Below are 57,231 nucleotides of genomic sequence, written 5' to 3'. Positions count from 1 at the left end.
GGCATCGCCGCCATCCTCATCGAGCAATGTCTGCAGCGCATCGATCAGCGCCAATAGAAAGGCTTCCTGGACGGTATGCTCCGCATCGAGCGACACCCAGCAAAGGTTGACCCCGTCCTGCTTGAGCAATTCGTACCATTGGACGGCGAGCGAAGTCTTGCCGTAACCGGCGGGCGCAACAATCGTGGTTAGGCGTCGGAGCCCGACACGTCGGAGCTGCCGCAACAGATCGCTACGCTGGATGGTTTGCTGCCCGCTGGATGGGGGAGCAAATCGATTCTGTCCGCTCATGGGGTCGGATGATGATGGCTCGACAATCAGTTTGCAACCCGGGAGAAAACGTTTGCATGGCGGAAGATTCCGTATATTTGCGGCGTTGTAGCCTTGCGACGAACGTCTCGCTTTCCAAGCGCCTGCAGGGTCGGCACGCCGACGCGTCATGCTGCGCAACACAACCAAAACGATGGTTGCTCGGAAGAGTTCTATCCACAGTCTTTTCGAGCGTTTTCGCGGCGCATCTCCACCTGCCAACAGAGCCTGAAGCCAGTGATTTTCCAATCCCGAGACGCGTAAACGGTCCGTTAGGAATTTATTGACCATAATTGGAGGTATAACGATGCCGCACGCGCGGCGCCTCTGTTTCTGTGTCTTTTACCAAGGGCGAAAGTCGTATCCGTGCATCACGCGATCTTTTCCATCTCGGCGACCACCTTCGCCATGGCCTTCTCGTTTGTCGCTTGCAGAGTGGCATTGATCGCGGCGCTCTTGCTAGGCGCGCTCGCGGGATCGGCGGGGGCAGCGGAAGACCGGGCTCTGAAGCTGTTCTTTACACATACGGGCGAGCGAGCGACGATCGTTTTCAAACGCGGCGGCAGGTATGACCCGCGCGGCCTTGCACAAATCAACCGTTTTTTGCGCGACTGGCGAAAGAACGAGCCTACCAAAATCGATCCGGAACTGCTCGATCTCGTCTGGGAAGTTTATAGCCGCAGCGGCGCGCGAGAGCCGATCCATGTCGTCTCGGCCTATCGCTCTCCGTCGACAAATACCATGTTGCGCACCCGCTCGGCAAAATCCGGTGTCGCCAAACATAGCCAGCACACGCTTGGCAAGGCGATGGATTTCTATATTCCGGGCGTGAAGCTGGCGAGCCTGCGCGCAATCGCCATGCAGATGCAAATCGGCGGCGTCGGCTTCTATCCGAACTCTGGATCGCCCTTCGTCCATCTCGACGTCGGCAGAGTCCGCGCCTGGCCGCGAATGTCGCGCCAGGAACTGGCCCGGCTCTTCCCGAGCGGGCGAACTCTTCACATGCCGGCGGATGGCAGACCGTTGCCTGGATATGAAGTGGCAGTTGCCCAATCGAAGAAGCGCCCAGGCAAATTCGTATCAGTGGCGGACGACGAGGACGATGATGCCAAGCCGGCGGCCGTTGCGTCCGCGCCAGCCGTGGCTCCGGACACCAGCCTTTTGACCAGCATGCTGCCAACACCGCGCAGCCGCGCCGCAAACGGGCTCGAGCTGCAACTCGGCAAACGCGTTGCCGAAGAAAACAAGGCTCAACCATTCCCTGATCTGGCATCCTATGCCGTGCCGCTGCCGATATCGAAGCCGATCAGCATCTCCGTCATTCCCATGACGGCGCCTGAGAGACCTGCACCGCTGTTGCTTGCAAGCCTGGTGATCGGTCGAAACGACTTGGGCAAGTTGTTGGTGACGGATCATTCAAAGCGATCGACGGACGATGCTATCGCCAAACTGCAGCCGATGGCGGATCTTCCTGCATCTGCCGTGCAGGACGTGTCGGGCGGCGTCAGCGCCATGTCCACCGGCGATCTTGTCGCCTGGGCGCTTCAACCGGCAGGTCTGGCGATGGAAATGACCATGCCCGGTCTCGTGGATGCACCCATCCCGCTGCATCAGGATGCGGCCGATTTCGCTGGCAATGCTCCCGGCCTGGAGGACGATGATTTCGACGTCGAACGGTTCGGCTTCGAAGGCTGAATTGCGATTGCCCCGACCCGCCTGATCGGCAAATCGGGGCAAGACTTTCAATCGGCGACCTCAACGAGGATCTCGATCTCGACCGGCACGCCAAGCGGCAGGCTGGCCACTCCGAGAACGATCCGGCCCGACAGCATTTCGGCACCGAACACCTTGAGAAGAAGCTCCGACGCGCCGTCCGCAACCCTTGGATGGTCCCGGAAATTGTCCTCGGTCGCGATATAAATGCCGATCTTGGCAATGCTTGCCACTTTGTCGAGCGAGCCAAGCTGCTCCTTGATAGAAGCCAGCGCGCTCAATGCAGCAAGTTCGGCAGCCTTGTATCCGTCTTCGACAGACAGTTTATCGCCGACGCGTCCAAGATACTGCGGCTTGCGATCCACGACGGGAAGCATACCGCTCAGAAACAGCAACTTGCCGATCCTTACACCCTCGACATAAGCGCCAAACGGCGTCGGCGGAGGGGGTAGCTTGATGCCGAGATTCTCGAGCCGCTGTTCGGCGCCAGTGGCGCGCGCCTTTCCGCCGCTCACCATTTGCCCAGATGCGCGCCGCCGTCGACGTTCAGCACCTCCCCTGTGACACGCCGGGCCTCCGTCAGAAACAGCACCGCATCGGTAATTTCGCTCACGCTTGACACGCCGGGGATCGGCGAAAGCGTGTCGAGAAAATCACGCGGATTGTCCTTATGAAGTGGCGTGTCGACGACGCCGGGCGCTACGGTGTTCACGCGGATGCCCTGTTTCGCATACTCCAGCGCGATGTTCTTCGAAAGCGCCTCGATGCCGCCCTTGGTTGCCATTGCGACGGACGCGTTGATCCCGGCGATCGGATGATCAACCAGCGGCGTCGTGATGCTGACGATGCTGCCGCCGGTGTTCTGGATCAGCATCTGGCGAACGACCAGCTGTGTCAGGTGCAGGAAGCCTTCCAGATTGGTCGAAGCAAGCTGCCTGTAGTCATCGAAAGTATAGTCGATGAACGGCTTGGTGAAGAAAATGCCGGCGTTATTGACCAGAGCGTCGATCGTGCCGAACCGGCCGAGCGCCGTTTCGACGACACGCTTTGCCGTGGCCGGATCGGCAATGTCTCCATCGACGCGCGCCAGTCGGTCGGACGCCTTGATCTCGGCGGCTTGGCTAACCCGGCGAGATGTCGCAACGACGTTATAGCCGCGATCGAGGAAGGCATTCACAAGTCCTGCGCCGATGCCCTGCGATGCACCTGTGATGAGCACCGTCTTTGTTGTTTCCATGGTCATTCTCCTTTGCACGAAGCGACCTCACCGCCGCGCTGCAGCCCGACAAGCTGGCGTGATCGAGGGAGGATGAGGTGGTTTGCTTGCTCTCGTGAAAGGAATATGCCCATTTGGCCTTTAGGCGATTAGATGGAAATATCTGGAATCAATTTTCCATTCATGCAAAAATTAGGCATGACCGATTTGAACGATATCGCGATTTTCGTGAAGGTGGCGCAGTTCGAGAGCTTCAGCCGCGCCGCGCACGCTCTGGGCATGCCGGTCTCGACGGTCAGCCGCCGGGTCACGGCGCTTGAGGAGCAGCTCGGCGTCACGCTCCTGCAGCGCACCACCCGCAAATTAAGCCTGACCGCGCAGGGGCGCGCCTACTTCAATCAGTGCAGCGAACCGCTCAGCCAGCTCGATGATGCCGAGCGGGTCCTCGTCAATGCGCAACGAAAGCCTGAGGGCTTGCTGCGCATCACTGTTCCCGTGGTGCTCGGGCAGGAGCCGTTCTACGATTTCGTATCCGCGTTTCTGAAAAGCCATCCGCTCATAAAAATCGATCTGTTCATCACCAATGTATTTCTCGATCTCATTGCCGAGAATATCGATCTCGCCATCCGCTTCGGAGAGCTGCAGGATTCATCGATCATTGCTCAGCGGCTCGGCAAAAGCGTACGCTATGTCGTGGCAACGCCTTCCTATCTCGAGGGACGTCGTCCGCCCGCAAACCCCGAGGATCTGAGCGAACACGACTGCATCTTGCTCAACGGCCGCAACAACGAGGCCGAGTGGCATCTGGTCAATGGCCAGAAGTCGGCGAAAATCCAGGTTTCAGGACCGATCTCCAGTCGCGACTTCCAATCCGTCAGCGCCTTCACCTACAAGGGCCACGGCATCGGCTTTTTCCCGTCGAACTACTGCGACGATCAGATCGAGCGCGGCGAGCTTGTCCGCCTTCTGCCAGAATGGGCCTCGCCGGAGATTTTCGTGCATGCCGTCTACCAGACTCGACGCTTCGTTCCCCTTAAGCTCCAGCTTTTTCTCGATGCTCTGAAGGCTTGGAAATCTCCGCTCTGGATTCCGCTTCGATAGCTGAACCCGAGAATGGCTATCGTCTACAGCGCGCTGGGGGAGCCGTCGACATAATCAGGACGGCAAGATCTAGGCGCCGCAAATGGCATGCACGAGTAGGAGGAGAGAGACGAACACCATGATGGCCGCAACGAGATGCTGGAGGATCGGCCAGACACGCCGGCTTGTGACACGAACCGGGCGAGCTGCAAGTGAGGCGAGGTAAAGTACTGTATCCACGAAAGCTCCAGCCATCGCATCCGTCGCCGCCCAAACGCAAGCAACAGATTTCATGAAGGAAATGCGTTTGTTGTTTTTATATTATCTATAAAATTAGTGTACTAAAGGAACGATTTTCTGCTAACGACCGTGTTTCAAACAAATTGAACGTCGCAACCTCCGGCGAACACGGCATCATCATTGCCGAAACTTCCTGACCATAACCACTTTCAGAAATGGACATGAGCTATGACAAAGACGATCGACTTCTTTTTCGGTATCGGTTCACCCTGGGCTTTTATCGGCCTTGAGCCGTTCGGCACGCTGGCGACACGGTTTTCCGCTGAGATCCGACCGTTCATCATCCCTCTGGTCGCAGAAAATGGCGCCATCTCCTCAAAGAACAGACCGGAAGCACGCCGCACCTATTGGTACAAGGATCTGAAACGTTGGGCTGCAGTCCGTGGGAAAACATTGAACCTTGAAGACCGGGCCTCGCTTTCTGATCCGACGCCTGCTGCATTTCTCGTGCTTGCCGCGCAACTCGAGGGACACGACTGGTTTGCCCTGACAAAGGCATTGCAGGAAGCATTCTGGGTCGGCGCGGAGGATATCGGCAATGAAGCCGTGCGTGGGGAAATTGCCAACGCTGCCGGTTTCGACGGCAGAGCGCTGGAAGAAAGAGCCAGGCATCAGGATGTGAAGGACGTGTGGACCTCCAATTACACCATCGCCCAGACGGCGGGCGTCTTTGGCTTCCCGACCTTTCGTTACGAGGACGAGCTCTATTGGGGCCAAGATAGCCTGCCGTTTCTGGAGCGCCACCTCAGGGGCGAAAAGCTCGTCGCCTAAGGTCGATGCGCGATACGCTTTGCATTCCGGCGCGCCCTGAAAAGGGATATCCCATTGGTTCGTGCCGGAACCTCTCCAGGTGACGTGAACAAATTGCAGCGGCGTCCAAATAAATCGTTGTGTGATTTCCGTCGCCTGGGTTAGGTGAGGTATGCAAGCAGCCACACGCTCCTCTTGGAAAACGCTCCCCCTCCCAGCGCAACAAGATCGCATCGATCTTGCACTGCTGTATTCGGATGCCGACGGCGAGAGGATCAGGCTTGGGTACGTCCCGCAGGATATGGACGATAAATGGTTCATATTTTTTGAGAATGGTTGGCTCTATTTTCATCGTTCCTGGACAGGAGCCTGTATTTATGGCGTCCGTCTCGACGGTTCGCCCAATGGTATTCGAGTGACTGATGCGTGGGTCAGCGGGGATAGAGAGCAGTACCGATCTCTCGGCCATGAATACGATGCACGCCTGATCGAGCAACTTATTTCAGGCTTCCTGCTATCGTAAAGTCGACACGTTCTGCCAGCCTTGCACGACGGCCGTTGACACCGTTTCATCGTGTTCATTCAAGGCTGCCTTTTGGAGACGGGCTTGAGCGGGCGATCTCACTGAGACAGAATGGCGCGATCATTAACGGCATCCTTTGGCGGCTCCGGTGCGAGGCTCCGTGGCGCGACGTTCCGCCCAAGCATGGGAGTTGGAACATTATCTATCATCGGTTCCGGCGATGGAGCGAAGCCAAAGTCTGGGAGACCGTGGTGGTGACGCCGGCCGAAACCATGGCGGACAGCGGCCAATATAGCATCGACAGCACCACCGTTCGCGCCCATGTGTCGGCCGCGGAAAAGGGGGACTCATCGACGCGCTCTTGGCCGCTCGCGGGGCGGATTCACCAGTAAGCTTCACTGTCTGGCTGACGCCCTTGGACGACCCCGCGCCTTCCAACTGACTGTTTGTTGCCCAAGAGGAGGACTGCAAGGCCTATGAAAAGCTGATTGATCTGCCCGAGCGCGCACCGGTCGCGTTGCTTGCCGACAAGGGCCACAATGCAGATGCGGTCCGAGCCGACCTTGCCGACCGAAAGATCAAAGCTGTCATCCCGGGTCGATCAAATCGCCGCGTGAATATCAAGCATGATCGGGCTCTCTACAAGCAGCGCAACCGCATAGAGCACATGTTCGGCCATCTGAAAATCAACCGGGCCATCGCCACCCGCTACGACCAGCTGGCCAACAGCTTACTCGGCATGGTCCATCTTGCCACCGCCAGAAACTGGCTCAAATTTGTCCATGCCGCCTACGCTTCAGGCCGGGGCATAAAGCCCTGCCCCCTGTGCGGCCCGATCCAGTTCCTCGCGAAAATCCGGGTGCGCGAGCGCAATCAGGGCCCTCGCCCGCTCGGCCACCGATTTGCCCTTCAGATCCGTCCATCCATATTCGGTGACGACAAGATGCGTGTCGTTGCGGGAGGTCGTCACCGGTCCGGTCAGCACCGGAACGATGCGCGAAAGAGTGCCCTTTGCCGCGGTGGAATGACAGGCGATAATCGAGCGGCCGCCTCGCGAGGCGTAGGCACCGCGCACGAAATCAACCTGGCCACCGGATGCGCTGAACTGCCTGCCATTCATGAACTCGGAATTGCACGCCCCGTTCAGGTCGATCTGCAGCGTCGCGTTGACCGACACCACCCTGTCATTTCTGGAGATGGTGAAAGGGTTGTTTACATAGTCGACCGGATAGGCCTCCACCTCAGGATTGTCGTGCAGAAAATCGTAGAGCGACTGATCGCCCAGCGCGAAAGTGAAGATCGACCGCCCGACATGGGTCTGCTTGCGGCTATTGTCGACCACGCCTGCCTTGACGAGATTGGCAAGGCCTACCGTCATCATCTCCGTATGGATGCCAAGGTTGCGATGATGGGACAGTCCGGAGCATACTGCGTCGGGCAACGCGCCGATGCCCATCTGCAGGCAATTGCCATCTTCCACGAGGCCGGCGACGATCGCGCCGATGGCATCGTCCACCTCGTTGCGCGGCGCGGGCGGCAGGATCGGCAGGCCGACGTTGTTTTCAACGAGTGCCGTCACACTCGACACGGGGATCATGCAATCACCGCGCACGTAAGGCATATTGGCATTAACTTCCAGGATCAGCCGGATACCGGGTTTGCGCGACACTGTGAGCGCGTAATCGGTACTGGCACCGAGGCTGAAATTGCCGTCGGCGTCCATTGGCGAGACCGTCGCGATCAAAGTGTCGACACCCACATGCTCGACCAGTGCGCGCGAGACCTGACTGAAATGGCAAGGCACGATATCGACGGCGGGGAGTGCCTCGGCCAATCGTCTCTTGTCGAGCGCCCGCTCCACGCCACCATGAAAGAAGCTCATGGGGATGATCACGTCTCGCAGGTCGAAATCAAAAACGCTGGTGCCGGCCACACCCGTACAGAGCAGATAATGAAGCCGGACATTGCTGACTTCGGCCGCCCTTGCCCTTGCCGCAAACGCAGCGAGAATGGCGGGGGGCTGGCCGGCGGCCAGCGGCATTGCGACTTTGGCGCCCGAGGGGATCAGGGCGACGGCGTCCTGCGCGGATCGCAGTCGTTCGCGATACAACGTCTCATGGATGGTGCTCATTGGGACCTCCTCCCAATGCTATCTCAAAGCAAATCGGGATCGATTGCAATGGCCGCGTCATATCCAGTGATAGCTGTAGTCAAACAGCGACATGCTATGTGTCGCTCGCGAGAAGATCAGGATGCCGGAGACACGACATTTTGACTGCACGGCTGCGCTTTTTTCCGCCGCCTGCAACGCAAGGCTATGGGCTGCCAAATAGGCGCATCCTCACCCTATGCGGTTGATCTTGTTCGATGCCTTATATCGGCATCATCGCAGGCAGCACTTGCCGAAGCCGCTTTGTCGGAGCAGATTGCACCGATAACGGAGATAGACGCATGACACAGGACGATACTTCGGGCTCAAACGCGAGGGGTATCGCACCTCGTTGGACATCCAGCGCCAAGAGCGGCGTTGGCACCGCGCTCTCGCCGGCATGCCGCATATGGTTCACGCTGAGCCACGGTATTCTCAACGAAGTCTATTTCCCACGCGTCGATAGCGCCTGTACACGAGACATCGGCCTGATCGTAACCGGCCCGGACGGCTACTTTTCCGAGGAAAAGCGCGATACCGAAAGCGTTGTCACAACGATAGAGGATGGTGTTCCCGCCTACCGGCTCGTCAATACGGCACTCGACGGACGCTACCGCATCATCAAGCGCATCATCGTCGATCCCGTGCGCAACAGCCTGCTGCAGAAAATATCCTTCGAAGCCCTGCACGGATCCATTCATGACTATCGCCTTTATGTGCTGGCCGCGCCGCATCTGATCAATGCCGGCAGCGGTAACACCGGTTGGGTCGGCGATTACAAGGGCACCCCGATGCTGTTTGCAAGCGGGACGAACGGCGTTTCGTTGGCTCTTGCCGTGACCGGCGGTTGGAAGGCCGGCTCGGCCGGTTATGTCGGCATTTCCGACGGTTGGCGCCAACTGCAAAGTGGCGGTGAACTCGATCCGCGCATCGCTCACGCCACCGATGGCAATGTCGCGCTGACCGGCGAAATCGATCTTTCCTCCGGCAGCGATACGGTTCTGATCTCCCTTGGCTTCGGCAATCGCGCCGAGGAGGCGGGTTACAGTGCGCTCGCCAGCCTCCAAGCCGGCTATTCGGAAGCCGAACGCGCCTATGTTGCCGACTGGCGAAGATGGCAGAGCACCCTGCTGGCGCTCGACGAGCCCAGGGCGCCGCCTCCCGAACTCAACCGTTACCGCATATCCACGGCCGTTCTCGCAACGCACCGGCCACTATCTTTCGAAGGTCCCGCCGTCGCCTCGCTGTCCATTCCATGGGGATTTGCCAAGGGTGACGAAGATCTCGGCGGATATCATCTCGTATGGCCACGCGATCTTGTCGAGACGGCCGGCGGCTTCCTCGCAGCCGGCGCTCCGCAGGATGCGCTGCGCATCCTTGCCTATCTGCGCACGATCCAGGAAGCGGACGGGCATTGGCCGCAAAACGCATGGCTCGACGGTGAACCCTATTGGACAGGCATTCAGATGGATGAATGCGCCTTTCCGATCCTGCTGGCCGACGCACTGCGCCGAGAAGGCGCTCTCACCGGCGATGCCCTCCTCTCCTATGTGCCCATGGTGGAGCGCGCCGCGCGCTACGTCGTGATCAACGGTCCGGTCACAGGCGAAGACCGCTGGGAGGAAGATGGCGGCTTTTCTCCCTTTACGCTTGCCGTCGAGATCGCAGCCTTGCTCGCTGCCGCCGATATCCTCGAGATCGCCGGCCAAAATCACAACGCCGATTATCTGCGCCAGACGGCAGATGCCTGGAACGATCAGATCGAGCGCTGGACCTATGTTGCCGCTGACGCGGCCACCGCCGACCTCGGGGTCAAGGGCTATTACGTCCGTATCTCTCCGCCCGATATCGCCGACGGCGCCTCGCCCGCCGATGGGTTCGTGCCGATCAAGAACCGGCCTCCTGCGGAATCGATGATGCCGACGGCCCGCGTCGTCAGCCCGGATGCCTTGGCACTGGTTCGTTTCGGGCTGCGGGCTGCCGACGATCCCCGCATCGTCGACACGGTTCGCGTCATCGATGCGCAGCTCAAATGCGACCTGCCGCAAGGTCCACTTTGGTATCGCTATACGGGCGACGGTTATGGCGAGCACGCGGACGGCAGCGCATTCGATGGCACCGGTATCGGACGCCCCTGGCCGTTGCTTGCAGGCGAGCGCGCGCATTACGAGCTTGCGGCTGGACGGAAAAAGGAAGCGATCACTTTGCTCGACGCATTGGAACGATCGGCCGGCCCGGGCGGCCTGCTGCCAGAACAGGTTTGGGACAAACCCGACATGCCCGAACGAGGTCTTGTTTTCGGCGAACCCTCCGGCAGCGCCATGCCACTGGTCTGGGCTCATGCCGAGCATATCAAGCTGCTGCGTTCCCTAAGGGACAATGCCGTGTTCGACATGCCGCCACAGGGCGTCGAGCGCTATGTGAAAAACAAGATCACGGCCCCGTTCGCGCTCTGGCGTTTCAACAACAAAACAGCGCAGGTGCCCGTCGGCAAACGCCTTAGAATCGAAGTGATGGCGAAGGCGATCGTGCGATGGAGTGCTGATGGCTGGGAGAATGCAGCCGATACAGAGACACGTCGGAACGGATTCGATATCGATGTGGTCGAACTCCCGACGGAGCGCCTCCAAAAGGGAGCCGTCATCACCTTTACCTTCTACTGGTCGGACAACGACCGTTGGGAGGGCGTGGACTTCTCCGTCGTCGTTACGGATGGCGACGCATAACTCGACTGACAGAAAATGGACTTGAAAGGGAGCCCCACCTTGGCCACAAAACCCAAAACCCTCGACCAAACCAAGCTTGCCGTACCGAAGGATCTTGTCGTCATGGCGATCGATCTTGGTGGCTCGCATGTGAAGGCACGCCTGAGCTCGGGCAGCGAACGGCGAGCCGTCGTTTCCGGCCCCTCCATGTCGGCGAAGAAAATGGTCGAGGCCGTCAAGGAAATGACTGCGGACTGGCAATATGACGTCATCGGCATGGGATATCCCGGCCCGGTCAAGGACAATAAGCCGGCGATCGAGCCGCACAATCTCGGCCCGGGCTGGAAGGACTTCGATTTCTCGGCCGCCTTTGGAAAGCCCGTCAGGCTGGTCAACGATGCAGTCATGCAGGCCATCGGCGGCTATAAGGGCGGCAATATGCTCTTCATCGGGCTCGGCACCGGCCTGGGATCGGCAATGATCGTCCATAATGTCTGCCTGCCCATGGAACTGGCGCATCTCCCCTACAAGAAGAAGGAGACGTTTGAGGATTTCGTCGGCGAGCGCGGTCTGGAGAAACGCGGCAAGAAGAAATGGCGCAAGTCGGTCGAAGACGTGATCGGCAGATTGCAGGCAGCATTGCTGCCGCATGAAATCGTCATCGGCGGCGGCAATGTCGACAAGCTGGAGACGCTGCCCGAAGGGTGCCGCGCCGGCGACAACGAGAATGCTTTTCTCGGCGGCTTCCGCATCTGGAAGGATGAAAGCCTGCAGCTCTAAACGCGTTCCGGGATGCGGCTTATTCAACCGCACTCTCAACCACGTCGGCACCCGGCGCGCTCGAAGCTGGGTGCCGCACCCCGAAATGGGGCGCCGCTCATTCCAGAGACGAAAGATGCGCTGTTGCGCTCCGGCAACACAAATCAACAAAACATGATTTTTATTTTCAACTTTTAACCAAGTGAAATATAAGGCATTTTAAGTAAAAACAACGGCTTATCGCAATGTAGCGCGATATTGGCGCGGCTATCTGCGTCCTTCCATAGAATGAGTCCAATCTATTGCGATTGCAGAGGCCGATGGCGCTTTGTAATTGCAGATCAGCGGCACATGGAAAGTCCGCCGAAGCAGGTTGAGTTCGCGATGACGAGTTGGGGCAGCAAGATCGGGTGGCTTTTCGCCGAACATCATCGCCGTTTGGAAGCCCTGGTCCGCAAAAGCGTCCGCAATCAGGAAACAGCAGCCGATATCGTGCAGGATGTCTTCGTCAGGGCTCTTGCGGCCGGCCCAAGAGCCACTGCTGAGGACGATCGCAATGTGCTTTACGCCTCGGCACGCAATGCCGCGATCGAACATCATCGGCGAGAGAACAGAAGAGCCGAGTTGATTTCTTCCGTGCTGCCGGAACAGATGCCTGTGTCCACGCCTTCAGCGGAGGCGGGCCTGGAGGCACGCGAGGCGCTCTCCGCGCTTGATGAAGCGCTCGGCGCACTCTCGCCGCGCTGCCGCGATATCTTCCTGATGCGCCGCGTCGATGGGCTTTCGAACAAGGAAATCGCGCGTCTTCAGGGCATTTCCGTCAACAGCGTCGAAAAGCACATTGCAAGAGCGCTGCGTCACTGCCAGGCAAGCCTAGCCAGCCATATTCGCGACGAGAACTGAAATCCTGTCCTCATGAGACACGGCATTTCGTGCGTCACCCGTTCTCCACTATAGAGATGGCGCGCGCGTTTCGGCGTGCTATGGCTTCGCGTGATACGAGGAGAGATGACGAGCGACGAACCGACGGAAGAGCAGCGCGACCAGGCGGCTCTATGGCTGGCAAAGCGGACGGGCGGTTCCTTTGGAGCCAACGATGCCCGCAAGCTCGACGACTGGCTGAATGCCGATCGCCGTCACCGGCGAGCGTTCGATGAACTGCGCGTACTTTATGCGCAGCTGGAACAGCCCGCCCGGCGTATCGCCGCAAGGACCTCGTTTCGCCGGAAGCTCGCTTTGCGTCTGCGACCACGGTTAAGCTGGCTTGTTCCACCGACTGCCGCGCTCGCCGTCATCTTGTCGGTCTGTTGGTTTAATCCGTCCCTGGTCGAAAACTGGGAGGCGGATATCGTTACGCATCAGGAGCTGATCTCCGATGTTGTCCTGCCGGACGGTTCGATCGCGCGCCTTGGAGCCGATACCGCCATCGGGCTCGACTTTGACAACGGTATGCGCCGCGTTCGTCTGCTGCGGGGAGAGGCCTATTTCGAAGTGCGCCATGGTCTTCCCGGGACATTTACCGTCGTTGCCAAGGGCGACGAGGTCCGCGATATCGGCACCAAATTCAATGTCGATATCGGCGAGCTTGAAACGGACGTGGTCGTTTCGGAAGGCGCGGTCGCCGTTATCGGCAGCAACGACACGGAACCCGTCATCCTGCGGGAAGGCAATCAGACGACGCTCGCCGGCGGCCGTGTCGGCAAGGTCGCCCCGACCGATACGAGCCTTGCCCTGTCATGGATGAGCGGGCGGCTCGTCGTTGAAGGAGCACGGGTTGCCGATGTCGTGCACGCCCTGGAGCGGCACTCTCCTCGGCCGATCATGGTTCGCGGACGGCTGGCCAGTCGTCTGATATCCGGCACTTTCCCGCTGACCGACGTCAATGCCTCGCTTGAAACCATTGCCGCGGCGGTAAACGGCACAGTGGCACGCGTACCGCCTTTGATGACCATTCTTTACTGAGAAAAGAAAAATGACCACGGCGTCATTTTTCTTGCACGACCCGACACGGCAGATGCTTCGCCACCCGTTTTACCCTTCAGAGGCCGATGAATGGCCGCGTTGGTAAGGGTAGATCAAGGAGCAGGCGAATGGTTGGGCGCGCAGTCGGGGGCAGAACACGCAATTTCAGCAGGCTGATGGCAACAACGGCGCTGCTGATTGCCGGCACGATACCGGTTGCAGCTCAGCAGGATGCGAAGGCGACGAGAGCCGCCGTTTCGGCATCGGCCTATCAATTCAACATTCCGGCAAAGCCGTTGGCCGCTGCCATCGCCGACGTCGGCGCCGTCAGCGGCTGGCGCATCGCCTACGGCTTCACACTGCCGGCAGGCAGCAAGTCCGCATCCTTGAAAGGCACGATGTCTGCGCCCGAGGCGATCGGCCGGTTGCTGGCGGGCACTGGCATCAGCTACCGCGTCTCCGGCAACCAGTCCATCGTTCTCACCGATCCCAAGCAGCCGATTGCAGCTGCGGGCGCCGATGGCGCGACCGCGCTCGCGCCCATCGTGGTGCAGGGCGCGTCGAATGGCGCGACGACCGAAGGCAGCGGTTCCTATCGCGCCGAATCCGTGACGATCGCCGGCAAGATGCCGGTTCCGATCCGCGAGATCCCGAATTCCGTTTCCGTGATCACCCGCCAGCGGATCGCCGATCAGAACCTCAATAGCGTCGAGGATACGCTGCGGCAGACGACCGGCGTGACGGCGACGCCCTACGGCGACGGCACATCCTATTTCAATGCGCGCGGCTATGCGCTCGATGCACAATATGATGGTATGCCGGTGCCCGGCGGCGTCCAGTACCTGACGCAATTCGACATGTCGATCTATGACCGTGTCGAGATCCTCCGTGGTCCCGCCGGACTGCTGCAGGGATCGGGAAGCCCGGCCGGTGCGGCAAATTTCATACGCCGCATGCCGCTCGATCATTTTGCCATCTCCACCGACACGCAAATCGGCTCCTGGAACTTCAAGCGGCAGACGGTCGATGTGACCGGCCCCTTCAACAGCGATGGCAGCGCCCGCGGCCGATTGATCGTGACGGGTCAGGATCGCGACTTCTTCTATGACGACGCCGGTGAATGGCACGGTACGGCCTATGGCGCACTGCAGTTCGACCTCGACGACAAGACGACCCTCAGTCTATCGGGTGCTTATCAAAAGCAACGTTTTTCGCCGTTCGATTATGGCCAGTCACGGTATGCCGACGGCTCATACCTCAACAGCCCGCGATCGGCATTCTTCGGTGCCGACTGGAGTTATAACGACTTCCAGACAAGCGAACTCTACGCGAACCTGAAGCATGAGTTCGACGGTGACTGGGTATCGAATACGACGGTCATGTACCGCGATATGCAGAATGACAGCAAATATGCCTACATGTTCGGCGGTGTCGACACGGCGACCAACCAGGCACAGTACGCGATCCAGGGCGGCCCCCTTCACAATCAATGGTTTGGTTTCGACACCAATCTTTCCGGGTCGTTCGATTTTCTCGGCCGCGAGAGCCAGTTGCTCGTCGGCGCAAACTACTCCTACCGCACGTCGCGCTCGGAGAGCGGCTATGTCGGTGCCGGGCTGTTTGACATCTATTCCGCACCGTCGACCATCCCTGAAGTCGACGTTCCCTATAATTTTGGCCAGCAGTCCAGGACCAACGAGACCGGAATTTATGGTCAAACGCGGTTGAAGCTGCTTGACCCGCTGACCCTCGTTCTCGGTGGCCGCCTGAGCTTCTACGGCAACGAGCACCGGTCGATCGTGCCGACCGAAGGCGATTGGACATCCGATCCCAGCGTCAACAACAAGTTCACGCCTTACGTCGGCATCGTCTATGATCTGAACGACACCTATTCGATCTACGGCAGCTACGCCGATATCTTCCAGCCGCAGGCTCAAACGACATTTACCGGTGCCGGCTTGCAGCCGCGCGTTGGCGAGCAGTACGAAGTCGGCCTCAAGGGCGTCTTTCTTGACGGCGGCCTGACGGCGACTGTCGCAGCCTTCAACATCAACGACAACCACCGCGCCGTTGCCGATCCCTCGAACCCGCTCTATTCCATCGCTGCTGGCAAGGCGCGCAGCCGCGGTATCGAGGCCGAAGTCACCGGCGAGGTCTTCACCGGGCTCGACCTGACTGCGGGCTATACCTACCTGCAGACGAAGTATCTTTCCGATCCGGACTATCAGGGACTGACTGTCGACCCGGAAGAGCCGAAGCATACCTTCAAGCTGTGGAGCAAATATACGTTCCAGGATGACAGCCCGCTCAAGGGCGTCAGCCTGGGTGCCGGCATGCGCGCCTACAGCAGCACGGATCGCGGCGCGGGCACCGGCATCGATATCGGACATCAAGGCGGCTACGCGGTGTTCGACGCTCAGGTGGGTTACAAGATCAACGACCATGCCGACGTCAATCTGACGGTCAAGAACCTGTTCGATCGCACCTATTTCGACCGCATTCCGACCCGGTATTTCGGCATCTATGGCGAACCGCGCAGCTTCATGGTCAGCCTGAAGACCCATTGGTAAGCTGATGCGGACGGCTTGCGATGCGCCTCGTTCAAGCATCACCCGGCGACGCCTGATGGCGCTGCTGGGTGGCGGGCTCATCGCGAGTGGATTCGCCGGCAAAGCTGACGCCCAGATCCAGTCGTCGAAGCCGCGAATCATCGTTCTCGACTGGGCGTTGGCGGCAACGACGCTGGCATTGGGGGCCAACGTCGTCGGCGTTCCCGCCATCGACTATTATCGCCAATCCGTCATCGAGCCGCCAATGCCGGACGAGGTCACCGATGTTGGCCTGCTCTTCACGCCGAACTTCGAGCTGCTGGATCAGCTTGCGCCGGATCTCATCATCATTCCACCGTCGTTGCGCATCGGCGAGCCGTTCCTGAAGCGCATTGCGCCGACGCTGATTGTCGATCTGTCCCATAATGGTGATGCCACCATCTCCTCCGCGATAAGCGGAAGCGAGACGCTGGCGAAGGCGCTCGATGCGCAAGCGGAGTGGCTTGCCCTGCGATCTCGCATGGAACAGCAGCTGCAGGACGCCACCGCGCAACTATCATCATGGCACGGCCGGCCGCTCTGGATCACGACGTCAGCGGACGACAGACATCTTACGGCGTTCGGACCGGGAAGCCTCTTTGCCGATATTCTGACGAGGCTCGGACTGAGCAACGCTCAAAAAGATGGCGGGTTCTGGAGGGGCCAGGCAACGGTCGGCCTCGATCGCATTGCCAGCGTTCCCGAAGCCGGCCTTGTTCTGATTGCGGCCGACGGCAGCAATTCTGTTTCGATGCCGTCCATGGACGGCGTCTTCTGGCAGGCGCTTCCGGCAGTTCGTGACAACAGGCTTTTCCAGCTGCCACCCGTCATGGACAATGGAGGCGTCGCCGCGATCATCCGTTTTGCAAGGCTGCTTGCCGTGAATTTAAGTGGTAAAGGCGCATGACATGACGGCTAGAGCTCATCCGTTCGGACTGTTCATCACAGGCCTGCTGCTCGCAATTTTCTCCCTCGGTCTTAGTCTTTATGGCGCATCCCAAACGCTTGATCCGAGGTTCTGGCTGCAAGCGATCACTGCGCCCGACCTTCATTCCATTGCGCAATTGACGCTGCATTACAGCACCTTGCCGCGCATCGTAACCGCCATTCTTGTCGGCGCCGGGCTCGCACTGGCTGGCGTGCTGATGCAGCTGACCCTGCGCAATCCTGCGGCCGAACCGGCAACGCTCGGGGTATCCTCCGGCGCCTTTCTTGCCATGAGCGCGGCATCGCTATGGGCACCTTCTCTCGTGCATTCCAGCCGAACGTCGGTAGCGCTCGCGGGTGCGATCGCAGCCAGCCTTTTGGTATTCGGGCTCGCCTGGCGCAGCCGTTTTGCGGCACAGGTCCTGCTCCTCGCCGGTCTCATGACCAGCCTTTATGCGGGAAGCATCAATACCCTGCTGATCATGCTTCATGGCGGCTTGATCAAACTCTTCATCTGGGGCAGCGGCTCTCTTGCGACCCAGGACTGGAGCACGGTTCTCTATCTGATGCCGCGGCTGATCCCCGCTTGCCTGGCAAGCCTGTTGCTGGTTCGACCGATCGCCGTGCTGACCGTATCCGATGAAGCCGCCGCCAGCCTCGGCGCATCGCCGACCATGATCCGGCTGGCCGGGCTTTCACTTGCCGTATGGATTGCCTCCGTCTGTGTGGCCGGCGTCGGGGTCATCGGCTTCGTCGGACTTGCCGCGCCGGAGATCGTGCGCCGCTGCGGCTATCGTAGGGTGCATGAGCAACTCCTCGCAGCTCCGGTCTTCGGCGCGCTTCTGTTATGGGCGACGGATCAGCTCTTTCAGCTGCTGCCGACCGCTTCGGAAATCCCGGCAGGTGCCGCCACGGCATTCCTGGGGGCACCGCTGCTTTTATGGCTGATCAACCGACGCAAGGAGATTAGACCGATCCTTGCAACAGAGATCGCAGCCGCATCCCGTCCTCTACGCCGGCAGGGCCCGATGCTGGCCCTTGTCCTTCTGGCGGGCCTGATTGCAGCCGGCCTCTCCCTGCTGATTGGCCGTGGATTGCATGGATGGATCTTCACCGGCCTTTCTTCGCCGGAGGCAACATTCTTCTGGCGCGGACCTCGCATGCTCGCGGCGGCAGCGGCAGCGGCACTCATTTCGATAAGCGGCTGTATTGTCCAGCGGCTGACGTCCAATCCTCTCGCCAGCCCCGAACTTCTCGGAATAAGCTCGGGAGCGGCGTGCGGCGTCGTTGTCGCTCTTTTCGTTCCGGGTGTCGGCCCGGCCATGTCCATCGCGTTCAGCATGGCAGGCGCCGGCACCGTGCTTTCGTTGCTGTTGCTGTTCGGACATCGCAAGGCTTTTGCGCCACATGATCTTTTCATGTTCGGCATCGCGCTCACCACCTGCTTCAGCGCGGTTGTTTCCGTTCTGCTGGCGAGCGGAAATCCGCGCATGTTCGATCTGTTGCGCTGGCTAAACGGATCGACCTTCCTTGCAAGACCGGGTGACGCCTTTATCCTTGCGGCATCTGCCATTCTCGCGCTTGCCGTATTGCCGCTGTTTTCGCGTTGGCTGGCGGTATTGCCGCTGGGATCGACGACGCAGACGGCACTTGGCGTGCCGATTTCACTGAGCAGAGGCCTGCTGCTTGGTTTTGCCTGCATGCTTGTGGGGCTATCGGTTCTGATGATCGGACCGCTCAGCTTCGTCGGTCTGATGGCGCCGCACATGGCGAGGATGGCGGGCTTTCGGCGTCCACTGATGGAGGTGTCGGCCGCAACGGCCATCGGCGCCACGTTGATGATCTTCGCCGACTGGCTGGGCCGAATTCTGCTGTTTCCCAATCAGCTCCCGGCGGGATTGATCGCCACGCTCATCGCGGCACCCTACCTTTTCCTGCTGATGTCCAGACGTCCCTGAAGGCACGCCACGAGTTTTATTTCGTGGCCGGGCGTTTCGGCTTCTTGTCCGTGGTCAACACGCTTTCCGCCATGCGCAGCAGGCCCTTCAGTTCCGGCTCGCGCACCAGGGTAGCCGCCTCGTTCGGCGAAAACCATTGCAGCCGGCGCTGACCGCGTTCGGGAAATTCCGCGCTTAATCCACCAACCTCGAGAAGATGAACCTGCACAACGGACGGCACCGTGTCGCCGGTATCGAGAGACTTCAGGTAGGTATAGTAGCCGAAACTTTTCTTCCGGACCTTACCTTTGACCCCAGCCTCCTCCCAGGCTTCGCGCTCTGCGACCTGATGGGGCAGTTTCTTGTCCATCGGCCATCCCTTCGGAATGACCCAGCGGCCGCTCTCGCGCGACGTGATCAACAGGATCTCGATCTCCTTGGCGCCTGGCCGCCAACGATAGCAGATCGCGGCATATTGCTCGATTGCCTGACCGTTGAAGAGTTTGTCCGCCTCGCCGGCCAGATGTCTGAGATACGTCTTCTTGCTCATCGGCCATCACGATCGCATGCAGAAATTCGCGCCGAGATCGCCATCCATCCCCACATGGGTCGAGCCCCTGCAGAGACGTCGTGATCCGCCAAGGCAATCCATTCCGATATTGTCGCCATCGCGGTTCTCCTTATGCCCGTCCTTGAGCGCGCGCGCTCAAGGAGTATATGACGATCACCTAACTTTCATTAGCCGACTATGTTTCATCCGCTTCAAGTCTTTTGCAAGGCGTATTGTCATAAAACTGTCATAAACTCCAATTTATTGTTTTATAACAGTATGATAATAAAGACATATGAATTGTCGCAAAGGCACGGTGGCTAGCCTCCACGAACAGAATCACGCCACACAAGTTCAGCCTTCAGCGTCAGGGACCGCCCTTCTGCAGCGTCGCTTTGCGAGAGCCAGATAACGGCTTCGCGGGCGATTTCCACAACCGGCTGGGTGAAGGTTGTCAGCCGATAAGAGAACCAGGACGCCTGCTCGATATCGTCGAAACCGACGACGCAAAGCTGCTGCGGAATCAACAGCGAAAACTGATGCCGCGCTGCATCCATCAGGCCACACGCGATCAGATCCGTCGCACAGAATATCGCATCGGGCCGCTCCCTCTTCGTCAACAAGCGTTGCGCGAGTATGAGGCCGGCCTCGTAGCCGGTCGAACCGTATCGCTCGACCACGACATCAAGCCCATAGTCTCTCGCGGCGGCGATAAACCCTTCTTCCCGCGCCATCAGGCTCGGTGTTCCCGCCTGCGAATTGGCGAAGGCGAGCCTGGTGCAGCCCGCGCGGACAAAGGCGGTGACCACACGCGCCGCCGACGCGCGATCATCGACGTTGATATGAAGAGGTCCCGATTGGTCCTCGTCTCGATTGATCAGAACGAGCCGCTGCCCATTTCGCAAACAAAGCTGCGTGATCGATTTGTCCGGCAGCCCCGACAGGATCACCGATGCGTCGGCGCGATAACGCATCGCCTGTTCAAGGGCACTGTTGACGCTACCATCGGAGCGATCCGTGTTGATCAGCATCGCGACCTTGCCGGCCAGTTGCAGCTGCACCGTCAATTCGCGCAGCAAGGTCGAGCGGTAGGGTGTCGCCACGCCGGAGACGATCAGGCACACGATGCCGCTCTCGTTGCGCATGAGTCCACGCGCCAGATGATTGACTTGATATCCCAGCTCTTCCGCAGCTTGCAGAACCTTTTGCCGCGTCGCCTCGGACACACTGGCACCGGGCGTAAAAGCCCGTGAAACGGCCGAGCGCGAAACACCTGCCCGCCGCGCTACTTCTTCTGCGCTGACAAAATCTCGTTGCGACACCGTCGCCTCTCTTGATCGCATCAAAGGACATCATAATTTGCAAACGTGTGCAACGCCGCCTTTATGATGATTTTGTGAAACTTTAATGACGCCAAGACGTATGGCCGTGTCTAGGGAGCGTAACTGCTGCACGGCTTTGCAGGATAGATCGGGTTCAATATCCGCAGGATGCGAGCCATCGTAACCAATGGCTCGCAGGAATAGCTGCTCTTAAAGTCAGGCCGGGTGCTGTTGGACGCTGAGGCCGCCGTCGACTGTCAGGCAGGTTGCGTTCATGAAAGGGCATTCGTCCGAGATCATGAACACCGCCGCCATGGCAATCTCTTCCGGCGAGGCTATTCGCCCGCCGGGATGCAGCTTCATCGTCTCCGCCTTTGCCGCATCCGGATCGGGAAAACTGTTCCAGTAGTCGATGACCTTCTGCGTCGCCACATAGCCGGGCGCAAGCGCATTCACCCGCACGTTTCTCGCGGCATATTCGAGCCCCAGAGATTTCGTCATGCCCAGCAACGCGTGCTTGGCGAGCGGGTAGGGAAACGTATGCGGAATGATGGTAAAGGCATGGGTCGACGCGATATTGAGAATGACGCCGCCGGTCCCATCGATCATGCCGGGCAAAACGGCCTTGCAGCAGTTCCAAGCGCCCTTCAGATTGATGTCGAAGCAACGGTTCCATTCTTCGTCGCTCGTCTCGAGCGGCTCGGAAAAGACATTCACACCGGCATTGTTGACGAGCGCATTGATCGGCCCGATCTCGTCTGCCGCCCTCGCGACGGCCGATGCAATCACCTTGGCATCAGTGATATCAGCGGCGAGGTAGCCAATCTTGCCGCCCGCCTGCTTCAAGGCCTCGGCCTGCTCTGCAAGCAGGCCATGATCCCTGTCGATCAGGAACAGCGATGCACCTTCGCGCAGAAAAGCCTTGGCGATCGCAAGGCCAATCCCCTGAGCCGCTCCGGTCACGAATATGTTTTTACCGACCAGTCGTCCCGACATGTCCGCTCTCCCTACCACTCTGCGACGCTGCCGTCCTCGTGACGCCAGACAGGATTGCGCCAGCGATGGCCTTCCTTGGCGCGTTCGATGACATAGGCCTCGTCGACCTCGATGCCGAGGCCCGGTCCCTGAGGAATGCTGACGAAGCCGTCGGCATACTGGAACACCTCCTTGTTGGAGATGTAGTCGAGGATGTCGTTGCCCTTGTTGTAGTGGATGCCGAGGCTCTGCTCCTGGATGAAGGCATTGTAGCTGACGGCATCGACCTGCAGGCAGGCGGCAAGCGCGATCGGGCCGAGCGGGCAATGCGGCGCAAGCGCCACGTCATAGGCCTCGGCCATGGCAGCGATCTTGCGGCACTCGGTAATGCCGCCGGCGTGGCTGAGATCTGGCTGCAGAATGTCGACATAGCCGTCCGACAGCACCGACTTGAAGTCCCAGCGCGAATAGAGGCGCTCACCCAAGGCGATCGGCGTCGAGCAATGATTGGCGATTTCCTTCAAGGCTTCGCGGTTTTCCGACAGCACCGGCTCCTCGATGAACAGCAGCTTGTAGGGTTCCAGCTCCTTGGCCAGCACCTTGGCCATCGGCCGGTGGACGCGACCATGGAAATCGACGCCGATGCCGACATAAGGGCCGATCGCCTCACGGATGGTGGCGATGGTTTCAACCGCCTTTTCCACCTTGTCGTAGGTGTCGACGATCTGCATCTCCTCGCAACCGTTGAGCTTGATCGCCTTGAAGCCGCGGGCAACGACGTCCTTGGCGTTGTTGGCGACGTCGGAGGGGCGGTCGCCACCGATCCAGGAATAGACCTTGATCCTGTCGCGCACCTGACCGCCGAGCAGCGAGTGGATCGGTTGGCCGAGTGCCTTGCCCTTGATATCCCAGAGCGCCTGGTCGATGCCGGCGAGCGCCGACATGTGCACGGCGCCGCCGCGATAGAAGCCGGCGCGGTACATGACGTTCCAGTGATCCTCGATCAGGAAGGGATCCTTGCCGATCAGATAGTCTTCCAGTTCGTGCACGGCTGCCTGCACCGTCAGGGCACGCCCTTCGACCACCGGCTCGCCCCAGCCGACGACGCCTTCATCCGTCTCGATCTTCAGGAACAGCCAGCGCGGGGGAACGATATAGGTCGTCAGCTTGGTGATTTTCATGGCAGAGTTCCGATTAGCTGAGAATGAGATTGGCAGCCTTGCTGGCTGCGGCGAGAACAGCGGCATTGGTATTGCCGCTGACGATAGTGGGCATTAGCGATGCGTCAACGACGCGCAAACCACGCGTGCCGCGGACTTTAAGGACCGGGTCGAGAACAGCGTCGGGATCGCTGTCGTGTCCCATCTTGCAGGTGCCGACCGGGTGATATCCAGTCTTCACCGTGCGCCGGCAATGGGCCGCGATGGCTTCGTCGCTGGTGACGTCGGCGCCTGGGAAAATCTCCTTATCGACCAGCTCGCGCATCGGGGACGCCGCAAGCACCGTACGGGCGTAGCGAAAGCCGGACATGGTCAGGCTCAGATCGTCGGGATGACCAAAAATCTGCGTATCGACGACGGCGTTCTCGAATGGATCGGCGGATGCCAGCGTTACGGAACCGCGCGCCTTCGGGCGCAGCAGCAGCGAGTTGATGGTGACGCCGTCACCCGGCTCCGTCCCCATGACGTCGCGGTCCAGATAAACGGTCGGAACACAGAACATCTGGATCGTCGGTTCGTCATTATTGCCGGCGGGATCCAGGAAGGCGCAGGTCTCGACACCCGTCGTCGAAACCGGTCCGGACTTGAACAGCAGATATTGCAGGCCGGCCTTGATCATCGGCCAGCCACGGTCCTGTCCGTAATAGCCGAAAGATCCCTTGGTGGTCGCAACGACCGGGCATTCGTAATGATCCTGGAGGTTCTTGCCAACGCCCGGGAGCGCCACCTTGGTCTTGATGCCATAGCGGCCAAGCTCGTCCTCAGGGCCGATGCCGGACAACATGAGCAGCTTCGGCGTCTGGTATGCGCCCGCCGCCATGATGACCTCCATACCGGCGGCGGCCGATTTCCGGCTGCCGTTCTGGACGTAATCGACCCCCGTGATCCGGTCGCCATCCATCTTGAGCGCCGTCACGGTTGCCTCTGTCTCGATCGTCAACAACGGATTGCCCATAACGGGTCGCAAGAACGCATCGACGGCACTGCAACGGCGATGCGTCACCCAATCGATCGTATGCTGCATGAAGCCGACGCCGAACTGACGGGCGCCGTTGAAATCGGGATTATAGGGAATTCCCATAGTCTGCAGAGTCTTCACATAAGCGCGCGTCATCGCGCTCGTATGGCCGAGATGCGAAATCTTCAGTGGCCCGCCGACACCATGGAATTCACCGCCAAGATGATCGTTGTCTTCCTGGGCCTTAAAGTAAGGAAGCATGTCGGCATAGGACCAGGCCCCGTCATTGCTTGCGCCAGGCGGTGTGATCGCTGCATTCCACCTGTCGTAATCGGCCGCCTGCCCGCGCATGTAGACCATCGCATTGACGGTGCTGCCGCCGCCAAGAACCTTGCCCTGCGGCACGATCGGGCCGCGCCCGTCGAGCTGCGGCTGCGGCTTCGTCTGGTACATGGCAAGGTAGGTATCCTTGGCCAGGAATTTCATGTAGCCGGCTGGAAAATGCATGATGGGATTGGCTTTCGCCGGCCCGCGCTCCAAAAGGAGAACGCGTGCCTTCCCCTTACCGACGAGTTCGGCAGCAACGACACAGGCAGAACTGCCGCCGCCGACGATGATATAATCGAACTGACTTCTGTCAGACATGTCATGCTCCGAAGCCCGCAAGGCGGGATTGATAAATTAGACGGCGTTTTCCGCGAGCTTTTCCGGGTGAAGGCGGATGGCGCCCGTCAATGCCGCACCGGGTTCAAGCACGGTCAGGTCGCCAAGTCCGGGCAGATTGTGCCCATTTGCCAGATGCGACATCGGCTCAAAGCAGAAATAATCGCGCTTGAATGCGGGATCGAATGTCGTGTCGGATACGAAGACGAAAGCGTGTCTGAACAGCGGATCGGCGGTCAACCGCAATTGCGTGCGCCTCTCCGGCCAAGAGACCAACGCCTCTCCCGACCAGCCTTCGAAGCCATTGTTCACCCAGCGCTTCGGCAGGGGTGCCGGTGACGAAAAATCGAGATCTTGCGGGATGGCGGTCGCCTCCCCGGGGAGCCAGCCTTCAACTTCGGTCCAGAACTTTCGAGCTGGTGCAGTGAGCGTCGTTTCAGGCGTCAGGGGAAAGTAAGGGTGCCAGCCCAGGCCGAACGGCAGGGCGGCACTTCCCTTGTTTTCGACGGTCAGCCGCATCTCCAGCCCCGTCTCCGAAAGGGTGAAGACTTGCGTCGCATCGTAGCTGTAGGGCGTACCGCTGCCGCGATGGGAAAAAGCGAGCTGGAGAATATTCTCGCTTTTCGAGGTCACCGACCACGGGGATTGCCATCCCTCACCATGCAGATAATGCCGGTCCCAATCCGTGTTCGGCTCGAAGACATAATCCTTGCCGCCGAAGGAGAAGCGATTGCCGCTGACGCGATTGCCGAACGGGACGAGCGGATAGCAACCGGAGGCGAGCGCGTCGGACTGATCCGAGGGTGCTTCGCGCAGGAGCGGAATACGACCGCTTTCCCCATCCTGCCAGAAGCCAAGAACGATCCCGCCATTCGTCGAGACGCGAAGGGAAAGCGCTCCGGCCTTGATATCGGCGATTGTCATCTCTCAACCCTTGTTTCGCGAGGCGCTGCGCTTGATCGCCTGGATATTGGCGAGAACCGCGACGACGATGATAAGGCCGCGCACGACCTGCTGGAAGAACGGATTGATCCCGAGCAGCACCAGACCATTGCCGATCAACGTAATTACGAGAACGCCCAGCAGCGTCCCGAGCATGGAGCCTCGACCGCCCGATAGTGACGTGCCGCCGACGACCACGGCCGCGATCACATCGAACTCCAGACCCGTTGCCGCCGTCGCATTGCCCGAACCGAGGCGCGAGACCAAAAGAATGCCCGAGATCGCCGCCATCGCGCCTGCAATGGCGAAGAGCGCAACGCGAATGCGGGAAACGCTGATCCCACTCAAAAATGCCGCGTGGGCATTTCCACCGATTGCAAAGACCGAACGCCCGAAGGCGGTTTTGCGGCTGATGAAGGCAAAAAGTGCAAACAGCACCAGCATGATGATCGCCGCTGGCGGAATGCCGAAGACCGAGCGATCAAGCGCGTCGACCATGTCGTTGCGGCCGATCGAGACCGGCAGTGCATCGGTCACGAACAGTGCCGTGCCGCGCAGCGCGCTCCAAAGACCGAGCGTGCCGACGAAGGACGGCACGTCGAAATAGGCTCTGAGAATGCCGGCGATCGAGCCGAGCGCCGCGCCGAAGACGATCGACAGCGCAAAGGCAAGCGGCGTCGGCACATGCCATTGCAAAAGATAGGCCAGGATCACCGAGATGAACGCGACCATCGGCCCGACGCTGACATCGATCTCTCCGGCGATGATGATCAACGTAGCAGCCCAAGCGGCGATGCCGATCGTCGCGGCGTCGCGCAGGATGTTGATCTGGTTGTTGAACGACAGAAAGCCGTTCGCCGTCGATGTAAAGACGACGTAGAGAACGATAATGGCGATGAACAGGCTAAGCTCGTTCATGTGCTGGGAGAAGCTGAAGCCGCTCTTGTTCGCCTTGGTGGGCGGCGCGGATTTTGCCGTCTGATCGAGTGACATGAGAGACCTCCGTCAATGTCCGGTGATGCAGGCGGCCATGACGGCGTCCTGATCGATATTCGGAAAGGTGAACTCCTCCTGCAGCGAACCGTCTCTCAGAACGAGGACACGGTCGCAGACGAGAGGCAGTTCTTCTATTTCGCTGGATACAAAAATGATGCTGCAGCCGGCGGCCGCGAGTTCGCGGATGATCGCATAGATCTGCGCCTTGGCTTCGACGTCGACGCCGCGTGTCGGCTCGTCAAGCAGCAAGACCCGGCTGCCGGCATGCACCCAGCGGCCAATGACGACCTTTTGCTGATTGCCGCCGGAGAGCGTGCCGATCGGCGTGTCGGTTCTCGCCGTCTTCACGTGCAGTCGATCGATCACGCGGCGCGTCGCTTCCGCCATGAGGCGGCTCGAGAGAATACCGCCGCGACTGACTGTCGAGAAGTTCGTCGCCAGCGTATTCTCGTCAACGCCAAGAAGCGGCACGATACCTTCTTCCTTGCGGCTTTCGGGCGTATAGCCGAACCCACGCGCCACCATCTGCTTGTAGCGCGGCGTCTTAACCTCAATGCCGTCCACCAGGATCCGCCCTTGATCGAAGGAGCGCACGCCCATGATCGCCTGCAGCAACTCCGTGCGACCTGACCCAAGAAGGCCGGCAATCCCGAGCACTTCGCCTTGCCTGAGCGTGAAGGAAACGGAGGAAAGTTTCGGTGCCAAGCTGAGGTCGCGCACGTCCAAAACGGCCTTCTGACGGTTGTTCGTCGTGAGCGCGGCGGCTTGCGAGGCCTCGGAGCCAAGCATCAGCCTCACAATCTCGCGCGTCTCCGCTCCCTTGACGTCAACCGTATCGATGATGCGGCCATCGCGCATGACGGTTGCCGAATGGGCGATTTGCCGGATTTCATTCATGCGATGGCTGACATAGATCACCGCAATGCCCTCAGACGCGATGCGCGTGACCGCGCTCATCACTTTTTCGGCTTCGGCCGCGGCAAGCGAACTTGTCGGCTCATCAAGAATGACGAGCTTCGGCTTGCCGACCAGGACGCGGGCGATTTCCAGAAGCTGCCTTTCGGCGGGGCTGAGACCTGCGACCAGCCGGTTTGGCGGCAGATCAAGACCAAGGCGGCCCATCGCCTCGGCGGCCTCGGCTTCCATTTCCTGATATTGAATGACGCCACCCTTGCGCGGCCAGCGGCCGAGAAACAGGTTCTCTGCGAGCGACATGCCGGGAACCAGGCTCAATTCCTGATAGACGACCCTTACGCCTCTTTCGAACGCTTCCTGCGCGCGACTGGAGCCGGCATGTGCCAAAGGGGCGCCATCAATGGTGACCGTGCCACTATCGGGAATCTCAGCTCCGGTCAGCATGCGAATGAGCGTCGATTTCCCGGCGCCGTTCTTGCCAAGCAGGGCCCTGACTTCACCAGCGGCCACTTCGAATGTCGCGTTGTCGAGAGCGAGAACGCCGGGATAGCGCCTTGTCGCCCCCTTGACCGACGCGATGATGCGCTGGCTCCCGACCGCGTTGGAAGGGTTTGCAGAAATCATCAAATTCTCCAACACAAAGGAAGATGCCGCCAGACTGATCCAGCGGCAACCTTGTTACGCTAGAAACCGAGAGCGGGAGGTGCTCACGGAATGCCGTCGGCATGTGCCTTGAGCCAGGCCTTACCGTCCTCGGAAGACTTGTAGAGGTCGATATCGTAGGCAACCTTGATGTCAGCCGGTGCCTTGCCATCGATGGCCTTGACTGCCTGAGCCAAAGCAAGCTTGCCAAGGCCCTGACCGGAAATATCGACCACAGCCTTGATGACGGTAAAATCTGCCAGTTCCTGAGCGATTTCGGTCGTCATGTCACCGCCGAAAACAACGGTCTTCCCGGTGCGCCCCTGGCTTTTGACGGCACGTGCAGCGCCGAGTGTCGCGCCACCGGCTTCGCCGAAGAATGCGTCGATATCCGGATTTGCCGAAAGCATGGTGCTTGCAACCGAAACTGCCTTGTCGAGAATGGCGCCTTCCTGGTTCGCAACGATCTGCGCGCCAGGCACCTTCTTCTTCAGCGCATCCTCAAAGCCTTTGCGACGCGTGACGCAGACTTCGACGAATTCGCAATTGAGGACAGCAATCTTCGGTGCATCCTTCTTTTCGGCCAGGAAATAATCGCCTGCGGCATCGCCAAGCTTGTGGCCGAAATCATAAGGGTCACCCACGGCATAAGCCGTGACGTAGTCCTTCATGTCCTGATCGTTCAGGCAGGTGTTATAGCAAACGACCGGAATGCCGGCATCATGCGCACGTCGAATGGCACGATAGGAGCCATCGGCCGAAACCGGCGAAACGATGATCGCCTGCACGCCCGCCGAAATCAACGAATCGATGAAGGACGATTCCTTGCTGACATCGCCCTGCGCATTCGTTTCGATGACATCGAGCTTGCGGCCGGCATCCGCCGCACCTGTCTGAATGCCCTTTCGAACGCCGGCGTAAAAGCCCTGCGCATCCATATAAATCGCACCGACTTTCAGATCCTTGGTCTGTGCGAAAGCGGGAACGGCGCTGGATGCAGCAACAACTGCAAGCGCCACAGCCGCGGCGCGCGTGACGAAACTCATCATTTCCTCCCAATAAACATGGTCACCAAACACGGGCGAGAGACGCGTCCCGCCCCTCCTCGAATGGGGCGCACCATATTACTCATCATACAAATGTCAACTTAAATATGATTTATTTTAAGATCAAACACTGCGGAACGCGTAAACCACGCTAAGTTGCATCGTGTTCAGCATAGATTCTGCAAAATAAATCATATTTAAATAAGAAAAATCTGGCGCTTGACTAGTTTTGCATGTGGCGGAATTTTGTCGCGGATGAATGGAGAGGCAAGAGTGACATTCGCGAAGATGGAACGGCAGCTGACGGAAGACGGGGAGCCGATCGCGGCCCATGGCAAGCGCACCGTGCGCGAGACCCTTCTGCGTCACCTTGTGGAAAAGATCGTATCCGGCGAAATCGCCGAAGGCTCGACGTTGCCCAACGAAGCCGAATTGACCGAGCGTTTCGGCGTCAGCCGCACCAGCTTGCGCGAGGCGATGCAATATCTCTCGGCGCTTGGCCTGGTACGCTCCCGCACGCGAGCCGGCACGACGGTCCTCCCTCGGGAGAACTGGAACTATCTCGACCCGCTGGTGCTTGACGCCATGTTATCGACGGGCGCCGACAAGACTTTCTACACCTCGCTGATCGATGCGCGCCAGCTGCTCGAACCGGCTGCGGCCGCCCATGCGGCAGCCAACGCCAGCGCGCGGCAGCTCGCTCAGATATCCAAGGCCTACGAGGAAATGGTCGAGGCAAACTCGCGCGACAACGAGGCATGGAGCCGCGCCGACCTCGATTTTCACACCGCGATTATCGATGCCAGCGGCAACTGGGTCTATCGCCAATTTGGCAGTGCGATCCGTGCTGCCCTGCTGGCAAGCTTTCGACTGACGAACCGCGCAAGCCAGTCTCACGAACAGGCCCTCCTCAAGCATTATGAGGTGCTTGAAGCAATCAGGATGCGCCGGCCCGAAGCGGCCCGCTACGCGATGGAGCAGTTGATCGGCGTTGCCCGCAGCGAAATTACCGATGCCTTGCGCAAGGCGCGGATCGATCAGTCATCCAACACCGAGTAGCGGCATGCCCTAATACGTGCTCGGACATGTTTCCAGATGCATTCCGCGTTGTACGGAACCCATGAACCGCTCTAGGCCTTGATTTTGAGATGGTCCGTCGGCAATGCCGTCGTGTATTTGATCTGGCTCAGGGCGAAACTGGAACGGATGTTCGCGACACCTGGAATGCGCGTGAGAAAATCGACAACGAGCGCCTGGAATTTCATCAGGTCTTCGACCACGACCCTCAGCATGTAATCCGCTTCCCCCGTCATCAGGTAGCATTCGACGATTTCAGGCTTGGTCTTGATCGCAGCATTGAAAACGTCGAGTGATTCACGATCCTGCTGCTTCAGTGACACCTGCACGAAAACGTTGACGGCCAACCCTAGTGATTGCGCATCGACCAATGCCACCGATCCCTTGATGACACCGCTTTCCTTCAGATCGTTGACCCGCCGCCAGCAGGGCGAAGCCGACAGACCTGTCGCTTCGGCCAGATCGGAAATGCTCATTTCGGCATTCTGCTGCAAAAGATCGAGGATTCGGATGGTGGCGGCATCCAGGGAAGGCTTTGAAGTAGGCATGATTAACCGATGAACTGAAATTTTTCGAAAGGAAATTTCGCATTTCAAAGGAAATCCGTCAACTGAGACCAGTTTGACCTTGGAAACGGGTGTAGCTTTTCGACCAAAGGTCGGGCATTGGGAGAGACACGACGATGATTGAACAGTCCTTGACGCCGGAAACGCTGGCATGCCTGAAGGACCTTGAGCGGCAAGCCTTATGGCATGCATGCTGGATGATCCACAACGCCAACCACCTGCGCGAGAAAGGCGAGGTGAAAGTCGGCGGCCACCAGGCATCGTCCGCATCGCTCGTTTCGATCATGACGGCGCTCTATTTTCACGTCTTGCGCCCGGAAGATCGTGTTGCAGTCAAGCCGCATGCCTCCCCCGTCTTCCACGGCATCCAATATCTGATGGGCAACCAGACGCGAGAGAAGCTGAAGAATTTTCGAGGCTTCGGTGGCGCGCAATCCTATCCGAGCCGCACCAAGGATATCGACGATGTCGACTTCTCCACAGGCTCCGTCGGACTTGGTGTCGCAATAACGGCCTTTGCATCGCTCGTGCAGGATTACGTTGCCGCCAAACAGTGGTCGAAGGCGCGTCCGACAGGCAGAATGATTGCGCTGGTCGGCGATGCCGAACTGGACGAAGGCAATGTCTACGAATGCCTGCAGGAAGGCTGGAAACACGACCTGCGAAACACCTGGTGGGTAATCGACTACAATCGCCAAAGCCTTGACGGCGTCGTGCGCGAGGGGTTGTGGCAACGTATCGAAGGCATCTTCACCGCCTTTGGTTGGGATGTGAAGGTTCTGAAGTATGGTGCCTTGCAGCAGGCCGCCTTCAAGGAGCCGGGCGGCGAAGCGCTACGTGGCTGGATCGACCGTTGTCCGAACCAGCTCTATTCGGCCCTTACCTTCCAGGGGGGAGCCGCCTGGCGCAAACGGCTGACGGACGAAATCGGCGGGCAAGCAGGTGTTGCGGGGCTTCTTTCGGCCCGCAGCGACGACCAACTTTCCGATCTCATGAACAATCTCGGCGGCCATTGCATTGAAACGCTGGTCCGCACGTTCGAAAGCGTCGACCATGACAGGCCGACAGTCTTCCTCGCCTATACCATCAAGGGTTGGGGTACACCGCTTGCCGGCCACAAGGACAATCATGCAGGCCTGATGACCAAGGCGCAGATGGAAGCATTCCAGACCCGCATCGGCGTGAAGTCAGGCCAGGAATGGGAGGAGTTCGGCGCAATCCCGTCGCCTGAGCCTATCCGTCGTTTTCTGAAGACGGTCCCTTTCTTTGCCAAAGGCAAACGACGCTTCAACGCCCCCGCATTGCCGGCTTCCGGACCGGTCTTTCTCGACGATCGTGAACTGTCGACCCAAGCCGGCTTCGGCAAAATCCTCGACGCTCTCGCGCAACGCGACGACGCCCTTTCAGCCCGCATAGTGACCATGGCGCCTGATGTCACCGTGTCGACCAATCTCGGTCCATGGGTCAATCGTCGCGGTCTCTTCGCGCGCGGCCAGCTTGCCGACACCTTCCGTGACGAGCGGGTCCCCTCGGCACAGAAATGGGAATTCGGACCGGGCGGCCAGCATATCGAACTCGGTATTGCCGAAATGAACCTCTTTCTTCTGCTCGGCGCCGCCGGCCTTTCCCATTCGCTGTTCGGCGAGCGGCTGCTACCGATCGGGACTGTCTATGATCCCTTCGTCGCGCGGGGCCTCGATGCACTCAACTATGCCTGTTATCAGGATGCGCGGTTCATGATCGTCGGCACACCCTCGGGCGTCACGCTGGCGCCGGAAGGCGGCGCACATCAGTCGATCGGATCGCAGCTTATCGGCATGAGCCAGGACGGTTTGGCAAGCTTTGAGCCGGCCTTCCTCGACGAATTGTCCGTCATCATGAATTGGGCCTTCGACTATATGCAGCGCGATGGCGATGCAACGCATGACCCGCGTACCTGGCTGCGCGACGAGACGGGCGGCTCGGTCTATCTGCGCTTGACGACCAGACCGCTGGAACAGATCGCGAAGCGCCGCGAAGACGCCATCTTCCGGCAAGGTGTGATCGACGGCGCCTACTGGCTGCGCAAGCCTTCCGCCCGCACCCGTATCGTGCTTGCCTATCAGGGCTGCGTCGCCCCGGAAGTCCTGATGGCAGCCGGCCGGATGGCCGAGGCGCAGGGCGATGTCGCGGTGCTTGCCGTCACCTCGGCCGATCGTCTGAATGCCGGCTGGACGGCAGCGCAACGCGCTCGCAGACATGGCCATGTGGATGCCTTCGCTCATGTCGAAACACTGCTCGCAGACGCCTCGCGCACGGCCAGCCTGATCACCGTCACCGATGGTCATCCAGCGACACTCGGCTGGCTTGGCTCTGTCCATGGGCACAGAACAGTGTCCCTCGGTGTCGAGCATTTCGGCCAGACCGGCACGATCGCCGATCTCTACGCGCATTTCGGCATCGATACCCATGCCATCATGGAGGCGGCCGAATCCCTGATACGCGCCGATGCCGCTCCGCGGGCCGGCGCGGCTTGATCTGGACGCAAAAGGACACCAAGCACTATGCGAGATTTTTGAGGTAGAGCGAAAGCAGCTGGGTCTGTGAGGAAATGCCAAGCTTGCGATAGACGTTTCGGCGATGGACCTTGACGGTCCCCGTCGAGATATTCAGCTTCAGCCCGATCGATTCCGACGAGTGTCCCTGGAGAACGAGTTCGACGATCGCGGTTTCTCGGCTTGTCAGGTTGAGATCTCGCCAGACTGCGTCGGCGGGGGGAATAGGTTCGTGTTGACCCGGCTTGCGGCGGCTCTTGCCGCCGGCGACCAATTGCGCATCGAACCGTGAGGCAAGACCGGACCAATAGTGCCTCACCATGCTTGCCACCAGCGGCTCGACCTTCTTCAGCGTCGCAAACTCCGCCGGCGGGAAAACACCGGTCGTTTCGCGCCGCATCAGCGACAGGACGATGGTGACGTCATCGTCGACATTGACGAAGAAGCCGATTTCCTCGGCCAGTCCGGTTTGCACATAATAGGTGCGGTAATACTCGCTGGAAAAGAAGCGATCCGGCGCTAACTCCCGCATCTTGAGCACGCCTTGGCGGCGTTCCCGCGCTGTGTGATAGAACGGATCCAGCAGATAGGGTCCGGCCTGATAGAGCGTGACGAAGACGACATGCTCTTCGCGATCGAAGGTGCTGTAGAGGTCAATCGGGCGCTCTTTGCCACGATAGGCGAAAACGACGACATAGTCGAACCGCACCAACGCCGCCATCATCTGGCGGAAGGTCTCTCCGAATTCGGAATCGGCCATTGCCGATCGACCGATGGTCGCATTGAAGGCCGAAAAAAGTCCTTCAAGGTCGGTGCTCATGTGACGGGTCCCCTCTGCCGTCCTGCGCCAACAAGCGCAGCCCCGGTATATACCTTCCACGAAGTCTTTTGCGCCGAAATACCTCTTTCGGGGTATATACCTCGCGGGAAGCCCAGGCTTACTCTTTCCTTAACGACGGTGGCAATAAGGCAGATCAAAGACTGCCGACCAACCGCAGGGAACAGACGTGGCATCCGCTTCAACGAACGATATCGAATTCCGTTCGGTCACGAAAAACTATGGCGCCGTGACCGCCGTAACGGACATCAATCTCAATGTACCCAAGGGCGCGTTCCTCGCGCTTCTGGGGCCTTCCGGCTGTGGCAAGACGACATGCCTGCGCATGATCGGCGGCTTCGAGCAACCGAGCGAAGGCACCGTGCTGATCGACGGGCGCGAGATGAACGGCGTTCCGGCCTACCGGCGTCCTGTGAACATGGTGTTCCAGCACTATGCCCTGTTTCCGCATTTCAACGTCGCGCAGAACGTCGCCTACGGGCTGAAGCAGATGCGTCCGAAGGTCGGTGCTGCCGAGATCGACAGACGCGTCGCAGAAGCACTCGAGATGGTTCGCCTCGGCGGTTTCGCCAAGCGGCGCATCCATGAAATGTCCGGCGGCCAACAGCAGCGCGTGGCGCTGGCGCGCGCCATCGTCAACCGTCCTTCCGTGCTCCTTCTCGACGAGCCGCTGGCCGCCCTCGACAAGAAGCTGCGTTCGGCCATGCAAATCGAGCTTCAGACGCTGCAGCGCGAACTCGGCATCACCTTCGTTCTCGTCACCCACGACCAGGAAGAGGCTTTGTCGATGGCGGATGTCGTCTGCGTAATGAGCGCCGGCCGCATCCGGCAGCTTGGTACGCCTCAGGAGGTCTACGACCGTCCCGCCGATCTCTTCGTCGCCGATTTCGTCGGAAAGACGAACCGCATAGAAGCGACGATGGAAGCCGATGGAGAGACGCTTCGCCTGGCGGACGGCTCGGCCCTTTCGGCCGGCAAGCAGCTGGCACCGGGCGCGGCGATCGCCGCACTCCGCCCGGAGGCAATCCATCTCAGCCGCGGTGCGACTGCATCGGGCATGTCCTTCAAGGGCACGGTGACACATCGCATCTTCCTGGGTTCATCGGCCGAATATGCGGTCACCGTCCCCGGGCTTGGCGATTTCCTGATCACCTCGGATCGTCGCAGCATGGACGAAAGCGACCTCGTGGGTCCAGGCGAAGAGGTCTTCCTCGGCTTCGACCCCAAAGCCTTACATGTCTTTCCAGCATCGAATGCATAAGCCAAAACAAGGGAACAGCATCATGAGCAAGGATTATAAGGACAATCTCCCCATTTCCGCCGAAGGTTTCATGGATGAATTCATGCGCCTGAAGCGCGGATCGATCAGCCGTCGTCACTTTCTGAACATCACAGGCCTCGGTCTTGCGGCGGCGGTTCTGTCGCGCGTTCCGGGCGCGCTGTCGACTCCGGCCTATGCCGCGGGCGAACTCGGCACGCAGATGTCGATCGCCACCTGGCCGAACTATCACGACCCCGCAACCTTCGAGAACTTCAAGGCAGCTACCGGTGTCGCCGTCGAGGTCAACGTCTTTGGCTCCAACGAAGAAATGCTGGCCAAGCTGCAGGCGGGTGCCTCGGGCTGGTCGTTGTTCGTGCCGACCAACTACACAATTTCGACCTATCACAAACTCGGCCTCATCGAAGAGCTCGATCTTTCCAAGGTGCCGAACTTCAGCCAGGCAACGGAAAGCCCGCGCTTCACCAAGGAAGGTCAGCTCGAAGGCAAGACCTACGCGGTGCCGAAGAACTGGGGCACGACGGGCTTCTCGGTCAACACCAAGAAGATCAAGACCAAGCTTGCAAGCTGGAAGGATTTCTTCGAGGTCGCGCAGACGGAGGCCGACGGCCGCGCCATGGTGCACGACTACCAGCTGACGACCATCGGCAGCGCCCTGGTTTCCCTTGGCTACGATTTCAATTCGATCAAGCAGGACGAGCTTGCCAAGGCCGAGGAACTGCTGATCAAGGTCAAGCCGCATCTCTTCGCCATCAATTCCGACTACCAGCCATCGATGCGCTCGACCGACGCGTGGCTGACCATGTGCTGGACCAATGACGGCGCTCAGCTCAATCGCGACATGCCCGAGCTTGCCTATGTGCTCGGCAAGGATGGCGGCGAAATCTGGACCGATTATTATGCAATCCCGAAGGATGCGCCGAACAAGGCTGCCGGTTACGCCCTTCTCAACTATCTGATGGATCCGAAGAACGCGGTGAAGGAGCACATTGCCAATGGTGCGCCGACCACCGACAGCCGCGTCATCGAGCTCCTGCCGAAAGAGATCACGTCGAACAAGATCGTCTATCCGGATGAGGCAGCGCTGACGCCGCTCGAATTTGGCGCGGCAGTCACCCTCACCGATCCGAGCCGCGCCGAATTGATGGCGCGCTTCAAATCGGCCTGATCGCTTTCTTCGGCCCGATCCCTTCCACCATGACGGCGGCAAGGGGTCGGCCTCCTCCAAGCACCGGCGGACAAAGAACCTCTCGATGCCCCTTACCCCTGCGACCAAACGGCGCCTCGTTACCGCTGCCCTTGTCGGCCCGGCCAGTATCTGGCTGTTCGTCTTCCTGGTGCTGCCCTTCATCGCCATCATCATCTTCGCCTTTGGCGAGCGTGCGCCTGAGGGCGGCTATCAGGCAGCTTTTACCTTTGCGCAATTCGCCAATCTTGGCTCGCGGTCGGCCGCTTTCATCAATACGTTGATCCTTGCGCCGATCGGAGCCGCCGCTTGCCTCCTCGTCGCCTATCCGGTCGCCTACTACCTAGCCGTCAAGGCCAGCCCTCAGCGCCGTCTACTGCTCGTTTCGCTTGTTGTCGTACCGTTCTGGACCAGCTTGCTCGTGCGCACATATGCCTGGATGTATCTCCTCGGCGCGCGCGGCATCCCGCATCTGCTCGAATATGTCGGCATCGAGAACGTCAGGCTGATCAATACACCCGGTGCCGTGCTGCTTGGCATCGTCTATGGCTATCTGCCGCTGATGATTATGCCGATCTACGTCAGTCTCGAAAAGCTCGATCGGCGATTGCTCGAGGCATCTGCTGACCTGGGTGCCAAGCCGATTTCAACCTTCTTCGGCATCACGCTGCCACTCTCCCTGCCCGGCGTCATGACCGGCGTTGCCCTGGTAACGATCCTCTTGCTCGGCGAATATCTGATCCCGCAGCTGCTTGGCGGCGGCAAGGTGTTCTTCATCGGCAATGCCCTTGTCGACCTCTTCCTGCAATCGCGCAACTGGCCGTTCGGATCAGCGATCGCCGTAACGCTCGTTGCCGTTGTCGTCATCGTGCTGCTGGTTGCCATGCGCATCGCATGGCGCGTTGCTGGCACCCGCCAGGTGGATCTCGTCTGATGCGCGCGCTCGTTACTTTCGTCTATCTGTTTCTCTATACGCCGATTGCGCTCGTTGTCCTGTTCTCGTTCAATGCTGGTCGTAATGCCAGCGAGTTCACCGGCTTTTCGACGCAGTGGTATGGACGGGCGCTGTCCAACACCTTTCTGATGGAAGCCCTGCAGAACAGCCTCATCATCGCCTTCACCAGTGCCGCACTCGCTGCAATCTTCGGCACCATGGCCGCAATCGGTTTGGAGCGGCTCGGCACTCGCACCCGTGCCGTTTTCGATGGGCTCTTTGCTGCGGCGATCGTCGTGCCAGGTGTCGTTATCGGCATTGCGACGCTGGTGGCACTGGTCGAGGTTTTCGGCATCATCAACCCGCTGATCGCAGCCGTCTGGCCCGGCGATCAGCCGCCTAAATTCGCACTTGGCTATGGCTCGATCATCGCTGCGCATGGCCTGTTCACCATGGCCTTGGTGACGATGATCGTCAAAGCACGTATTGCGAGCCTCGGCCGCGATATCGTCGAGGCATCGAGCGATCTTTACGCGACGCCATTGACCACGTTTCGGCAGATCGTGCTGCCGCAGATCATGCCGTCGATCCTTGCCGGCTTCCTGCTCGCCTTCGCCTTCTCCTTCGACGATTTCATCATCGCCTTCTTCGTCGCGGGATCGAACACGACGCTGCCGATCTATGTTTTCGCTTCGATCCGCCGTGGTGTCACCCCGGAGATCAACGCGATCGCGACGATGGTGCTGATTGCATCGCTCTTCCTCATCCTCATCGCGCGTTTCCTGATGCGCGAAAAGACAACGACAAACTGACCAGGGAAAACACATGATACTCAAGGATCGGGTCGCAATCGTCACGGGAGCCGGCTCCGGCATCGGCCGCGCCGGCGCGCTGATCATGGCGCGGGAAGGCGCGCATGTGATTGTCGCCGACATCGATTTGGCAAATGCCGAGGAGACCGTCCGCCAGATCGCGACTGCCGGCGGCAACGGCGAAGCCCTCGCCGTCGATGTGACAGATGACAAAGCCCTGGAAGCGGGCATGACAGCCATTGCATTGCGCCACGGCCGCATTGATATCCTGCACAATCATGCAGGCTCGCAGGTGGCAGGCAATTTGGAAGACGTCGCAATCGCGGGCTTCGATACGTCCTGGAGCCTCAATGTGCGTGCGCATTTCATGGCTTCGCGCTTCGTCATGCCGATCATGAAAAAGGCCGGCAAGGGGGTCATCCTCAATACCTCGTCGTCATCGGGCGTGCTCTATGATCGCGAGATGATCGCCTATACCACTTCCAAGCATGCGGTCATCGCGATGACCAAGCAGATGGCGGGGGACTATGCCCGCTTCGGCATCCGCGTCAACGCGCTCTGCCCCGGTTGGGTCGACACGCCCTTCAACGCGCCGTTCATCTCACAGATGGGAGGGCGCAGTGCCATCGAAGGCTATATTGCCGAAAAGGTGCCACTCGGACGATGGGCCGACGTTTCGGAGATTGCCGAACCGATCCTCTTCCTCGTTTCGGATCGTTCGTCCTACATGACGGGACAGATCCTCGTTGTCGATGGCGGCGAAACGGTCGTTTAGGTCTACGGGCGTGGATGGGTCGGTGCAGCAGTCAATGCACCGTTATTCCTGCGTCAGCCAGCTCGGCAGTCTCACGGCCAGATGCCCGGCGACAGCCGCATCGACACAATCGGCGAGGCTGCCGAAACGCACGGCGCGACCGCTAAGACCCGGTCCATAGTGTGCATATTTGCCCGAGTTGGTCATCACCGCACGCGTCCCCGGTGGAAAGACCGGTTCAGAAATGGAGCACCAGCAGAGGTCGGGTAAAACCTGTACGCCGCTCCCTCTGAGCCGCGTCAGCGTGCCGTCAGCCTCGGCGGCCGCGATGACATCGCGCCCCGCCGTGACGATAACATTAACGTCAGGCAGACGGTGCCGGCCGGAAAAAGCATCTGCAAGTGCGCGACACTCGGCGAGCGAAGCGTGTGGGCTGCCAATAGCGACGAGCTGGATCGCTTCCGGGCCTTCGTTGAGCATCCTCCAGCCGACTGCCATGTCGGCAAGCGTGATGGGCAGGCGATCCGCATCGGGATCCAGGGCACCGGCAGCCTCCGGCGTGACACCTTCGATGTGCAGCATGGGAGCAGCAGACGTCGTGCCGAAGGCGGCGCAGAGCGCCTTCAAGTCGTCCCGAGACGGATTGCCGGCCGCAAGACCGCGGAGCAACGGGATCCGATCCGGCGAGGCCTTGCCGGCGAGATAACCGATTAGCGGCCAGAAGGCATCTTCAGGCCGTGCGGGGAGCTCGATATCGAGAATGCGGGTCGCCTTGCGGTTTTCATCCAGGTAAACGCCGGACAACGGCGCACGGCCCGTCAGCGCGATGCAGAGGTCGAGGAAATCCGGGTGCTTGGCCGTCCTTGCGCCGAGAACACTGTTGGCGAAAATGACCGCATTGGACTCTGCCCAGCCGACGGCCTCGCCCGGGCCTGGCGCACTATCGAGAAGGTAAGGTGAGCAGGTAAAGGTCGGACGACAGCCCATGCGCACATAGGCATCAGCCAGCCGCGCAGCCGGGTTGCCGAAGCTTTCGGGTACACCCTGCGACCTCCAATTGGCGCGGTCAACGGAAATGGCGTTCATGGTGGTCGGTATTCGTACACGTCCGCCGAGGTCGGCCATTTTTTCAGCGAAGGTGAGATTCGCCGGACTTGCATAAATACAGCCGTCGATATGGCCCTGCGTTACGTCAACAAAAGAGCCTGCGCCCTGTTGTGCGGCCATGGCGGTTAATATGCGCATGGCCTGGGCAACCGCGACACCTTCATCGCCATCAAGCATGGACCGATCACGTATTGTGAGGCTGAGTTCAGACGTCGCAGGTGGCTGAAGAAGAATGCTCTCGCCGTCCGCCACGATGGCAGCGGCTTCCACCCTGATGGAGCGCGCCTGAGACAAGCGGGCGAAGACATCCGGGCGAAGCCGCACGACCGGCAATTGCCGCCCGAACATTTCAGCGGCGACAAGAGCACCGAGGGTCAAAACGTCTTCGGCCTCGCAAAAGAGCAAGGCCGTCGGTGCGCGTCCGGTGAGCGCGAGATCGAGCAGCACGCCAGAGCCGCTGCAGGATCCGCGGCTCGACGGCATCATCAGGATTGCGCCGGTGAGGCATTCGCCGTGCAAAGGATGGTGGATATCCATGACTTTGCCCGTCGCAGGATCGACCCCGCCCCAGAAGCTCAGGGCCTCCTGCGTGGCGACGACATGCCCCTCCGCGGTCCCGCCCATGATGCTGCGGGCCAATGCCATTGCGTTCATCTCGCTATAATCCATCGATGGAGCCCGATCGCTGATGCGCAAGCGGCGGCATGGAGACACCCCTTCCTGTCAGAAACGCTGTGGGGAAAAAGGCGTGAGATCGATTGCCGGCATCCGTTGGGTTAGAAGATCGGCGATCAAACGCGCGGTGCCCGCTGATTGGGTCAAGCCAAGGTGGCCATGGCCGAAGGCATAGATGACGTCGGCCGTCGCCCGGGCACGACCTATGGCAGGGAGACTGTCGGGCAGCGACGGGCGGAACCCCATCCATTGCACGCCACGTTCCGGTTTGAGACCCGGCAGGAAGCTGCGGGCCTTTTGCAGCATGGCTTCGGAGCGCCGGAAATTCGGCGGCAAGGCCAAACCGCCCAGCTCGACCGCACCACCAACGCGAATGCCGGTCGAAAGTTTGCTGACGACGAAGCCATGTCCTCCGAAGGTTATCTGCGTACGCAGGTCGAAAGCATCGGATGGAAGCGTCGTGTTGTAGCCGCGTTCGGTCTCCAGCGGGATATGGTCCCCGAGCGTTTTGGCGAGCCGATGCGAGAAAGCACCGGCGGCCAGAACGACCTTGCCGGCCCGACGCAACTTTCCATCGGCCGCAAGCACCTCGACACCAGCAGGGATCGCGCGAAGTGCTGAAATCTCTGCCCGCTCGATCACACCGCCACGGCTGCTAAAGTGCTCGGCGAGCGCCAGCGTATAGAGTTTGGGATCGGCAATCGAATACCAACCGGGGGTGAAGGTGCCGAGTATGAAACGTGACGCAAGCCCCGGCTGGATCGCCACCATCTCTCCCGCTTTCAGATGCTGGAATTCAATGCCGTGATTGCGGCGAGCCTCCCAGCCGGGCAGAGAAGCCTGGAATTCCGCCTCGCTTTCATAGACCTGGAGATTGCCTTCCTTGCGCAGCATCGGGAGCGTGTCGGTCGCAACCAGGAAGGGCTCCAGTTCCGCCTTTGAAAGATCCATCAGGCTTGTCTGCGCCGCGGTCGAGTGGGCAACGCGCGAGGGCTGGCAGGCGCGCCAGAACCGGAACATCCAGGGCGCAATCTGCAGCGCATAGGCAGGCGGTATCGACAGCGGACCCAGGGGATCCAGAAGCCATTTCGGCGCCTTCTTCAAAATGCCGGGGGACGCCAGCGGCAGGATATCCGTAAAGGCGAAAGCGCCGGCGTTCCCAGCCGAAGCGCCGGCCGCCGGTCCCTCCCGATCAACGACCACAACCACCAGACCGCGAGATTGAGCTGCAATCGCGGCAGAAAGGCCGATGACGCCGGCCCCAATGACAATGACGTCCGGCTTCACCATGAACACACACCCGCTATAGACTTGAGCCTATCCGAAGATTGCATCCCGCTGCCCGCCGCCATCATGGCGCAACGGCGATAGATCCTGCATACCAATCGGTCTCGCGTCAGGGCCGCTTCACGCATGCGGATCATGGGTATGGTCTCCTCTTCGATATGGGATACCGCGCGGATAGAGCGCTGATAAACAACATACCTTCAGGCGGCATGGCAAGCGCTCCTGGCGGCACTGTCGCGCGTCGAATGTCCTGACATCTCGGCATTGGCGGAGAGAAATTCCATGGCATTCCCTCTGAGGAATCGGCAGGCGCCACAACAGTTGCAGCCCCTATGTCGATTTTTTGTATTTTTTTTGTATTTATATTTTTCAAGACTATGATGCAAGCGAACATAAAAATGGGAGAACGAAATTGACCGATACCGTCACCCTGAAACCGGATGCATTGCATAGCCGTGTCGTGGCAATCCTGACAAAGGCCGGTTTCCACGCCGCACAAGCGGCCGCGATCGCCCGGGTGATCGTCGCCGGCGAACGCGATGCCTGCAAATCGCACGGCATTTATCGCATCGAGGGCGTGTTGCGTACGGTCAAGGCCGGCAAGGTCCGGCCGGATGTCGTGCCCAAACTGGCGCAGAGCGAGGCGTCGGCAATCGTCAAGGTCGATGCCAAGGGCGGCTTTTCCAACGCTGCCTTCGAGCTCGGCGTTCCCGTTCTTGCCGAGCGCGCGCGCCACTTCGGTATTGCCGCACTTGCCATCAACGACTGCACGCATTTCGCAGCCCTTTGGCCGGAAGTGGAAGCCTTGACAGACCAGGGCCTTGCCGGCTTTGCCATGTGCCCAAGCTACGCAACCGTTGCGCCGGCCGGCGGGACCGCACCGCTCCTGGGGACAAACCCTTTCGCCTTCGGTTGGCCGCGCATCGATAATCCACCTTACGTCTTTGATTTTGCCACATCGGTTGCGGCACGGGGTGAAATCGAACTTCATCGGCGGGCAGGAAAGTCACTTCCGGAAGGTTGGGCGATCGATGCAGCTGGACAGCCGACGACAGATCCGCAAGCTGCCCTTGCCGGCGCCATGTTGCCCTTTGGCGGCCACAAGGGCTCGGCGATCGGTACGATGATCGAGCTTTTGGCAGGCATCATGATCGGAGATTTCACCAGCCGCGAGGCGCTTGACTATCTCGGCTCGACGGCCTTTGCCCCGCGACACGGCGAACTCGTCGTTGCGTTCTCGCCAGAGGCTTTCGCCTCCGGACGGCCGGGCGATCCGTTTGCCCGCGCAGAAGTGCTGTTCGAAGCAATCGCCGGCCAAGGCGCGCGCCTGCCGTCCCAGCGCCGCTTCACCGCCCGCGCTCGTGCGGAAAAGGATGGCATCCCGCTGACGGCAGCGGAAGTGCAGCAACTCGATCGACTACTGGAACTCGGCCTTGACGCAGTCTCTTGACGAATAGGAAGAGCTTTGGTCTGCCCGCAGGACAAGAAAAAGAGGCCCGCAAGGGCTTCTTTCCATTTCAGCTGTCATATCAATCAATCAGCTCAGGCCTTGTATTTCTCGACGGCTCCGGGAAGTTTGCTCCACTCGGCGTACCACGTGTTGAAGAGCTTGAACTGAGCCTCGACATAACCGCGCTGGCTGTCGTTCAGAACATCGCTTTCATTGAAATGAAGCGTGTATTCCACGTCGCCCTGCAGCACCATCATATGCTTGAAGAAGAGAACCAAGTCCGGACCTTCGTCGAAGGACGACAGAACCGCCAGCGCCTGCTCCAGTTCGAGTGCGCGCTGGCGTGCATCGACATCACCCTTCGCAGCGGCTTGCGCGAGGTTACAGAGATGAATCACTTCACTGGGAAGGACATTGCCGATGCCGGTGATGGCACCGGTCGCACCACAATTGACGAAGCCGTGGAACACTGCGGTATCGACACCGATCATCAACGAGACGTCGTCGTCGCGGCTGGTGATGTTTTCGGCGGCGTAACGCATGTCGGCAGGCCCGCCGAACTCCTTGAAGCCGACGAGGTTGGCATGCTCAGCGCGAAGCGCAAAGAACAGGTCGGCACGGGTGGCAAATCCGTAATAGGGGCTATTGTAAATCACGGCCGGGAGATCGGGTGCCGCCGACAGGACGGCCTTGAAATGCGACTTCTGCGCCGCGATCACCGAGCCGCGCGAAAGCACACGCGGGATGACCATCAGACCCTTGGCTCCGACCTTCTGGGCATGAGCCGCGTGAGCGACCGCCGATGCCGTATTGACGGCGCCCGTGCCAACGATGACCGGGACACCCGCCTTCGTCAGCCGCTCGACACCTTCCATGCGCTGCGCGTCGGTCAGCAGCGGCCAGTCACCCATGGAACCACAATACACCACCGCCGACATGCCCTTGGCGATGAGCTCCTTGCCCTTGCGGACGAGAGCATCGAAATCGGGGCTGCGGTCCGGTTTGCACGGAGTCATGAGCGCCGGGATCACACCGGAGAAAATGCTTGATTTCATCGATCTGTCCTCGTTGGGGCCTAATAGCCGGGCGATAGTTCCGCCGCATGCGCGGCGGTCTCTTGCCGTCATTGCCAATTCATACAGACTTGTATTTATTTTGTCGACAAGAAATATTCAGACTATAGCCGGATATCGAGACGTCCTTCCCGCACCAGCAATTTCTGCACCTGACTGACGATCTGTTCGGCATGCTCACGAGCGAGTCGCTCGGACAATGCGCTATCGCGGGCTTCGACGGCCGCGATGATCTCATCATGCTCGTCGACAAATCGGCGTGGCAGGCGATCCTCGTAGGACTGATAATAAAGGCGAAGAATACGCCGACCTTCATTCAACAGACGGCTGAAAAGAGCCGTAAAATAAGGATTGCGGCCGGCCTCGGCGATGGCCAGATGCAGGGCGGCGTTGGTCGAGATCATCGCAAGGGCATCCTGCGCCTCCACGGCGTCGGCGAATTCCGCCTGGCGCGCCCGCACGATCAGGAGATCCTCCGGCCGGTGGTATTGCGCGGCAAGCTGCGTTGTCACGCGGTACATCAGCACCAGCGCGTCGAAATAGCTATGCATGTTGAGAAAATCGATCTGCGAGACCATGGTCGAGCGATTTGGCAACGTATCGATCAGGCCCTCGCCTGCCAGCCGCACAAGAGCCTCGCGGATCGGCGTGCGCGACATGCCGAAGCGCTCGGAAAGCTGCACCTCGTCAATGGGGCTGCCTGGCGGCAATTCCAGATGCAGGATCTCGTCACGCAGAATGTCGTAAACCACTTTAACGCCGGAGCCGCGTTTGCGCTCGTTCCGCGGGCCTGATTCATTGTCCATGGCTAACTGACCTCTCTTTTATCGTGAGGAATAAAGGCGCGTGCGCGGTAAATCAACGCCGCTTGCGGCTCGTCACTTCGGTTCCGGCTTTGCGACAGAAGACGTCATTTCGGCGAAAAGCCAATTCCGGAACGTCTTGATCTTGTGTTGACGGATCGCACGCGGCGGATAGACGAGGAAAAATTGCGATGGAGATTGAAGCGCATGCCTGAACGGCCGGATGAGCCGTCCTGCGGCAAGATCTGCCGCAACAAGCATGGTCCGCCCCAGCGCAACGCCCTCGCCCTGGGCCGCGGATTCCATCGCGAAGGTCGCGGAATCGAAGGTCAATCCACCCTCGGCATCCACAGTGGTGACATCGGCGCTCCGGAGCCATGTCGCCCAATCAATCGGAAAGCCGTCATGGATCAACGTATGATACTTCAGATCTTCCGGCGAACGCAGCGGTCGGTCTCCATCGAGAAGACGCGGGCTGCAAACGGGGAAGACCTCTTCTCCCGTTAGAAGCTCGGATGTCAGCCCCGGATAATTTCCCGTGCCATAGCGGATCGCGATATCGATGCCGTCATCCCTGAAATTCGTCAGACGCCCGGTCGTCGATATGCGTACATCGATATCGCGGTTCGCCTGATGAAACCGATAGAGCCGCGGCACCAGCCACCGGCCCGCGAAACCGTCCGACGTGCTGACGTTGAGGGTATTGTCGAGGTGCCTGGCCGAGGCAGACTTTGTTGCAGCCGCCAGAAGGTCCAACGCTTCGCGGACGGCCTCAGCATATGGTTCGCCGATCGCCGTGAGGCGCACCGAGCGCGTCGCCCTTTCGAACAACTGAACATCGAGTTGTTCTTCGATGTGCTTGATTGCACGACTGACCGCACCATGGGTGACGTTCAGTTCTTCCGCCGCCCTGGAAAAGCTCAGGTGCCGCGCGGCGGCCTCGAAACTCGGCAACGCATTGAGAGGCGGCAACTTTCTGGGCATAGCTCATCTCATTTGTGATCATCACTCACAAATCATTGCCGAAAATTGGTTTGTCGTCCAGCCGTCGAGATCGGTATTGTCTCAACAAATGAAGCAGATTCCTCGCCGCAAGATGACAGAGGAACGTCTGCATATGTGACTATCCATCAACGAACGATGTGGAGCAACGACCATGGCAACAATCCTACCTTTCCTCTGGTTCAACGCCGAGGCCGAAGAGGCTCGAGACTTTTACCTATCCGTCTTCAAGAATGGGAAGGCGCTGCAGAGCATGCAAACGACGGATTGGGTTTCAGGACCGAAGCGCAGGGTGCCGGTGGCAACCTACGACTTCGATCTGGAAGGCGTTCACTTTCGAGCGCTCGATGCAGGCCCTGGCGATAAATTCAACGAAGCCGTCTCGTTCTTCATTCAAACCGAGGATCAGAAAGAGACGGATTATTACTGGGACGCGTTAACGGCAGATGGCGGGGTCGAGCATCCCTGTGGTTGGCTGCAGGACAAGTTCGGTGTCTATTGGCAGGTAACGCCCGCTGCCATGCTTCGGTTGATCGGCGATGCCGATCGCGTCAAGGCGGAGCGCGCCATGCAGGCCATGCACAAGATGAAGAAAATCATCCTTGCCGACATAGAAGCGGCATATGCGGGCTAAAGCCCTTCCTTCAAGCCTCCCCCCGATCGCTCGAAAGTGTCTCGCGATCCCGAGACTTAACGTGGGCGGCGGATCGCCCTGACTTTGCCGCTGCCGCCACCACCGGCAAAGAGGCGATCCCTGCCATCGGATTCGAGCCCCGACACGCCCGCACCATCCGGCATTTCCAGTCGTTCCAGCACCTCGCCGGTGACCGGATCGATGCGGCGCACATCGCTTTCATCTCCCTCCCAGGTGCCGTGCCAGAGTTCGCCATCGACCCAGGTGACGCCGGTGACGATACGGTTGGATTCGATCGAGCGTCTGATAGCACCGGTTTCGGGGTCGATCTCGATGATCTTGCGACCGCGATGCTGGCCGACCCACAGGCTGCCCTCGCACCAGGCAAGGCCTGAATCACCGCCGTTGCCGGGGGCGGGAATGGTCGACAGCACCTTTCCGGTTTCCGGATCGATCTTATGGATCCGATCCTCGGCGATCTGGTAAAGATAACGCCCGTCGAAGGCAGTGCCTGCGTGTGAGGCGACATCGATGGTACGCACTTGCGCACCGCTTTCCGGGTCCAGCGCGTGCAGCTTCTCGCCGGATGCGAACCAGACATGCCGGCCATCGAAAGTGACGCCGTTAACCCTCGGGGCATCATCGAACGGGCCGTATTCGCGAATGATTTCGGCGTGAGACTTCTTCACTGTATCTATCCTCCACTCGGCATCGATTGCGCTTGATGGTGAAACCCTAGTCGCTCGGCAGCGGCCCCGGGAGTAACAATGTTGTCGGGAAGCCGACGACCGGCGGCATCATCCAGCGCCGGGCGCGACCATTGCCGACAGCCTGGGCCATCCCACCGGTGGCCAATGCATCGAGTGCCCGCTGCACGGTGCGCGGGCTCATCTCGAGTGCAATTGCCAGCGCGGAGCTTGACCACGCCTCTCCATCGGCGAGCAGGGCAAGCAGTGCCGCGTGCTCCACGTCTACCGGCGGCGCCAACACGACGATATCGCGTTTCCCCCGCGCAGTCAGCGCAAAGCCGCGCGACGTGGCGTCGATATCGGCAAGCATTTCCAATGCGGCACGCAGCCTTCCTATCTCGACCCTCAAACGCGCCCGATGGGACTCATCGGCATAGCGGGCGCGAAACGCCCTCAAAATCAGGGCGGCGCGGGGTACGTCGGTAGGTGCGGCTTCGGCAAGAACGCGCGCAAGCGTGAACAATACCGGCCGGCTCGCCAACGGCACGATTTCGCCGCCGGCGCGCACAACATTTCGACACGCGTCGACGACCAACGTCTCGGAGGATAACAGCTCTTCCACGTCGCTTAGAAACAGCGGACGCTCGATGCCATTCGCAATCATCCGCGCAACCGGGACGTTCATCGCAAGCGCCGCATCCTGCACCTCGACGACAAGCGCAGGGATGCCGGACGCTTGCGCGGCCTCCGCCGCCCGCTTCAGTGCAGTATGGGCTTGGCGGGTGCGGAGCCGGCGAATAGCAATCCCGGCAACCGCAAGCTCATGGCTGGCCCTTGCCGCCGGGGGCAGTGGCGAGGGATCGAGCCCGCCAAGCAGCCTCTCAGCCTCATCGAGATGGCCGACAAGCAGCAGACGGCGTATCTGCAAATTGCGGGCATGAGCAGCGTTGACATGATCGCCTCGTCTTTCAAGGGTCGCCCGCGCCGTTTCAAGCGTCTTTTCCGGCCAGCCAAGATCGCGCGAGACGAGCGCGATCTCGGCCTCGGCCACAATGCAACGGGCACGGGCCACGGTCTCACGAGGGCCAAAGGCGCGGGTTGCGCTCTTGAGCAATATCTTTGCACGATCGAAGTCACCGAGTTGGGCCATGGCGATGCCACGAAGCGCCAGCGCCGGCGCATCGTTGCGCAAAGCCACCCGCTTCATCGCTCCCAGAGCATCGCCGGCGGCAAGCGCCTGGGCAGCCGCAACGATCAGCGAGTCCATCGAAATCCCGTCACACTTGTAACTCCCACCCTTCCTGCTCCTAGCGGTAGGGTATTCCTCATCGGGCGACAAGTGTAGCGCCCGCTCTAGCCTCACCAGGAGACGAACCATGACAATGCACAGAACTGGAACGCGCCGGGAATGGCTTTCCGCAAGGCTTTCCCTGCTGGAGCAGGAAAAGGAGCTGACGAGACGCAGCGATGACGTCGCCGAACGCCGCCAGCAGCTGCCCTGGGTAAAGATCGAAAAAGACTATCGGCTGGACACCGAGCAAGGGGCGGTTCCGTTATCCGCTCTCTTCAAGGGGCGCTCGCAACTCCTCGTCTATCATTTCATGTTCGGACCGGATTATGCGGCCGGCTGCCCGTCCTGCTCATCGATCGCCGATGGCTTCAACGGCATTGCCGTGCATCTTGAAAACCATGATGTCGCCTTTTCCGCCGTGTCGCGGGCACCGCTCGCCAAACTGCTGGAATTCAGACAACGGATGGGCTGGACCTTCGATTGGGCCTCTTCGGCCAACAGCGATTTCAATCATGATTTCAATGTCTGGTTCACGCCGGAGGAACAGCGTGACGGCGGCATCGAGTATAATTACCGGCGCGAGCCTCCTATGCCCAAGCCGTTGGCTGGCAAGAAGGTGCAGCAGTGGGAGTTGCGCGATAGCGAGGGTCCAGTGGAACAGATGGCGTCGATGACCGGAACGGATGTCCCCACCTACACCCGCGACCGGCCAGGAGTCAGTGCCTTTGCGATCCAAGGTGACGACATCTACCACACCTATTCGTCCTACGCTCGCGGGCTGGATGGCCTTTGGGGCGTCTATCAATGGCTCGACCGCGCCCCGCTTGGCCGCAACGAGACCGGTGTGTGGTGGCGCCATCACGATCGCTATGGAGCAAGCTGATGTCTGGATGGGCTGCAATTAACCTAAGGGCCTGCGCATATGCCGCCGGCCTGCGCCAGGCCGCGCGCGGGCTGCAGCTTGCGGCCACCCCGATCTTCGCGGGCATGGCGCTGCTGAGCGCATACAACGCAGATGACGGCATGATCTGCTCGATGCAAGGCAGCTCAATGCTCACCGGCATGGTGTTTATGTATCTGCTGATGAGTCTGTTTCACCTCGGCGCATGGCTGAAGCTTTTCATCAGGGGCAGCAATGGCCATGACGCGTGAATGGGCCATAAGACTGATTGCATCCGCTAGGTCTTTCCAAGATCGGCTGCGGCAACGGCCTGCTCCTCGATACCGAAATGCTCTTTGAGGCAACGCCAGCCTTTCGGCGTCACCTCGACGGCACGCGACGTTTTTTCCCGCCTTACCCATGTCTCCACGCAGAGCAGCCGGGTGAAGTGGACGCCAAGTGGACCGGCAAGGTGATGCTGCCGTTCCGTCCAGTCGAGGCACTGTCGCGCAAGCCCGGCACGGGTAGGCTTAATCTTGGCGACGTCGAGCCCCATTCGCCCGAACCATTCGGCGCCAGCTACGGTCACGTCGAACCGCTTCCCTTCACCAATTGCGAGAAAGCCCCTTTCGAGCATCCCCTGCGTGACGGCAACGCCCAGTCGGCCGGCCAGATGGTCGTAGCAGCAACGGGCGAACCGCAATTTCTGCGCCTCGCGGGTCAATGCCCTTCGACGGACGATCTCGACAGGACCTATCGAGGCCAGGCTTTCGATCGTCAGTGCGACATGCGGGCCGGCTAGCCGATAATAGCGATGCCGCCCTTCGGTCTCGACCGCCAGAAGGCCTCCCGCCAGCAACTTCCCCAGATGCGAACTGGCCGTTTGTGCGGTCACACCGGCGCAATAGGCGAGTTCACCGGCAGGCCTTGGATGACCGTCCAGTAAAGCGACGAGCATGATGGCTCGGGCGGGATCGGCGATCAAGGCGGCGGTTGAGGCGATATTCGGATGTGAACCCATCACGAGGCTCCCTGTTTCAGCCGGCAGAATAGCAGGAACTGTGCCCGCATGCTTCGACACGTGTCGAAACATCGCCCTCCTTCTGCCGCTAGATTTCGTGAAAGATTTGCAGACCGGAGCACAAGCATGGCCAAGACGACGATTGCCCATTTCACCGACACCCACCTGGGACAGAAGCTGGTCATGGCCGACGCGATCGCCGGCGGCAAGATGCGTTACGATAGCGAGCCCGAAGAGCACTGGGATCACCTGCGGCGGGTTCTCGACGATATCGCCGAAAGGGGCATTTCCAGGATCGTCTTTGGCGGCGACATCGGCACGGCAGACTCTGTGCCGCGCTTCTTCGAGCTCTTGGAGCGATACGACTTCGAGATATCGGTCATTCTTGGCAATCACGACGCTTACGCGAACGTCAGGCAGTACTGGGATTGCGACAATGCCGTGGAGGGAAAACTCTGCTACTCGCGCATCGACGGTTCTCTGAAACAGATTTTCATCGACACGTCGGTTGGTGAGTTGGGAGGAAGCCAGCGAGCCTGGCTCGCCGATGAGCTCGTTAGCGTCGAAACTGCCGTGCTATTTGCGCATCACCCGGTCCTGCCGCTGGATACGCCCGTGGACAAAAGCGGCGCGGCATTGCGGGACCGGGAGGAGACCAGGTCGCTGCTGCTTGATAGCCGATGCAAGATATCGATCTTCTGCGGTCACTACCACATGTACGACGCGACCGGAGACGCGAATATCCGCCAGTTTGTGACGCCGTCAACCTCCTATCAGATCGTCAAGGCGTCAGAGACGCTGCAGACGGATCCTGAAACCTTCGGTTATCAGATGCTGACATTTGAAGACGCCCGCATGGAGACGCAAACCGTCATGCTTACCGCAGATCAGGTCAGTCGCAGATCCAGATGAGGATGCAGCTTCTTCAGGTTCGGCAGGGACTTCATCTGCCACGGAATTTGCGACGAGCCGCATACCGTCAGATGAATGTCCGGGTGCTTGCGTGCCTCGATCGTCAATTTAGCAAGCAGGTTGATGCCCGAGGAATTGAGGAAATCCAGGCCTGTGAGATCGAAAGTAGCCTTGCCTCTGCCATCGAACAGCACCTTGGTCGCCAGATCATAGACCGGCGCATAGGCATCGGGGCCTGCCAGGCGCATGGTTCCGTCGAAATAGAGAACATTGCCCTCTGACCAGACGCGGAACGCTTCTTGCTTGATTTCCATAGACGGCCTCTCGTGGATTCATGCGGATGAAATTGCCATGGTGGCATAAGTTTGCACTCTTGTCCGCTTATACGAATGATCCTGATCAAAACGCCAGGCCATATGAGCCTGATAATCACTCATCAGCGTCAACAAACCCAGACCTGACACATTGCCGCCGGTCAGCACACTTGCCTCGATCTGCTCGATGAGCAGATCGCCGGGATCTCCTGCGGTAACCTTCGTCAGCAATTGCTGGAATTTGTCAGCGGCCTCCTCGTCGATGAGGTTTACGATCCGCATCTTGAACTCATGAGCGTCCACCAGGGTCTCGATCACGATATCGCCCGCAACGCGAAATTTGATGGAGTTTTCGATCAGCTCGTTGGTCAGATAGCCGATGTCGTGGCGGATCGTCTTGTAATGCCGCTCCGACGAACGAAAGCTGAGAGCCATCGTCTCGGCGATAAAGTCCGATGTCAGGGCGGAATGGCGCCACGCGAGGTGAAGCGGACCATCCAACAGCTTCAACCGAAGCGCACGGGCGCTATCGAACGAGACGAGATCTTCCTTGCCGTACAGTACTGTCGTCATGGCTTCACCTGTGTCGCATTACCACGAGGGTAATATCGTCATGGATCTTCTGCGTACCGATATAGGCCATCAGGTCATCGAGAATGCCTTTGACCACTTCCTCGGCTGTCCCGCCGTGCAGCCGGCGGGCATCTTCCAAAAGGCGCTCAAAACCGAAAAGCTCGCCGCGCGAATTTTCCGCTTCGGTCACCCCGTCCGTATGCAGAACGACCATATCGCCGGTTCCGAACGGGATCTCCCGTGTGTCTATGAACGGCGAGATATCCGCTTCAAGGCCGACCGGAAGACCGAGATCTCCGGTCTCGATGCGCTCGACATTGCCATTCTGGCGCACGATGATCATGTCCTCGTGCTGACCGGATATGGTCAATCGCTCACCATCATAGTCGAGGAATGACAGCGTGATGTGTTTGTCGGTCTTGGTCCGCTCGATATTCTTGAAGATGGTGCGGTTAAGGTCGGTCAGGAATTTCGCCGGGTCTTTCTCACCGGCCTCCTGCAGCGCGCGGGCGATCGATTGAACCATCAGCATCAACACGCCGCTTTCGAGCCCGTGACCGGTCACATCGCCGATGCCGATCTTCAGGTTCTTGCCGTTCTGCAGCACGTCATAATAATCCCCTCCAACTTCGTCGGCCGGACGCATATAGGCGGCAATTTCCAGGTTCTTGACCTCGGTCAATTCCTTGGCCCGGGGCAAAACCATGAGCTGGATCTGGCGGGCCACATCAAGCTCGGCACCGAGCCGCAGGTTCTCGCTTTTCAGCTGGTTGTTGAGGGCGGAAATCTCTTCCTTGGCGGCCTCGATTTCCTTGGTGCGGTCGGCAACCAGCTTCTCGAGGTTTTCCGTATGGAAGCTGATATCCTCGGCCATCCGGTTGAAGGCAAGCCCGGCTTCGGCCACCTCGTCCTTGCTCGGAATATCGACCCTGACCGAATAATCCTTGGCCTGGATGCGTTTGGCGGCGCCCGCCAGCGCGCTGATGCCGCTGGTGATGCGCTTCGACACGGCAAAGACGGCAGCCGTCACGATCATCAAAGAGACGAGAACAGCAGCGATCTGATAAAGCAGAATGCGATTGGTAGCCCGCGATATCTCATCGGTCGCCGCAATGAGCGACGCGTAAATTTCACGCTCCGGAACGACGATCCCAAGCGACATGACATCGCGCTGCACCGGCCCATCGACCCATAGATTGGTCGCATGCAGCTGTTTGACGACGACAAGATAGGGTACGTCCTCGCCGTCTTCCTTGAGCGAAATATGCTGGATTGCGCCGTCGGCATCGAGCGGCAGATTTGCGATCGCCTTTTGCGTGCTGTTGCGCAGGGATCGATCCAGGCCGGTGACGCCCTTGTTGGCCGCCTCATTCGAGGCGCGCAGGCCGATGACCTTCTCTCCGACCGGATTGATCGCGACCACGTTTCCGTTCGACATGGTCAGGAACCCGAAGCCGCTTTTGGCGACCTTCACGTTTTCGACGATCTCGGCAAGCTGGGTCAGGGTGATATCGGCGCCCGCCGCACCCGCAACGCCATGCCGGTCCGGAGTCCAGAGCGGATGGAAAAAGCTGACGATCAGTTTTCCGGTGATCGCATCGGTGTAGGGCGCGGTCTGTGTGATGTAATCGGCAACCGGCCGCGACGATGGGGTCACCGCCCATTGCTGCCAGGATTCATAAAGACCCGGGAAGAAGAAGGTCCAGAAAGCGGAGCTGTTGTGACCCGGATAGAGCCGGTCGAAGGTTTGCGCCTGGGCGGTATACGGCGCAGTGCGAAAGATAGGCCGCTCTTTCGGGCCGATATAGTACATCTGCAGCTTCGACGCGCCATTATGCAACAGCGACGGCGCGACAAGATCGAGAACCGCGCTCCATTCGATATCGGACTGCACCTGGGGCAGAGGATGGTGGTCCTTGTCGAGCAGATAACCCCAGACGCTCACGACCGACGGCGATCCGGGAGCGTTCTGCGCCCATTGGCCCGCGGCGTTGTAGGTAACGGTCACTGCACCGGGCGAGGCCTCGGATATCGCCAGACCAACATTGCCGTTTCGCGTTGGGTTATCGATCTGTCCTTGAAGGACGCCGGCCAGGGCCTTGACGTCGGAGTGAACCTGATCGAGCAGCAGACTGACCTGTGTGGCTGTCGAATCCGTATAGGAGCGGATATAATCCTGGCTGGCCTTTTCGAGGCCCTGCCCCACCTCTGCCGTGGCATTGCGCGACAGGCGCTGCACGTTCCAAAGCGCAAGGCCACCGCTGACCAATAGATCGAAGAGAACGGCGCCTCCGACGACGACCAGAAACTTGGCGCGAAAGGAGCGCATTCCGAGCAGGGGCTTGGCGATCGGCGTTTCCGTCATAGTGGCTTTTGTCCCGATGAGGCCCAAATCGGCCAGCCAGCATAGCCTCTCGGATGCAGGGCCGCGAAGATGTGATCTTGAAAGCCCTGTTTGAACTGTTCGATGAAATCGGCGGAATCGCCTCGTCTGACCGCCATCTCGTCGGCATAGACATTCTGCCATGCCGTGATGATGTCGGCGAAATCCTGCGGATCGCCATCGAGATTGGTGACCATGAAGCTTTCCATCTTCACGTCGGTGAAGCCGGCATCCAGCAGCATGCGGCGTCCCTTCGGCCCCATCTCGACATCCATATCGAAATGGGAAAACAATTTCGCCACCTCGTTGTATGTCCATTGGATGGTATCTGCCCTCGGCTCGCCGAGGCAATGGGAATTCTTCTCGTTGGTGATGTAGACCCGGCCGCCGGGCTTGCAGATACGATAGAGTTCGCGCAGCAGCACATCAGGGCGGTCGAAGATCTGCAGTGAATGACGGCAGGTTACGAAGTCGAACTGATTGCTTTCAAACAGCATCTGAGACGCATCGCCATAGGTATATTCGATATCATCGACACCGAAATCCCTGGCCACCGCCCTGGCATAGTCGAGGCTGGCTGTGGAATGATCGAGCGCCACGATCCGCGCCGGCTTGAAATCCTTGCGTATAAGCATGGCGAAGTCGCCGATACCACAGCAGATATCGGCGATATCGAGACCTTCACGCAGGCCGTGGCGCGGCAATATTTCACGCTCATGCCGCCAGGTCATCTTGGTCTGGGTCCTCAGAATCGGGATGAAGCTCTGGTTCTCGACGAATGTCTGGCCGGGATAGAAGGCGGAATCGTAGATTTCGAAGACGATATTCGGCGAGAGAGCGCTGAGATGATGAAACAATCGCGCCGCCCAGGCGACGACGCTCGAGGCAACAACGATCAGCTTCAGATCGGGTCTGGAACGCGTGGCATCCACGAGCACGCGCGTCAGCGCGCGAAACGCCGTGTTGTTCATATGAACCACACGCTTCAGGTTGATATAGCAGACACCGTTGACGGTTTCGATGCCGTTCCGCAGCAAGGCGAGATCGTCGGCAAGTTCGGCGACGGAATGCGGCCGCAAGACGCCGGTAAGCGCGAATTCCTGATTGTTGACATCGAATTGCGCGGTAAACGCATGAGATGAAGGAGTGCTCAATTGAGTAACCTCTCAAGCGTCAGATCGACCACGAAGGTCAGCATGCCGGTATCGCGCGCAAGAAGCTCGATGTCGGCGTCGTAGTTGACGGCCAGGCCGAGAAGAATTGCGTGTTCGCTGAGCGCGTCGTCGCTGGTAATCACGTCGAGATAGCTTGCAAGCGCCTGTCCGCCCCTTATGCGTGCGACGATCGCTTCATAAAAACCGCGACGTTCGGCCGAACAGGGAAAGGTCAATTCGATCCGCTCGGTCGCGCCGTTGCGGCAGAAGCGGCAGGTGAGCACACCGCTCCGCTCCTTGGCGTGGAACGACATCTCGAACAACTCGTTCAACGCTGCCGACAGCAGATTGGCATGACGGATCGGGTCGTTGCGGTCGTGGCTGACCATGCTGGCAACATAGGCGGAGCATTGATCGCAATACAGCCAGTCGGCCGCAAAGCTCGCCATCTCCATTTCCAGTTCGAGCAGCGGCTCAAAAGCCTTTTCCGCCTTGGTTTCCATGGTATCCACTTGAGAAACTCCTGGATGAAAAGCATTTCAGAAATTCAGAGGCTGGCGCGAGGCTCGTCGGAAGCCGCGGCCGAATGAAGACGCGCGCCCTGCCGGATGAAGTCATCGAGCCGGTCGGCCGGAAGCGGCGGGCTGATGCAAAATCCCTGCAAGCGGTCACAGCCTTCGTGCTGCAACCACACGGCCTGCTGTGGCGTTTCCACGCCCTCGGCCGTCACACGCATATCGAGACCATGGGCCAGCCCGATTACCGAACGCACGATCGTCTGGCTTTTGGCATCCTGCAAAATATCCTTGATAAAATACCTGTCGATCTTGATCGTATCAAAGGGGAAATTCTTGAG

At 59.6% G+C, this 57,231-nt stretch carries 54 protein-coding genes and 1 pseudogene (2 of these 55 cut by a window edge); 25 read left to right on the top strand and 30 right to left on the bottom strand.

Translation table 11 applies throughout. The annotated features are described in order from the left end of the window. Positions 1-291: the beginning of a LuxR C-terminal-related transcriptional regulator gene (locus tag HGP17_RS15455; protein WP_168810414.1), read on the bottom strand. 2,373 nt of this gene lie to the left of the window's left edge; only the first 291 of its 2,664 coding nucleotides appear in the window; it begins with the start codon at positions 289-291; its stop codon lies off the left edge, out of view. A gap of 426 nt (positions 292-717) precedes the next feature. On the opposite strand from HGP17_RS15455, the gene HGP17_RS15450 reads away from it, so the two are divergent. Then, positions 718-2,004 carry a DUF882 domain-containing protein gene (locus tag HGP17_RS15450; RefSeq protein ID WP_168810909.1) on the top strand — a complete coding sequence of 429 codons (1,287 nt, stop codon included), beginning with the start codon at positions 718-720 and terminating at the stop codon, positions 2,002-2,004. 47 nt (positions 2,005-2,051) lie between these two features. Here the strand turns inward: HGP17_RS15450 and HGP17_RS15445 are convergent, their stop codons facing one another. Both HGP17_RS15445 and HGP17_RS15440 read right to left on the bottom strand, forming a co-directional pair. Next, entirely contained in the window at positions 2,052-2,540 is a 489-nt protein-coding gene (locus HGP17_RS15445) for a RidA family protein (protein ID WP_168810412.1), read from the bottom strand. Further along, positions 2,534-3,259 (bottom strand): SDR family oxidoreductase, encoded by a 726-nt coding sequence (locus HGP17_RS15440; RefSeq protein ID WP_168810410.1) that lies wholly within the window; start codon positions 3,257-3,259, stop codon positions 2,534-2,536. Before HGP17_RS15440 ends, HGP17_RS15445 begins: the two co-directional genes overlap by 7 nt. A gap of 177 nt (positions 3,260-3,436) precedes the next feature. Here HGP17_RS15440 and HGP17_RS15435 point away from each other — a divergent pair, with 177 nt between their 5' ends. Continuing rightward, positions 3,437-4,339 carry a LysR family transcriptional regulator gene (locus HGP17_RS15435; RefSeq protein WP_168810408.1) on the top strand — a complete coding sequence of 301 codons (903 nt, stop codon included), beginning with the start codon at positions 3,437-3,439 and terminating at the stop codon, positions 4,337-4,339. A 69-nt stretch (positions 4,340-4,408) separates the two neighbouring features. Here the strand turns inward: HGP17_RS15435 and HGP17_RS15430 are convergent, their stop codons facing one another. Beyond that, complete coding sequence (locus HGP17_RS15430) at positions 4,409-4,558, bottom strand: hypothetical protein (protein ID WP_168810406.1); 150 nt, start codon at positions 4,556-4,558, stop codon at positions 4,409-4,411. 228 nt (positions 4,559-4,786) lie between these two features. Here HGP17_RS15430 and HGP17_RS15425 point away from each other — a divergent pair, with 228 nt between their 5' ends. The 4 genes and pseudogenes from HGP17_RS15425 to HGP17_RS33750 form a co-directional block, all read left to right on the top strand. Then, positions 4,787-5,389, top strand: coding sequence for a DsbA family protein (locus HGP17_RS15425; RefSeq protein ID WP_168810404.1), 603 nt, complete (start codon positions 4,787-4,789; stop codon positions 5,387-5,389). Positions 5,390-5,540: 151 nt separating this feature from the next. Beyond that, positions 5,541-5,891 (top strand): hypothetical protein, encoded by a 351-nt coding sequence (locus HGP17_RS15420; RefSeq protein WP_168810402.1) that lies wholly within the window; start codon positions 5,541-5,543, stop codon positions 5,889-5,891. A 35-nt stretch (positions 5,892-5,926) separates the two neighbouring features. Next, positions 5,927-6,283: a transposase gene (locus HGP17_RS33755; RefSeq protein ID WP_246704112.1), complete on the top strand. Its 357-nt coding sequence runs from the start codon at positions 5,927-5,929 to the stop codon at positions 6,281-6,283. 50 nt (positions 6,284-6,333) lie between these two features. Beyond that, a pseudogene (locus tag HGP17_RS33750) lies at positions 6,334-6,606 on the top strand (transposase); the annotation flags it as partial. Positions 6,607-6,687: 81 nt separating this feature from the next. On the opposite strand, the gene HGP17_RS15410 reads toward HGP17_RS33750, so the two are convergent. After that, positions 6,688-8,022 carry an acetyl-CoA hydrolase/transferase family protein gene (locus HGP17_RS15410; protein ID WP_168810400.1) on the bottom strand — a complete coding sequence of 445 codons (1,335 nt, stop codon included), beginning with the start codon at positions 8,020-8,022 and terminating at the stop codon, positions 6,688-6,690. Between the two features lie 320 nt (positions 8,023-8,342). On the opposite strand from HGP17_RS15410, the gene HGP17_RS15405 reads away from it, so the two are divergent. The 7 genes from HGP17_RS15405 to fhuB all read left to right on the top strand — a co-directional run bounded on the left by HGP17_RS15405 (position 8,343) and on the right by fhuB (position 18,939). Then, positions 8,343-10,766: a glucan 1,4-alpha-glucosidase gene (locus HGP17_RS15405; RefSeq protein ID WP_168810398.1), complete on the top strand. Its 2,424-nt coding sequence runs from the start codon at positions 8,343-8,345 to the stop codon at positions 10,764-10,766. Between the two features lie 102 nt (positions 10,767-10,868). Then, complete coding sequence (locus tag HGP17_RS15400; protein ID WP_246704132.1) at positions 10,869-11,525, top strand: ROK family protein; 657 nt, start codon at positions 10,869-10,871, stop codon at positions 11,523-11,525. Positions 11,526-11,888: 363 nt separating this feature from the next. Further along, positions 11,889-12,407, top strand: coding sequence for a sigma-70 family RNA polymerase sigma factor (locus HGP17_RS15395; RefSeq protein ID WP_168810395.1), 519 nt, complete (start codon positions 11,889-11,891; stop codon positions 12,405-12,407). Between the two features lie 105 nt (positions 12,408-12,512). Further along, entirely contained in the window at positions 12,513-13,466 is a 954-nt protein-coding gene (locus tag HGP17_RS15390) for a FecR domain-containing protein (RefSeq protein ID WP_168810393.1), read from the top strand. 128 nt (positions 13,467-13,594) lie between these two features. Then, entirely contained in the window at positions 13,595-16,036 is a 2,442-nt protein-coding gene (locus HGP17_RS15385; RefSeq protein ID WP_205925997.1) for a TonB-dependent receptor, read from the top strand. A 55-nt stretch (positions 16,037-16,091) separates the two neighbouring features. After that, positions 16,092-16,961, top strand: a complete 870-nt coding sequence (locus HGP17_RS15380) for an ABC transporter substrate-binding protein (protein ID WP_168810391.1) — start codon at positions 16,092-16,094, stop codon at positions 16,959-16,961. A 1-nt stretch (position 16,962) separates the two neighbouring features. Continuing rightward, positions 16,963-18,939 (top strand): Fe(3+)-hydroxamate ABC transporter permease FhuB, encoded by a 1,977-nt coding sequence (gene fhuB / locus HGP17_RS15375; protein ID WP_168810390.1) that lies wholly within the window; start codon positions 16,963-16,965, stop codon positions 18,937-18,939. A 16-nt stretch (positions 18,940-18,955) separates the two neighbouring features. Here fhuB and HGP17_RS15370 read toward each other — a convergent pair whose 3' ends face one another. From HGP17_RS15370 to HGP17_RS15330, 9 genes are all read right to left on the bottom strand, one after another. Further along, positions 18,956-19,468, bottom strand: a complete 513-nt coding sequence (locus HGP17_RS15370) for an NUDIX hydrolase (RefSeq protein WP_168810387.1) — start codon at positions 19,466-19,468, stop codon at positions 18,956-18,958. A gap of 320 nt (positions 19,469-19,788) precedes the next feature. Further along, positions 19,789-20,790: a substrate-binding domain-containing protein gene (locus HGP17_RS15365; protein ID WP_168810385.1), complete on the bottom strand. Its 1,002-nt coding sequence runs from the start codon at positions 20,788-20,790 to the stop codon at positions 19,789-19,791. Between the two features lie 216 nt (positions 20,791-21,006). Then, the gene (locus HGP17_RS15360; protein WP_168810383.1) at positions 21,007-21,786 is read right to left on the bottom strand and encodes an SDR family oxidoreductase; all 780 of its coding nucleotides are present in this window, start codon (positions 21,784-21,786) and stop codon (positions 21,007-21,009) included. Positions 21,787-21,797: 11 nt separating this feature from the next. Continuing rightward, complete coding sequence (gene dgoD, locus HGP17_RS15355) at positions 21,798-22,946, bottom strand: galactonate dehydratase (RefSeq protein WP_168810380.1); 1,149 nt, start codon at positions 22,944-22,946, stop codon at positions 21,798-21,800. Positions 22,947-22,959: 13 nt separating this feature from the next. Further along, positions 22,960-24,588 carry a GMC family oxidoreductase N-terminal domain-containing protein gene (locus HGP17_RS15350; protein ID WP_168810379.1) on the bottom strand — a complete coding sequence of 543 codons (1,629 nt, stop codon included), beginning with the start codon at positions 24,586-24,588 and terminating at the stop codon, positions 22,960-22,962. A gap of 36 nt (positions 24,589-24,624) precedes the next feature. After that, positions 24,625-25,530, bottom strand: a complete 906-nt coding sequence (locus HGP17_RS15345; RefSeq protein WP_168810377.1) for an aldose 1-epimerase — start codon at positions 25,528-25,530, stop codon at positions 24,625-24,627. 3 nt (positions 25,531-25,533) lie between these two features. Next, complete coding sequence (locus HGP17_RS15340) at positions 25,534-26,541, bottom strand: ABC transporter permease (protein ID WP_168810376.1); 1,008 nt, start codon at positions 26,539-26,541, stop codon at positions 25,534-25,536. 12 nt (positions 26,542-26,553) lie between these two features. Then, the gene (locus HGP17_RS15335) at positions 26,554-28,083 is read right to left on the bottom strand and encodes a sugar ABC transporter ATP-binding protein (RefSeq protein ID WP_168810375.1); all 1,530 of its coding nucleotides are present in this window, start codon (positions 28,081-28,083) and stop codon (positions 26,554-26,556) included. Between the two features lie 83 nt (positions 28,084-28,166). Next, positions 28,167-29,147: a substrate-binding domain-containing protein gene (locus tag HGP17_RS15330; RefSeq protein ID WP_168810374.1), complete on the bottom strand. Its 981-nt coding sequence runs from the start codon at positions 29,145-29,147 to the stop codon at positions 28,167-28,169. Positions 29,148-29,420: 273 nt separating this feature from the next. On the opposite strand from HGP17_RS15330, the gene HGP17_RS15325 reads away from it, so the two are divergent. After that, positions 29,421-30,206 carry a FadR/GntR family transcriptional regulator gene (locus tag HGP17_RS15325; RefSeq protein WP_348648946.1) on the top strand — a complete coding sequence of 262 codons (786 nt, stop codon included), beginning with the start codon at positions 29,421-29,423 and terminating at the stop codon, positions 30,204-30,206. 71 nt (positions 30,207-30,277) lie between these two features. On the opposite strand, the gene HGP17_RS15320 is transcribed toward HGP17_RS15325, so the two are convergent. Beyond that, entirely contained in the window at positions 30,278-30,772 is a 495-nt protein-coding gene (locus tag HGP17_RS15320; RefSeq protein WP_168810373.1) for an Lrp/AsnC family transcriptional regulator, read from the bottom strand. Between the two features lie 134 nt (positions 30,773-30,906). Here HGP17_RS15320 and HGP17_RS15315 point away from each other — a divergent pair, with 134 nt between their 5' ends. After that, positions 30,907-33,306, top strand: coding sequence for a transketolase (locus HGP17_RS15315; protein ID WP_168810372.1), 2,400 nt, complete (start codon positions 30,907-30,909; stop codon positions 33,304-33,306). Between the two features lie 25 nt (positions 33,307-33,331). On the opposite strand, the gene HGP17_RS15310 is transcribed toward HGP17_RS15315, so the two are convergent. Continuing rightward, a complete protein-coding gene (locus HGP17_RS15310; RefSeq protein ID WP_168810371.1) occupies positions 33,332-34,144 on the bottom strand; it encodes a helix-turn-helix transcriptional regulator in 813 nt (270 codons plus the stop codon). A gap of 187 nt (positions 34,145-34,331) precedes the next feature. On the opposite strand from HGP17_RS15310, the gene HGP17_RS15305 reads away from it, so the two are divergent. The 5 genes from HGP17_RS15305 to HGP17_RS15285 all read left to right on the top strand — a co-directional run bounded on the left by HGP17_RS15305 (position 34,332) and on the right by HGP17_RS15285 (position 39,148). After that, positions 34,332-35,423 carry an ABC transporter ATP-binding protein gene (locus tag HGP17_RS15305; protein WP_168810370.1) on the top strand — a complete coding sequence of 364 codons (1,092 nt, stop codon included), beginning with the start codon at positions 34,332-34,334 and terminating at the stop codon, positions 35,421-35,423. A 22-nt stretch (positions 35,424-35,445) separates the two neighbouring features. Continuing rightward, the gene (locus HGP17_RS15300; RefSeq protein WP_168810369.1) at positions 35,446-36,609 is read left to right on the top strand and encodes a spermidine/putrescine ABC transporter substrate-binding protein; all 1,164 of its coding nucleotides are present in this window, start codon (positions 35,446-35,448) and stop codon (positions 36,607-36,609) included. A gap of 85 nt (positions 36,610-36,694) precedes the next feature. Continuing rightward, complete coding sequence (locus tag HGP17_RS15295) at positions 36,695-37,561, top strand: ABC transporter permease (protein WP_168810367.1); 867 nt, start codon at positions 36,695-36,697, stop codon at positions 37,559-37,561. Beyond that, a complete protein-coding gene (locus HGP17_RS15290) occupies positions 37,561-38,373 on the top strand; it encodes an ABC transporter permease (protein ID WP_168810365.1) in 813 nt (270 codons plus the stop codon). The genes HGP17_RS15295 and HGP17_RS15290 overlap by 1 nt, the downstream gene beginning before the upstream one ends. A 13-nt stretch (positions 38,374-38,386) precedes the next feature. Beyond that, positions 38,387-39,148, top strand: coding sequence for an SDR family oxidoreductase (locus HGP17_RS15285; RefSeq protein WP_168810363.1), 762 nt, complete (start codon positions 38,387-38,389; stop codon positions 39,146-39,148). 42 nt (positions 39,149-39,190) lie between these two features. Here HGP17_RS15285 and HGP17_RS15280 read toward each other — a convergent pair whose 3' ends face one another. Continuing rightward, positions 39,191-40,888, bottom strand: coding sequence for an aconitase X (locus tag HGP17_RS15280; RefSeq protein ID WP_168810361.1), 1,698 nt, complete (start codon positions 40,886-40,888; stop codon positions 39,191-39,193). Positions 40,889-40,957: 69 nt separating this feature from the next. After that, complete coding sequence (locus tag HGP17_RS15275; protein WP_168810359.1) at positions 40,958-42,199, bottom strand: FAD-binding oxidoreductase; 1,242 nt, start codon at positions 42,197-42,199, stop codon at positions 40,958-40,960. 409 nt (positions 42,200-42,608) lie between these two features. On the opposite strand from HGP17_RS15275, the gene HGP17_RS15270 reads away from it, so the two are divergent. Then, positions 42,609-43,646, top strand: coding sequence for an Ldh family oxidoreductase (locus HGP17_RS15270; protein WP_168810357.1), 1,038 nt, complete (start codon positions 42,609-42,611; stop codon positions 43,644-43,646). A 92-nt stretch (positions 43,647-43,738) separates the two neighbouring features. On the opposite strand, the gene HGP17_RS15265 is transcribed toward HGP17_RS15270, so the two are convergent. From HGP17_RS15265 to HGP17_RS15255, 3 genes are all read right to left on the bottom strand, one after another. Next, a complete protein-coding gene (locus tag HGP17_RS15265) occupies positions 43,739-44,701 on the bottom strand; it encodes a dihydrodipicolinate synthase family protein (protein ID WP_168810355.1) in 963 nt (320 codons plus the stop codon). Positions 44,702-44,823: 122 nt separating this feature from the next. Beyond that, positions 44,824-45,525: a GntR family transcriptional regulator gene (locus HGP17_RS15260; protein WP_168810353.1), complete on the bottom strand. Its 702-nt coding sequence runs from the start codon at positions 45,523-45,525 to the stop codon at positions 44,824-44,826. Between the two features lie 72 nt (positions 45,526-45,597). Next, complete coding sequence (locus HGP17_RS15255; RefSeq protein WP_168810351.1) at positions 45,598-46,506, bottom strand: transcriptional regulator GcvA; 909 nt, start codon at positions 46,504-46,506, stop codon at positions 45,598-45,600. 172 nt (positions 46,507-46,678) lie between these two features. Here HGP17_RS15255 and HGP17_RS15250 point away from each other — a divergent pair, with 172 nt between their 5' ends. Further along, on the top strand, positions 46,679-47,158 hold the full coding sequence (locus tag HGP17_RS15250) for a VOC family protein (protein ID WP_168810349.1): 480 nt from the start codon (positions 46,679-46,681) through the stop codon (positions 47,156-47,158). A 56-nt stretch (positions 47,159-47,214) separates the two neighbouring features. Here HGP17_RS15250 and HGP17_RS15245 read toward each other — a convergent pair whose 3' ends face one another. Then, positions 47,215-47,847 carry a PQQ-binding-like beta-propeller repeat protein gene (locus tag HGP17_RS15245; protein WP_168810347.1) on the bottom strand — a complete coding sequence of 211 codons (633 nt, stop codon included), beginning with the start codon at positions 47,845-47,847 and terminating at the stop codon, positions 47,215-47,217. Positions 47,848-47,893: 46 nt separating this feature from the next. Further along, entirely contained in the window at positions 47,894-49,114 is a 1,221-nt protein-coding gene (locus tag HGP17_RS15240; protein ID WP_168810345.1) for a helix-turn-helix domain-containing protein, read from the bottom strand. Positions 49,115-49,223: 109 nt separating this feature from the next. Here HGP17_RS15240 and HGP17_RS15235 point away from each other — a divergent pair, with 109 nt between their 5' ends. After that, positions 49,224-50,021: a thioredoxin family protein gene (locus tag HGP17_RS15235; protein ID WP_168810343.1), complete on the top strand. Its 798-nt coding sequence runs from the start codon at positions 49,224-49,226 to the stop codon at positions 50,019-50,021. Next, positions 50,021-50,290, top strand: a complete 270-nt coding sequence (locus HGP17_RS15230) for a hypothetical protein (protein WP_246704111.1) — start codon at positions 50,021-50,023, stop codon at positions 50,288-50,290. The genes HGP17_RS15235 and HGP17_RS15230 overlap by 1 nt, the downstream gene beginning before the upstream one ends. A gap of 26 nt (positions 50,291-50,316) precedes the next feature. Here HGP17_RS15230 and HGP17_RS15225 read toward each other — a convergent pair whose 3' ends face one another. Further along, positions 50,317-51,039, bottom strand: a complete 723-nt coding sequence (locus HGP17_RS15225; RefSeq protein ID WP_168810341.1) for a helix-turn-helix transcriptional regulator — start codon at positions 51,037-51,039, stop codon at positions 50,317-50,319. A 126-nt stretch (positions 51,040-51,165) separates the two neighbouring features. Here HGP17_RS15225 and HGP17_RS15220 point away from each other — a divergent pair, with 126 nt between their 5' ends. After that, the gene (locus HGP17_RS15220) at positions 51,166-51,951 is read left to right on the top strand and encodes a metallophosphoesterase (protein WP_168810339.1); all 786 of its coding nucleotides are present in this window, start codon (positions 51,166-51,168) and stop codon (positions 51,949-51,951) included. On the opposite strand, the gene HGP17_RS15215 is transcribed toward HGP17_RS15220, so the two are convergent. The 6 genes in view from HGP17_RS15215 to HGP17_RS15190 are tightly spaced (at most 44 nt apart) and all read right to left on the bottom strand, a layout consistent with a single transcriptional unit that may run on beyond the window. Continuing rightward, the gene (locus HGP17_RS15215) at positions 51,927-52,265 is read right to left on the bottom strand and encodes a hypothetical protein (protein ID WP_168810337.1); all 339 of its coding nucleotides are present in this window, start codon (positions 52,263-52,265) and stop codon (positions 51,927-51,929) included. The two genes, HGP17_RS15220 and HGP17_RS15215, sit on opposite strands and share 25 nt — an antisense overlap. 18 nt (positions 52,266-52,283) lie before the next feature. Beyond that, on the bottom strand, positions 52,284-52,838 hold the full coding sequence (locus HGP17_RS15210; protein WP_168810335.1) for an ATP-binding protein: 555 nt from the start codon (positions 52,836-52,838) through the stop codon (positions 52,284-52,286). Between the two features lie 4 nt (positions 52,839-52,842). Further along, the gene (locus HGP17_RS15205; RefSeq protein ID WP_168810333.1) at positions 52,843-55,203 is read right to left on the bottom strand and encodes a SpoIIE family protein phosphatase; all 2,361 of its coding nucleotides are present in this window, start codon (positions 55,201-55,203) and stop codon (positions 52,843-52,845) included. Further along, entirely contained in the window at positions 55,200-56,375 is a 1,176-nt protein-coding gene (locus tag HGP17_RS15200; protein WP_168810331.1) for a class I SAM-dependent methyltransferase, read from the bottom strand. The genes HGP17_RS15205 and HGP17_RS15200 overlap by 4 nt, the downstream gene beginning before the upstream one ends. Further along, positions 56,372-56,878 carry a ubiquinone biosynthesis methyltransferase UbiE gene (locus HGP17_RS15195; protein WP_168810902.1) on the bottom strand — a complete coding sequence of 169 codons (507 nt, stop codon included), beginning with the start codon at positions 56,876-56,878 and terminating at the stop codon, positions 56,372-56,374. Before HGP17_RS15195 ends, HGP17_RS15200 begins: the two co-directional genes overlap by 4 nt. 44 nt (positions 56,879-56,922) lie before the next feature. Next, on the bottom strand, positions 56,923-57,231 hold the 3' end of the coding sequence (locus HGP17_RS15190) for an EAL domain-containing protein (RefSeq protein WP_168810329.1). It continues 1,398 nt past the right edge of the window; 309 of the gene's 1,707 nt are visible here — the last part of the coding sequence; its start codon lies beyond the right edge, outside the window; the stop codon is at positions 56,923-56,925.

The organism is Rhizobium sp. P38BS-XIX (genome assembly GCF_012641435.1).
In the GTDB taxonomy this organism is placed as follows: domain Bacteria; phylum Pseudomonadota; class Alphaproteobacteria; order Rhizobiales; family Rhizobiaceae; genus Rhizobium.
The sequence above is the reverse complement of the archived record's forward strand: the minus strand, read 5'-3'. Positions and strand labels throughout refer to the sequence as shown.

Bases quoted from the DNA above. Each gene is read 5' to 3' on its own strand.
- HGP17_RS15450 (WP_168810909.1), top strand. From the start codon at position 718: ATGGCCTTCTCGTTTGTCGCTTGCAGAGTGGCATTGATCGCGGCGCTC.
- HGP17_RS15445 (WP_168810412.1), bottom strand. From the start codon at position 2,540: ATGGTGAGCGGCGGAAAGGCGCGCGCCACTGGCGCCGAACAGCGGCTC.
- HGP17_RS15440 (WP_168810410.1), bottom strand. From the start codon at position 3,259: ATGGAAACAACAAAGACGGTGCTCATCACAGGTGCATCGCAGGGCATC.
- HGP17_RS15435 (WP_168810408.1), top strand. From the start codon at position 3,437: ATGACCGATTTGAACGATATCGCGATTTTCGTGAAGGTGGCGCAGTTC.
- HGP17_RS15425 (WP_168810404.1), top strand. From the start codon at position 4,787: ATGACAAAGACGATCGACTTCTTTTTCGGTATCGGTTCACCCTGGGCT.
- HGP17_RS15420 (WP_168810402.1), top strand. From the start codon at position 5,541: ATGCAAGCAGCCACACGCTCCTCTTGGAAAACGCTCCCCCTCCCAGCG.
- HGP17_RS15410 (WP_168810400.1), bottom strand. From the start codon at position 8,022: ATGAGCACCATCCATGAGACGTTGTATCGCGAACGACTGCGATCCGCG.
- HGP17_RS15405 (WP_168810398.1), top strand. From the start codon at position 8,343: ATGACACAGGACGATACTTCGGGCTCAAACGCGAGGGGTATCGCACCT.
- HGP17_RS15400 (WP_246704132.1), top strand. From the start codon at position 10,869: ATGGCGATCGATCTTGGTGGCTCGCATGTGAAGGCACGCCTGAGCTCG.
- HGP17_RS15395 (WP_168810395.1), top strand. From the start codon at position 11,889: ATGACGAGTTGGGGCAGCAAGATCGGGTGGCTTTTCGCCGAACATCAT.
- HGP17_RS15390 (WP_168810393.1), top strand. From the start codon at position 12,513: ATGACGAGCGACGAACCGACGGAAGAGCAGCGCGACCAGGCGGCTCTA.
- HGP17_RS15385 (WP_205925997.1), top strand. From the start codon at position 13,595: ATGGTTGGGCGCGCAGTCGGGGGCAGAACACGCAATTTCAGCAGGCTG.
- HGP17_RS15380 (WP_168810391.1), top strand. From the start codon at position 16,092: ATGGCGCTGCTGGGTGGCGGGCTCATCGCGAGTGGATTCGCCGGCAAA.
- fhuB (WP_168810390.1), top strand. From the start codon at position 16,963: ATGACGGCTAGAGCTCATCCGTTCGGACTGTTCATCACAGGCCTGCTG.
- HGP17_RS15370 (WP_168810387.1), bottom strand. From the start codon at position 19,468: ATGAGCAAGAAGACGTATCTCAGACATCTGGCCGGCGAGGCGGACAAA.
- HGP17_RS15360 (WP_168810383.1), bottom strand. From the start codon at position 21,786: ATGTCGGGACGACTGGTCGGTAAAAACATATTCGTGACCGGAGCGGCT.
- dgoD (WP_168810380.1), bottom strand. From the start codon at position 22,946: ATGAAAATCACCAAGCTGACGACCTATATCGTTCCCCCGCGCTGGCTG.
- HGP17_RS15350 (WP_168810379.1), bottom strand. From the start codon at position 24,588: ATGTCTGACAGAAGTCAGTTCGATTATATCATCGTCGGCGGCGGCAGT.
- HGP17_RS15345 (WP_168810377.1), bottom strand. From the start codon at position 25,530: ATGACAATCGCCGATATCAAGGCCGGAGCGCTTTCCCTTCGCGTCTCG.
- HGP17_RS15340 (WP_168810376.1), bottom strand. From the start codon at position 26,541: ATGTCACTCGATCAGACGGCAAAATCCGCGCCGCCCACCAAGGCGAAC.
- HGP17_RS15335 (WP_168810375.1), bottom strand. From the start codon at position 28,083: ATGATTTCTGCAAACCCTTCCAACGCGGTCGGGAGCCAGCGCATCATC.
- HGP17_RS15330 (WP_168810374.1), bottom strand. From the start codon at position 29,147: ATGAGTTTCGTCACGCGCGCCGCGGCTGTGGCGCTTGCAGTTGTTGCT.
- HGP17_RS15320 (WP_168810373.1), bottom strand. From the start codon at position 30,772: ATGCCTACTTCAAAGCCTTCCCTGGATGCCGCCACCATCCGAATCCTC.
- HGP17_RS15315 (WP_168810372.1), top strand. From the start codon at position 30,907: ATGATTGAACAGTCCTTGACGCCGGAAACGCTGGCATGCCTGAAGGAC.
- HGP17_RS15310 (WP_168810371.1), bottom strand. From the start codon at position 34,144: ATGAGCACCGACCTTGAAGGACTTTTTTCGGCCTTCAATGCGACCATC.
- HGP17_RS15300 (WP_168810369.1), top strand. From the start codon at position 35,446: ATGAGCAAGGATTATAAGGACAATCTCCCCATTTCCGCCGAAGGTTTC.
- HGP17_RS15295 (WP_168810367.1), top strand. From the start codon at position 36,695: ATGCCCCTTACCCCTGCGACCAAACGGCGCCTCGTTACCGCTGCCCTT.
- HGP17_RS15290 (WP_168810365.1), top strand. From the start codon at position 37,561: ATGCGCGCGCTCGTTACTTTCGTCTATCTGTTTCTCTATACGCCGATT.
- HGP17_RS15285 (WP_168810363.1), top strand. From the start codon at position 38,387: ATGATACTCAAGGATCGGGTCGCAATCGTCACGGGAGCCGGCTCCGGC.
- HGP17_RS15280 (WP_168810361.1), bottom strand. From the start codon at position 40,888: ATGAACGCAATGGCATTGGCCCGCAGCATCATGGGCGGGACCGCGGAG.
- HGP17_RS15275 (WP_168810359.1), bottom strand. From the start codon at position 42,199: ATGGTGAAGCCGGACGTCATTGTCATTGGGGCCGGCGTCATCGGCCTT.
- HGP17_RS15265 (WP_168810355.1), bottom strand. From the start codon at position 44,701: ATGAAATCAAGCATTTTCTCCGGTGTGATCCCGGCGCTCATGACTCCG.
- HGP17_RS15260 (WP_168810353.1), bottom strand. From the start codon at position 45,525: ATGGACAATGAATCAGGCCCGCGGAACGAGCGCAAACGCGGCTCCGGC.
- HGP17_RS15255 (WP_168810351.1), bottom strand. From the start codon at position 46,506: ATGCCCAGAAAGTTGCCGCCTCTCAATGCGTTGCCGAGTTTCGAGGCC.
- HGP17_RS15250 (WP_168810349.1), top strand. From the start codon at position 46,679: ATGGCAACAATCCTACCTTTCCTCTGGTTCAACGCCGAGGCCGAAGAG.
- HGP17_RS15240 (WP_168810345.1), bottom strand. From the start codon at position 49,114: ATGGACTCGCTGATCGTTGCGGCTGCCCAGGCGCTTGCCGCCGGCGAT.
- HGP17_RS15235 (WP_168810343.1), top strand. From the start codon at position 49,224: ATGACAATGCACAGAACTGGAACGCGCCGGGAATGGCTTTCCGCAAGG.
- HGP17_RS15230 (WP_246704111.1), top strand. From the start codon at position 50,021: ATGTCTGGATGGGCTGCAATTAACCTAAGGGCCTGCGCATATGCCGCC.
- HGP17_RS15225 (WP_168810341.1), bottom strand. From the start codon at position 51,039: ATGGGTTCACATCCGAATATCGCCTCAACCGCCGCCTTGATCGCCGAT.
- HGP17_RS15220 (WP_168810339.1), top strand. From the start codon at position 51,166: ATGGCCAAGACGACGATTGCCCATTTCACCGACACCCACCTGGGACAG.
- HGP17_RS15215 (WP_168810337.1), bottom strand. From the start codon at position 52,265: ATGGAAATCAAGCAAGAAGCGTTCCGCGTCTGGTCAGAGGGCAATGTT.
- HGP17_RS15210 (WP_168810335.1), bottom strand. From the start codon at position 52,838: ATGACGACAGTACTGTACGGCAAGGAAGATCTCGTCTCGTTCGATAGC.
- HGP17_RS15205 (WP_168810333.1), bottom strand. From the start codon at position 55,203: ATGACGGAAACGCCGATCGCCAAGCCCCTGCTCGGAATGCGCTCCTTT.
- HGP17_RS15195 (WP_168810902.1), bottom strand. From the start codon at position 56,878: ATGGAAACCAAGGCGGAAAAGGCTTTTGAGCCGCTGCTCGAACTGGAA.